Consider the following 57,671-nt stretch of genomic DNA (forward strand, 5'->3'; position numbering starts at 1 on the left):
ATCCCCTTCCCTCCCTTTCATCTCACCTTCGACATCTTTCGTTGATTTGAATTCGTCAAAAGCTAAGTGCTCAGGTAAAACATGATGTGCCTGTGTTTTCACCGAAATGGCGATGGACAGTTGAAGGTGATACACACAGACTTTCAGCGACATCCTTTTCTGAGATGACTTTAGATAGTTTCCGCGTCATCATGCGTTTGACCTCATTTGAGATCGTACATCGGGGCTGAATATAGGGTGTTTGAGCTGTAAAGGTTTGTTGGCAAGCTTTACAGTAAAAGCGCTGCTTCTTCAATTTTAAATAGGCAGGTCTTTCAAAAATTAATCCCATATAAACTTTCGTTTTACGAAAGCCATGTTTAATAATTAAATGGGCATCATTTTTAATTCCACAACACGAACAAGCACTGGGATGATATGTCAATTGGCCTTCGTATAATAATGCCTTTACGTTTTTATGTACATGTAATCCTAGATTTTGAGTGATTTTTAAATTTTTGACTTTAATTCCAAGCATTTCTGATATATCATTACACATAGGCACAATATCTCCTTAATCGTTGGTTTGGTCACTTACAATTATAGAGATATTTGTGCTTTTTTAATATCAAAAATTAAAATAACGGTCAGTGACTATTTCACCAACCGTTAAAAATATATAACCATTAATTTTAGATAAAATTGTTTTATTATAAAATGGGATAATATGGCGTAGTAATTTTGGTAAAAGAACATTGCCCAAATAAAACTTTCAGCTCAATACTTTTGTTAAAACTCTATTTTTTAGTTTCATCCTTTACTGTGCCTTTAATTGTACTTTTTGTATTATCAGTGACACGACCTGTAATCGAACCTGTTTGTTTTTCAGACATATTTTGCACCTCTTTTCTATAAAGTCAAATTAAAACGAATTATTTTAATTACAACATTATCCTTTAAAACAATCAAATCATATGGTTATTTAATCATATGCATTCAACATAATGCTCTACAATCTTAATAAAAATTGTTAAAATAGTTTTAATACATATATAAGGAAGAACCTCTCATGATGAAAAAATGGCTATGTTGCTTTGCGTTGCTTTTACTTTTTGGTTGTCAACAGGACACTTCACGATCTCAAGATGCACTCACTGTTTATTCACCCTACCCACAAGAATTAATTCGGCCACTTTTGAAAGATTTTGAACAGCAGTACGATGTGAAAGTAAATCTTATTGAAGGTTCAACACAAGTATTACTTTCAGATATTCATCGAACTCCGTTAGAAGCGCGAGGTGATGTGTTTGTGGGTGGCGTATTAAGCGAAACCATTGATCATTCAGATGATTTTGTCCCCTACCGAGTATCTGATGTAGACAAATTTCATGATTTTGAATCCAAAAATCATTTAGTTACGCCTTTTATGTTGATGCCTACAGTGATTGTTGTCAATAAAGATTTAATAGGGTCCATTCCGGTCAGAGGTTATGAAGATTTATTGCAACCTCCACTAAATGCACGTGTTGCTTATTCTAACCCTTACACCACTACGACAGGTTACCAACATATGCGCGCTTTATATCACTTACATCATAATACGCAAACAATTAAGCAGTTTCAGCACCATGCCGTGCAATTGGAAAAGTCTTCTCAAGTCGTAGAACAGGTCGCAAAGGGCCGTTATTATGCAGGCTTAAGCTATGAACTCGATGCTCGAAGATGGATGAAAAAAGGTTATCCATTAAAATTAGTCTACCCTACTGAGGGGACTGTGATTAATATAGATGGCATCGCACTCGTTCATAATGCACATCCAAATTCAAAAAGAGAAGCACTCGTCAAATATTTAACTGGTCGTGCAGTTCAAACCCGTTTAGCGCAAGAATTTGGTGTCAAACCGATTCGTAAAGACGTGGCAGAAGTTTCAGAAACAGGCACATTAAAACTTAAAGACATCCCTGCTATTTCTGAATACGAATTGCCTCATGACACACATCAAGCTTTTTTGGAGCGTTTAAAATGAAAACTTACAAACCTTACCGTCAACAATTACGTCGCTCTTTCTTTCTCTCAACGGTCATGCCTGTCTTTTTAGTAATGCTCATTGGCATCATCAGTTTCTATACGCTCTATATTTGGGTGGAGCATCGTACGGTACAACAGCACGTTAATCAAACACAACACGCCATTGTTCAAGCATCACAACAGACAGAATCAGATATTTCAAAATTGAAGACCACATTTAAAGAACTCAACACGAGCGACCCACAAGATTTGACGAAATTGAACCGTATATTATTTAAAATGATTCATGAACAATCCGGAACATTGTATTTTGTTGTGACACAACATCATAAACAAGTAACGACAAACAATTATGAAGACCAACGACTCAATACACTTTATCTGCTTAACACACATAACGTTACATTTAAAAATGGTCCTGCATCTATCCAAATATATTTAGCACAAACGCCACGTATCGATGAAATTTTAAAAGACTCTGGCCAATCTACAGTCATCGTTGATCGTTTTGATAACATTTTATTTACAAACTCTGAACACTTTCGTCTCGATGATAAATGGCAACCTCCTCAATTTGGTTTTATATCGGATGTAGTCAAAATCAATCAAAATGGCGATCGATTGATTCAATTTAAAAACATACATGACACCTTAGAGGATGGAATCATACTGCTCATTATTATGGGACTTGTGTTGATTTTATTCATTTTATTTGGTCTGTTTAATGCACATAACATGGCGAAAAGACAAACTCAAGATATTGAAGCAATTATTCAACGGATTTACTATGCGAAAAATCGTCATCTCGGTCGCTATCAACCATTAGCACAGCCGAGTGAACTCGAAGAAATCAATACCTATATTTATGATTTGTTTGAATCGAATGAAAAATTGATACGCTCTATCGAAAATACGGAACAACGTTTACGTGAAATACAATTAAAAGAAATAGAGCGCCAGTTCCAACCGCATTTTCTGTTCAATACGATGCAAACAATTCAATATTTGATTACTCTATCCCCTCAACTCGCTCAACAAGTGGTGCAACAATTATCGCAAATGCTTCGTTATACGTTACGCGTAAAATCTGATTACGTCCAAATCAAAGATGAACTTGATTATATTCAACAATACGTCGCAATTCAGAATGTGCGATTTGATCATTTGATTAACTTAGAATTTGAAATTCAAAGTGATTTATATACAGCACAAATCGGTAAAATGATGATTCAGCCTTTAGTTGAAAATGCCATCAAACATGGCCGTACGGATGACAAACTTTTGATACGTATTCGCATCACTGAAAACAAACACGCACTTCGTGTCTTTGTTTCAGATAATGGACAAGGGATGTCTAAAGAAAAATGCAAAGAGGTAAGACATTCACTGAATGAAAGCGTGTTTGATACTGAACATTTGGGCTTAAATCATCTAAATCACAAAGCACGTATTCGTTACGGAGAACAAGCGCGATTACGTATTTTTTCAACACCTTATCAAGGCACCCTCATCGCTTATCAACTACCAAGGGAGGCGATATCTCATGTATAAAGTCGTGATTTGTGACGACGAAAGAATCATAAGAGAAGGGCTGAAACAAGCCATTCCGTGGAATGAATATCATTTTTCACATGTATTACTAGCAAAAGATGGCATCGAAGGGTTATCACTGATTCGTGAATATCAACCAGAATTAGTGATTACCGACATTCGGATGCCGCGCATGGACGGTGTAAAATTGTTAGATGCGATTAAAGATTATGATTGTAAGAAGATTATTTTATCTAGTTATGATGATTTTGAATATATGAAAGCTGGCATTCAGCACCATGTCTTAGATTATCTATTGAAGCCTATTGACACTTCACAATTAACCCAATTATTAGCGCAATGGGCAACAGCATTCCAACCTGTACACCCTGCTGCACAATTAGAAGTTTTTCAACCGTTGATGAAAGTTGAATATGGTGATTATTATGTTAATGTGATGATTCAACAAATACAGCAGCGTTTTCATCAAAAATGTCACGTTTCTGATCTAATCGCTCCCTTACCTGTAAGCGAATCTTATTTGATGCGTACATTTAAAGAGCATGTGGGTATTACAATTCTGGATTATTTAAATCGATACCGAATTTATCAATCACTTTCATTATTACAAAGCCAAAATAAACATTATGAAATTGCAGACAAAGTTGGTTTTTCAGAGTATAAAACATTCAGTTATCACTTTAAAAAGTATTTAAATATGACACCCAGCGAATACGCGAAACAACAGTAAAAGTATTCGTTTATCAAAAAATAAAAGGCAACTCGATGTGTAGAAAGCCAAATTTAGCTTCTTTTGTGATCGAGTTGCCTCTATTAATTTCATTTATAAATGTAAGCTTCTAATTTTCTTTTCTTCAAAATATGCGACAATACCAAGGAGTATAATACCAATAAATAACGCAGCGTAGAAAACGATAAATACGTCTGTCCATCCACTTAACGTATAACCAAAGACATTTAAACCGTTTCTTTCCGGGTCAGCAATGGCAGCTAAACCTACTTTAGCCATAGAATCGCCAAATAAATATGCAAAGGATCCCGTCATTCCATTTGCTACACTAATCGCATTTTTAGGGACAAATCCTGTTAACGATACACCAATTAACAATTGTGGACCGAAAATCAATGCGCCTAATGCAAAGAGTGACACGTTAACCATCGTTACACTTGTTGCATTCGTATAGAATAAGACCACGAACGTAATTAAGAACATACAGCCAATCGCGACGATAGCACGACGACCTTTTAACAAGTCAGAGATGTATCCCCATAATAAACTTGCGACAAGCGCACCCATTTCAAAATAGAATATTGTGTTAACTGCGTCTTCTTTTCCAAAATGCAATTGTTCAGAAACATAAAGTGGTGCCCAGTTATCAATACCAATCCGCACAATGTACACAAACACATTAGATACACATAAAATCCAGATAACCGGATTTTTCAAGATATACTTTTTGAAAATTTCCCATTTTGTCATACTTTGTGCATCAATATTTTCTTGATCTACAGGTTCTTCCCAAATTTCTTCTGCACGATTCCATCCTAATTCTTCTGGATCATCTTTACCGATAAATAATGTGACAACACCGATAATTAACGCTATAACAGCTGGGAAAATAAACATACCTACAACGCTACCATGGAAAAACATATTTGCGCCCCATAGTGCAAGCGCCCCTGCTATTGCACCACCGATATTATGTGACGTATTCCAAAAGCCGAGATAACGCCCTCGTTTAGTTCGCGGTGCCCATCTAGAAATCGTTGAGTAACTTGCAGGTCCACCGACGGATTGAAAAATACCGTTGAGTCCCCAAAGTACAATAAATAAACCTAAAACAGAACCAAAATAACTTAACACGAAGCCCATAATTAATACAGTTATCGCGGAAAGAATTAATAAAAATGAAATAATTTTTTTCGTGTTACGTCCATCAACAAAGTAACCTAATAGTGTTTTCCCTAGGCCATAAGTAATACTAAATGCTAACCCAATATAACCTAATTCTAATGTAGACAACCCGATTTCTTCTTTTAATAAAGGTTGAGCTGCTTTAAAATTGTTTCGAATTAAGTACATGGCCATATATGCGAGAAATACGACGAAAAAGGCTTGTAAAAAGTTACGTAACCATAATTTTCGTTGCATCGATAACGGTATGCCTTTGTTTGGAATCTTTTTAATATCAAAAAAGTTCATGCCCTTCACCTCTTGTGTTCACTTTAAGTTCACTATAGCACCAACTGAAAGCGCTTAATATCCTAGAAATTATCGTTTTATCCCAAAAACTGAACTAAAGACTTTAATATTTGGAAAAGGATTTTATTTAAGACAATTAAAATTAAGTATCATCTAGTTTATTCAATTTTGTATTATTAGCACGTTAATTTATCCTTGCACGAAATAAGAAGTTTACTATTAAATTTTTAAGTAATTTTTATAGAAAGATAATTGACATCGTTTCACTTGAATTTTACACTTATTTATAAATTAAACGCTTACAAGGGGGAGTCATTATGAATAAAATTGCTATCGCAGGTGCAGGTGCAATGGGCGGTCGGATTGGGAGTCAAATTAAGAAGGCTGGATACGATGTGACACTGATTGATACATGGGAAGAACATGTGAATCAAATAAATGAACACGGCCTTGAAATCGAAACAGAAACAGATACCTATACGATTCAAATTCCTGCACTATTACCTCAAAATGTAAATGAGGCATATGACTTAATCATTATCTTAACGAAATCTATGAAATCAGAAGAAATGCTTCAAACGTTATACGATCGAAATGCCCTTCACCCTGATACTGCTTTACTTACTATGATGAACGGTCTTGGACATGATGAACGATTTTCTAAAATTGTGCCACAAACTCAAATTTTCCTTGCCGTTACCATGTGGACTGCTGGCATGCGCGGTCCTGGAAAATTATTATTAGAAGGCACAGGGAGTATTGAGTTTCAACGTGCAGATGGCCAAGCTGATCACCGTACAGAAGTGATTCATCGAATTTTCAATGATGCAAAACTTAACGCTACAATCAGTGATAATGTGTTCAAATCTATTTGGAGTAAAGCGACTGTCAACAGTGTTGTAAATCCATTGTGCACTATCCTAAACAAAACCATTTATGAATTTGGCAGTTATGTTCATTCACGTGACATGATTCAACCCATTATTGATGAGATTGTTGCTGTGGCTCATGGCCGTGGCGTTGAATTAGACGCACAAGTACTCTTACAAAAAATTGAAGACTCTTATCCAAAAGAAACACAAGGTCTCCATTATCCTTCAATGCATCAAGACTTATATAATCGTCGCTATACTGAAGTCGATTATCTTAACGGACAAATCAGTCAATATGGTCGTGAATTAGGTATTCCAACACCGAATAATGATATATTGACTCACTTAATCCATCAATTAGAAACGAAATGGGTTCAATAAATACTGATGTCTTAATGATTTAACAGTTGCATCATATTACACGCATTAACTTAAGAGGCCAGGATGTATATCCCAAAATAAATAGCGCTAAGATGATTTTTAATAGAAAATCGTCCTAGCGCTTTCTTTTTATGATATGACTTCGTTTATACATGTCATCACTCACTATTATACTTTAAAAAATGTAACACTTTCATTTTTTCACACTGTCTTCATCCTTATTAAAAAAGACATATTCATATCATATTTTTACATATATACTTAAATTGTATGCATAATTCATATGAACACAATACATTAAGATAAAGGTTTTTACATAATTATATTACTTTTTTAACGAAGCCACTCTATAATTTTATATAGCAAGCAATAATGTTTATTTATAACTCTATTTTATTTTCATTTTGCTTTGCTGTTTTTGAAGATAAATGAATACCACTAAGCACATTCGATCAAAATGATTACATCTTTAGCGTTTTGGACGCCAACTTCAAAGGGGTTGATTTAAATGAAAGAATATCGTCACTACATACATCAAGTGGGCACGATTAAAACCTTACTAGAGGGACATCATGAAAGCGAAGTGACAATCGCTGAGTTATTACGTTACGGTGATTATGGATTTGGTACATTGAACCATACTGATGGTGATTTTGTAATTATTGATGGGCAACCCGTTCATATGAATCAATATGGAGAACATCACGGATTAAATGGTCAAGAGAAAGTGCCGTATGGCGCTGTTGTTCAATTTAGACCCCAGCACGACTTCGTAGTTAAACAAGTGGAACATGTTGATATTTTTCAACATATCAAGGAAAGGCTCATAAACACACAGCTTTTCTCAATGACTAAACTCACAGGCGATTTTAATTATATTCACTTAAGTGTTTATTCTAAAAATCATTCACCTCACACGCTCAAGCGCCCCTTTCATATACCTCAAACTGAACGTGCAGTGCGACAAATTAAAGGTACAATTTTGATTCTTTATACACCTCATGATTTTACTGGTATTCATCCACCGGGTTTCAGTGCCTATTTCGTTTCGGAATATCATGAACTTGTAGGCAAGGTCCTTAGCTTTAAAGTTTCAAATGCTGTAGCCCAACTTCAAAATTTGGATGGATATACAATGATCTGTCCTGCTGCTGAGCCATTGTTTATTAGGCATTTGTCATTATAGCGTATATTTTCTATTGATGATTTGTGGAACGTAAGTGAAGCAAGGACATATTGGAAAATAGCGAGTACATAATCAGATTATAAAATTGAAAATACTCACCCATTAAATATCGTTTGATGAGGTACTTGCTCAAGAATTTTAATGTCAATGACCGCCTTTTAAAAGAAAAGTCATACTGTTACTAACAATTATTAGCAGTATGACTTTTGGCCTATGCGCTCCCTTTATATAGAAATTAAAATAAAAAGCACTCCCACTAAATACATCAATCTGTATTCAGCGAAAGTGCCTCCCATGATTACTACTGGGAAAACTCAAAAACGAATCGGTATTGAACGCATTAATTGTTTGAATAGTTTGCGTATTGTGATGCTAAGCGTTGATATTCTTTTTGAGTAAGTGCGTGTGCATCAGATGTGCTACCAACAGCTGATAAAAGAACAGCTACTGCAGCAGTTGACATTAAACCTTTTACCAATTTACTCATTCATATCACCTCTTTCACTTTTAAGTATAATTATTATACCACATATTAATAATATATCAAGCAGATGCTTTTGATTTGTTCCATTTTGCCTTTTAACTTAAAATCTGCTAAATAATTTCATAATTAAATATTTAATATAAAAACATATTTTTTAATACACTTTCGTTTACACGCTTTATTAATATAAGACTTAACCTTATATTTTAGAGAACATCATTTTATACTTTTTTATACATTTGTTACATAGGTGGTATTTAGAAATTTTTAGCCTCACCTAAAAATAAAGATCTACAAATCCTTAATATTACTGAATTGCCTCGATTTTTGAGATATTTTTAAATGATTACCACTATCTTTTTATTTGAAACTATTTAATAAATTCGTCATACTAAGGGTGTAATTATATCGTTACGAGGAGTGAAAGGAAGTATGAATCAACAACAACTAGAAAAAATGAAGAATGGTAAAGGTTTTATTGCAGCACTAGACCAAAGCGGTGGTAGTACCCCTAAAGCATTACGCGGTTATGGTGTTGGAGAAGACCAATATAACAATGATGACGAAATGTTTAAATTGGTTCACGAGATGCGTACACGTATCGTAACATCACCATCATTTACTTCAGATAAAGTAATTGGTGCAATCTTATTCGAACAAACAATGGACCGTGAAGTTGAAGGTAAACATACGGGTGACTACCTTGCTGACAAAGGCATTGTACCATTCCTTAAAATTGACAAAGGTTTAGCAGAAGTTGAAAATGGTGTTCAATTAATGAAACCTATGCCTGAACTTGATCAATTATTAGATCGTGCAAACGATCATAAAATCTTTGGTACAAAAATGCGTTCAAACATCTTAGAATTCAACAAAGAAGGCATCGACGCAGTGATTAAGCAACAATTTGAAGTTGCACAACAAATTATCAATAAAGGTCTTGTACCTATTATCGAACCTGAAGTGAACATCGATGCAGAAAACAAAGCTGAAATCGAAGCTTACTTAACAGAATTAATTCAAAAACATTTAGATGATTTAGCTTCAGATGATTACGTGATGTTAAAATTAACAATTCCAACACGTGCAAACCAATATGAATCATTAATTAACCACCCTAACGTTGTACGTGTGGTTGCTTTATCAGGAGGCTACAGCCTTGAAAAAGCAAATGAATTCTTAAAAACAAATAACGGTTTAATTGCGAGCTTCTCTCGTGCATTAATTAACGATTTACGTGTAAGCCAATCTGACGAAGAGTTTGATCGCTTATTAGGCCAAACAATCGATTCAATTTACGACGCTTCAGTTAACAAAGTTCAAGCGTAATAATAAAACGTTAAGAAAAGCAAACCGAATCGCATTCAATCTATGAATGCAAATCGTGTGGAAACACAATTTTTCAAATCAATTGTGTTTCCACTTTTTTTATATCAAGAAAAAACGCCTATCAGAAGGGCACGATTTAAATGTGCGCTCTGATAGGCGTTGTATGTTCGAACGACTCTTTTAGTGTTCTAACATTTCATCTTTTACTTCTTCTTTTGACAAGTTAGCTGGATAATATGTTGGCCAGTTATCTAGCTCTTTTAAGACTTTATCACGATCATTGCCCATGAAAATATGGAAGTGTTCAGATTTTTTAGGTGCAATATTATGGTCGCTAAATTGTACATATTTTGGTAAGTCTTTAGACGCTTCACCTTCAAGTTTGAAAGTATAACGAACACCACGGTTGCCGCCTTTGTAATCTAAAATGTCTTTACCATCATAACGGTATGTGCCAGTCATTGACTTACCATTTTTAGTGAAGGTGATTTGGTCACCTGAGATTTTGATTTTTTCTATATCTGTTTTATAACCTTTTTCATAATACGATTTGTATTCTTTCGCGGATTTATCGCCTTTATCTTCAGCTTTATGTTTGAAGACTTCATCTAAAGTACCATCTTTTAATAAAGGATAAACAGATTGCCAGTTACCTGCATAATCAGAAAGTTCGCGGTCTTTCACTTGGCTATCTTTGAAGTAACCATCTTGGATTGCTTTTGTATGTTTATTTGCTGCTTTATCATCTTTAACTTTAATTTTTTCATTCAATGCTTTTTCAAGGTTTTTCACGTTTTCTTTCATTAATGATTGATATGTCGCATCTTTCGATTGATCATCTGTAACAGCTTCCATGTTGTTGAATTTCAACGTTTTCGCATTTGTTTCTTTGCGAATTGTATCTGTCACTTTATGTGAAATATTTTCTTCATAAAGAATGTATTTCGCACCTGTATCATTAATTTCATCAACGATTTCAGTTAATTCTTTTTGTGATGGGTCTTCCGCATTTAAACCTTCAACCCCTTTTTGTACAAAACCGTAACGGTCAGCTAAATAGCCTAAAGATTCATGTGAAATGAATACCGCATTACCTTGACGGTCTTTTGTAATATCTTTCATATCTTGATCAATGCCATCTAAATCTTTTAATAATTTATCTGCATTTTTCTTATATTCATCTTTATGATCTGGATCGCGTTTTACTAAATCATCACGAATTGCAGATACGAATTTTTTATCTAATTGTGGATCTAACCATACGTGTGGGTCATAGCCACCATGATGATGATGATGTTCTTCACCATGTTCATGATCATGTCCTTCATGTTCATGTGCTTCTTCGCCATGCTCATGGTCGTGTCCTTCTTCACCATGTTCATCGTGATCACCATGCTCATGCTCATCATGTTCCCCGTGTTCATGTTGATCCGTTAATAAAGTTGCTCTGTCTAAATGACCCTCTAATGAAAGTTTGTGATCATCTTTTTTAATTGCCCCAGCTATTTTTTTAGAAACTGGATCTAAATTATCGCCCGTATAAATAAATAGATCCGATTTACTTGCATCTATAATATCTTTTTGTGATGGTTCAAAGCTATGTAAATCCGTCCCTTTCGGATAAATAGAATCTACTTGTACATGTTTACCACCAATTTGCTTAACAAACGATTGCAATGGGAAAACCGTTGTTGTTACTTTTAATTGGTCGTTTGATGATGCTTTATCGTCACCTTGACCACAAGCCGCTAACACGGAACCCGACAATACCACTGTCGCTAATAACTTGAAACTTTTTTTCATGATGTGGTCTCCTCCTAAAAATAGTAATGATTTCGATTTAAAATTATACGCTAAACATTTCATAAGCGCAATATGCATTTTTAAAATCATTATTTTCTAAAAATGACAAATTGCAAAATCTGTTACTTTTAATGCACCTAAATTCTTCACTTTTATCATTACTGTAAAGGATAACCTTGCTATTTTGACAAAATCATAAAAAAAGAGACGGAACAGAAATCAATTTGATGGTCTGTACCGCCTCTACTCTATTCACCTTACACTTTGTGTCTGATTCTCTCTATCTTGCTTTCATTTTGCATCGAGTCTGAGTTTGACCGCTTCCCCTACAGCTCGTGCTGAAGCTGGATTTTGTCCTGTAATTAATTGTTCCGCTTCAACGACAAAACTTTTTAATGGTATTAAGCTTTTTTGATAAACTGCGCCTTTTTCTTTTAATGCGGTTTCTAACTGATACGGCACTTGTTTTTTGCGGCGTGCTAAACCTTCTTCTCGATTTGAAAAACCTGTCAACCGTTGCCCTTCTATAAGAAAATGATTGTTCGGACGTTTAACTTCAAGTAACGCACTCGCACCGTGACAAACTGAAGAAATAACACCTCCACGATCATAAATGTCGTTTACTGCATGGGCAATCGTATCATGTCCTCGGAAATCATACATCACACCATGACCACCGGTAAAATAAATCGCATCATACTGTGTAACATCAGCTTCATCGAGGGAAGGCGAATGATGCAGTTTTTGCATAAAACTTTCATCTTCATAATATTGTTTAGTCAAACGATCTAACGTCACTTTATTCATACTCACGGGATCTAGTGGCGTTTCGCCTCCATTGATATTGTATATATCCAATTGATAATTCGGATTATTTTGGAATACATCATAAAAATGCACCAGTTCGCTCAACCATAATCCTGTTGGTAAATCAAAGCCATCAAATTGATCATAACTCGTATTTACAATCATTATCTTTTTCATTTTGAACACATCTTTCGTCTTTTTTCACCATTATAACGAACATTTCTCGATACACTTAATGAGTTGCTTAACAATTGCGCTATTTGGTATTAGAACGCCTTCCGACAGTGATAAGCGCAATAAATCATTGTTTAGCACAAAAAAAGAACGGCAAAATCTTTTTCTAATTATCAGATTTTACCGTTCATCGCTATGTGTTGTCTGGATGTGCTTTTTGGCATTTAGCGATTGCTTGGTTGTAAGCTGCTAGTTTTTCTTGCTTAATCATATAAGCTGCAGTATTGACCGGTTCATATGCTTCCCACTCCGCTCTTTTTTCAATCAATACAGCTAAAGAGAGCAGAGAGATTTTAGGTGATGTTTTTGTTGTCATATTATAAATCTCCATTCAAGAATTGCGCCTCCCCATTGAAAAAGCTCCAATTCGCATCTGTATTTTCTACAAGGCTAATCAGTACATCTTCTTTTCGAATACCTAATTTTTGATGTAATGTTTCTACCAACTTGCGATAAAAAATCGTTTTTTGTTCTTCCGTTCTTGGACGCGTGATAAGCGTAAAAACTAACACATCCTTCGTCCGTTCTACGCCTAAACCTGTATCTAAAATTTGCATCTCATACGCTTCGTGTTGCGTCACGATTTGATAGCGGTCCCCCACCGGTGCATGAAAGGCTTCTAGCATCACTTCATATGAGATATCTAAAACTTCCTTAATGTAAGCTTCATCTTTCCCTTTAATTAGATCTATTTTAATGATTGGCACTATCATTCCCCTTTTCATCAAGATTTGAGTAACCCCATTTTAATGCGAGAAGTAGACCAACAAATGTTCCTATAAAACCATAAAGCCAGATGGATAACATTTCATTTACAAACATTATGCTTCCCCCTTATCCACAGAGAGTTGGCGCGCTCGATAATGCATGACAGAGGAAGTTACAGTGATCGTCAGTATGCCCAAAATAGTGGCAACAGCACCGGCAGACATTGTACTTGGAATCACACCGCCAAAATAAATGACAAGATAGGATATTAAACCAACGACCATCGAAAGTTCTGCTGCACGGGCAGGTGCTTTTCGTTTCGCATATACCGCATGTAAAATAGGACCCATTGTACCGGCTGCAATACCGGAAATCCCAATCCACATGAGGTCACTCATATAGAGCGGTGGTTTCAAAACTAATAAAAACGATAAAAGCCCTACAATCGGTACAGAAGCACGACTAATACGAAAAGCAATTCGATTGGCTTTCTCTGTTTCAAGATTCACCCACTTCTGTTTGACAATCAGTTTTAAAAATAAATCATTCGCGAACACTGTAGAAATAGACACAAACAAGCCATCTGTCGTTGACATAGCCGCTGCTAATATAACGACACCGAATAAAGCAACAATCGCAGCAGGAAACGCCCACTCTATATATTGTAGTAAGGCTAAATCTGAACTTGCGACTTGCCCACCCAATGCTACGCGACTATAAATACCGCCAAAAAGTACAAGTAAACATAAAGCCATTACAATGATATAAGTACGAATCATGCGCCCTAAATCTTTTTCACTTTTTAGACCTAAAATTTTATTAAACAAGTGCGGCGCTGACGCAAAAGCCCATTGAATAATAATCGCACCGATAATCATTGTAAAAGAATGAAAGTGAACGGATTCAGGATTAAAAATTTGGACTAAGTGATGATTTTGATGATCTAAGTTTTGTGCAATCCCTGAAAACGTATCATGGATGCTACCTTTCCAAAATAGCACAATGCCAGAGATAAAAATGGCAAGGCCAGCTACTGCCATAATGATGACTTGTATGGCATCGGTATAAATATCTGCTAGTGCACCACCTACGTAAACATAAAGCACAACAATAACTGTGATTACAATCAAACTTGAAAAGTAACTCATACCGAGTAAATGTTTGAAAATCAAAGCGCCTGCTACAAGCTGACTTGCGATATAGAAAATATTAAATAATAAGATCATAGCCGTCCCAACACGTAAAATAGGACTGTCATAAAAATCGCCTAACCAATCTGGTAGCGAGAGGGATTGCTGCGTTGTATTTAATGATCTGACTCTTTTAGCGAACATTAAAACACCTGTAGGGCCACCGATAAACATCGCTAAAAACAACCATAAATTATTGAGTCCCCACGCATACGACCATCCCGGATAACCTAGAAAGGTTGCAGCACTTAAATACGTCGCTGCAAAAGACAATCCTAGCGTACGGGGGCCAATCCTTCCAAAGCCAGTCGCAAAATCTGAAATACTGTTCATCTTTCTAGAACTGACAAAGCCTACCGTAATCATGAAAGCCATGAAAACAATAAAACCTATCCATGTATACACTTTAACGTCATTCATAATCATCCCCCTATATCTGTACTAAATTGGCTTTTTTATTTCGTGCAGGATGTGTCGGTTTCACTTTCGTATGGCCTTTGCCAAACATATTTTCACGTAAAGTTTCACCTTCATATTCTGTACGATATATGCCTCTTTTTTGTAATTCAGGAATGATTAAGTCCACAAATTCTTCAAATGTACCTGGTGAATAAGCCTGCGCAATATTAAAACCGTCCGCACCACCTTCATTTACCCATAACTCCAATTGATCAGCAATTTGTGTGGGTGTTCCGATGAATTTAGCCGTCCCATTACCTAGTCCGTGATTTTTCACCGCTTCTCGCAATGTCCATTTTCGATGTGGGTCTTTTGTATATAAATTGAGATTGCCTTGCATCGCTTCTGTCTCGATATTTTCGATATATTCATCTGGATCATATTGAGAAAAATCAATACCCGTATGTCCACTTAACAATGCGACTGAACCTTCATAGCTGACTTCATTTTGAAGCGCTTCATATTTTTCATAAGCCTCTGCTTCAGTTTCACCGATAATAGGTAAAACCATTGGAAAAACAAGTATATCTTCTCCATCACGGCCAAATTGTTGTGCTCTTGTCCGAATGTCTGTGACATATGCCCGTAACGATTCAATAGAGGTGTGTTTTGTAAACACAGCCTCTGCATGCTTTGCAGCAAATATTTTGCCTTTTTCGGAAGCACCTGCTTGAAATAAAACAGGCGTTCTTTGAGGGGAAGGCTCTACAAGATGCGGGCCGGGTATATCGAAAAATGTACCTTTATGATGAATCGCATGAACTTTAGAAGGATCAGCATACGTATCTGTCTCACGCGCTTTAACAACTGCATCGTCCTCCCAACTGTCTTCCCACAGCTGATAGCTCACTTGCAAAAATTCGTCAGCACGGTTGTAACGTAATGCTTTAGGCAAGCGTTCTTTTAAGCCTAAGTTCACTGCTTCGCTTTCTAAATAAGACGTCACAACATTCCAACCTAATCGGCCATTTGTCAGATGATCAAGTGTAGATAATTGACGTGCCAACTTATATGGCTGGGCATAGGTAGTAGAGACAGTAGGTGCAATACCAATATGCTCAGTTACCGCTGCAATGGCAGAAACGAGCGGAATAGGATCATGTGCGGGGAGTTGAACTGCGTGTTTCACTGCGGCGTCATGAGATTGGTTGTAAACACTATAAGTGCCCAACACATCAGCAATAAAAATACCATCAAATAAACCACGTTCTAAAGTTTGAGCAATATCCGTCCAATATTTTAAATTGTGGTGTGTCGCTCCTTTATCTTTTGGATGTTTCCATAAACCTGAAGCATGGGGAGAGGGAGAGTTTTGGACGAATCCGTTAAAATGAATTTGTTTTCGTGTCATGAACATTACCTCCTAAGAAATAGGAAGATAAGGCATAGCTGTAGTTGACTTATCTTCTAGCAATTGTGCTACTGGAATTGGCACAGTGAATTAATCCTGTTGCCGAGATTTCATCGGGCCAGTCCCTCCATCTCTCTTGATAAGACGATGATGTACACTCATGGGGTACTTTTTAATAAGTGAAAGGTAAAACACTGACCGGTAGAATAATCACTTCCTTCACATGGCGGCTTACGCTTTAAAAGCGCTCATGTCAATCTACCAGATCATGAATTTTCATTTTGTGCGACGCTTAAAAGTTAAATTTTGGCAAATCCTTTTTCCAAATCTGCGATAATATCATCGATATGCTCAAGTCCTATCGAAAGACGAATCGTCTCCGGGGCAATACCTGCTGCTGTTTGTTCTGCTTCCGTCAATTGTTGATGTGTCGTGGATGCGGGATGAATGACAAGTGACTTTGCATCTCCTACATTCGCTAATAAAGAAAATAATTCTAAGCCTTCAATAAACTTTTTACCTGCTTCGTATCCACCTTTAACACCAAAGGTAAAGATGGAACTTGCACCTTTTGGTAAATACTTCTCTTTTAACGCGTAATATTCACTCGTAGGTAAACCAGCATATTTAACCCATGCGACTTTATCATGCTTTTCAAGATATTGTGCAACTTTTTCAGCATTTTCCACATGACGTTCTAATCGTAATGAAAGTGTCTCTAAGCCTTGCGTTAGTAAAAATGCATTGAATGGTGAAATCGCTGCCCCTGTATCTCTTAAAATTGTTGTACGAATTTTAAAAGCAAGTGCGGCTTCTCCAAATTTTTCACTGAACACTAAGCCGTGATAAGACGGATCGGGTTCACTTAATCCTGGAAACTTGCCATTATCCCAATTAAAGTTACCTGCATCAACAATAACACCACCCATTGATGTTCCGTGCCCACCAATAAATTTGGTCGCAGAATGAACAACAATGTTCGCGCCATATTCAATTGGACGTAAAAGATAAGGCGTTGCAAATGTATTATCAACAATAAGCGGTATACCTTGAGCTTTTGTAATCGCTGCAAGTGCATCGAAATCCTCAACATTGCCTTCTGGGTTCCCAATGGTTTCTACAAATAATGCCTTCGTATTGTCTTGAATCGCATTTTCTATACTACTGACATCTTTCGTATCTACTAATGTGACATCAATCCCATATTTAGGTAACGTATGTGTGAAAAGCGTATGTGTTCCGCCATATAATGTGGAACTTGCTACAATATGATCACCCTTCTGTGCTACAGCTTGAATCGCATACGTGATGGCTGCCATACCTGAAGCAACTGCTACACCAGCCACACCCCCTTCAAGTTCAGCCACACGTGTTTCAAGCACATGTGTGGTAGGGTTCATCAGTCGTGTGTAAATATTCCCAAGTTCATCTAAGCCGAATAAATTCGCCGCATGTGCCGTATCATCAAAAGTAAAAGATGTCGTTTGATAAATCGGTAAAGCACGTGAATGGCTACTTTCGTCGACTTCTTGTCCTGAGTGCAATTGCAAAGTTTCAAATTTAAAATCACTTGTCATTTGACATTCCCCCTAATAATAAAAAATAAAAGCCTACCTGATAAAGATAGACTTTTACTAGAAGACTTATCTCTCAGGTTAAATCACCTGCAGGAATTAGCACCTAACTGAATAGGTTGCCTGGTTTCAAAGGGCCTGTCCCTCCACCAATCTTGATAAGTATGATTCAATTGTTAAAATGCAAGATGTATCGTGCAAATAGAACGGCCAATACAATAACCGTGCGGGTGTTTTATTGGCTTTTAATGATACCACAAGTCTATCTAACATCTTTAACGATGTCAATACACAAATCCGAATTTTCTTACAAATTGAAAAAATTTGAAAAATGTCTGTTCGTATCAACACGTAGCCTGTTTATTCAATGTAAATCGACTGGCTGATCATTTCGGTTTTAATAAACTGTTGGACATCAATGACACGTTGATTTAATGACCCTTTATAGGGCAAATTAGGTTGATATAATTTTTGAATGAACATGCCGTCTACAATGACATCAACTTGTTTTAATAACGCAGTCCGTTCATCATTTGCAAACCATAAATACTCAAATAAAAAGCCTGTCCAAACCCAAATTGATTTCCGGCTACCGTAGCGTTCTCGAAAAGCATGTACTAATGGGATAACAATATCTAAATTACAAAAAGGTTCGCCCCCTAAAATGCTTAATCCTGAAATATATTCCGGTGCACACGCATCTAACACTTCCGATATCAATGTTTCCGTTGCCCGTTCACCATATCGAAAATTTTGGGCTGCCACATTGTAACAACCTTCGCATAAAAATGGGCAGCCCGAAACATAGACACTGCAACGTACACCTTCTCCATCGACGAAGCTTTGGTATTCGATTTTAGCGATATAACCTGCACCCTTTTTTATTTTTTGTGCAATCATGAGGGATTCGCTTTCATATGTTTCACACGTGCGCACATTTCTTTATGACGCCCTTCAATCATTGGCCGTTGCACAGGATTACCTAAATAACCGCATGTCCGTTTAACAACATCGACCGTTTCAGGATTATGGTTTCCGCAATGTGGGCAACTATAACCTTTTTCAGTTGTTTCAAAGTCTCCTTCGAAACCACAGTCATAACAACGATCGATTGGGATATTTGTACCTAAATAGCTCACACGATCGTATGAATAATCCCACACCGCTTCAAGCGCTTTCACATTATGGTCTAATTTAGGGTACTCACAATAATGAATATAACCACCGCTTGCAAAATGAGGATAATCTTTTTCAAAATCTAATTTTTCGAACGGTGTCACGTCTTTTCGTACATCGTAATGAAACGAGTTTTGATAATAACCTTTATCTGTAATATCAGGAATCGAGCCAAACGCCTCATAGTCTAAACGGCAAAATCGATCTGTCAAAGACTCACTTGGTGTGCTATAAATACTAAACCAAATGTCATGCGCTTCAGTCCAACTATATTGATAAGCTTGCATCTTTTTTAAAATTTCAAGTGTAAAAGCTTTCGCATCTGCGTTAGTTTCCCAATTAGGCCCAAAGAACACTGTCGCTGCTTCATAAAGTCCAATGTACCCCATAGAGACAGTCGCACGTTGCTTATTAAATAAAGCGTCCACCGAATCGTTTTCATCAAGACGGTATTTAAAAGCCCCGCGTTTGTATAAAATTGGCGCATTGTTTGGCACCGCTTCTTTCACACGTTCAATACGATAAGCCAATGCATCGTGTAGCACTTGCATCCGTTCATCAAATAAAATCCAAAAACGTTCAATGTCGCCTTCTGATTCAATCGCAATGCGTGGCACATTTAAAGTGACAACACCTAAATTACAACGACCACTATTTTCATATTCACCATTCTCATTTTGCCAAGCCGGTAAAAATGAGCGGCAACCCATAGGTGCTTTAAAATCACCAAGCAACTCTACAGTTTTGTCGTAATTTAAAATATCTGGATACATGCGTTTCATAGAACATTTTAAAGCCAATTGTTTAATGTCATAGTTTGGATCTGACGGTGCCAAATTCGTTCCTTTTTTAATTGAAAAGACAAGTTTTGGGAAAATGGCTGTAATTCGATCTTTACCTAACCCTTTAATTCGTGTTTTTAAAATTGCTGTTTGGACTTTGCGACTAAGTTCATCCGTACCAAGACCAAAGCCTAAAGTCACAAAAGGTGTCTGTCCATTAGATGTATATAATGTATTAATTTCATATTCTAGACTTTCAATCGCATCACTAATATCTTGTGTCACACGTTGATCGACATAAGTTTCAATATGCGCTTCGTCTACAAATTGCTGCGCAATATCACGATGTTTTTGTTCGTTATATTTCGCATATGTACTTAATAATTCGTCAACTCGATCAATCGTGCAACCCCCGTATTGACTGCTCGATACATTCGCAATAATTTGAACGAGTTGTGCGGCTGCTGTTTGTATCGATTTAGGAGATGTGACTTGCGCATTGCCAATTTGAAAGCCTTGCGCCAACATCCCTTTAGCATCGATTAAACAACAATTTGTTAATGGCTGAAATGGATGATAATCTAAATCATGAAAGTGTATTTCCCCTTTTCGATGTGCCTCTGCCACGTGTTTTGGCAATAAATAATCTAAAGCGTACGATTTTGAGACTACCCCTGCAGTCAAATCACGCATTGTTGAAAACGTTTCACTATCCTTATTTGCATTTTCATTTACTATTGTAGGATCTTTTGTCATTAAACCAGTAAGTTCTTTTTCCAGTTGTGTCAAAATATCACTCTTTTCTATATATAGTATCTACAAACAATCATAAACACTATATATAGTACTTTTCAAATGATAACTGACGGATTTACGAATTTGTCATTTCTTTTCAAACATTATGTGAACAAAATATTGCGTTAGATTGGATTGGAAATTATATTTCAAAGGGCTTAACTGATCCCAAGTTACTAGTCCAACTGCTATTTCAAAAGCTCGGTATGAAAAGACGAAATTTAACCTCCGTACTGATTTTAGTACGGAGGTTAAAACAATTTATGCGACTTTTGATGAATCACTATTTTTCTATCTTATTGTTTTCTTAACGTTGAATTTATCATTCATGAACCGATTTACGTTTTTGGAAAAACATCGCAATAGCACCAATAGCAATTATTGCAATAGTTAATCCAATAACTCCCAAGTATTTAACAATATTACCAAAAACAATACCAACAACTAAAAAGTCTGTATCTGAGAAAGTTGTCGACGCTAAACCAAGATCTCCTAAGAACGGTAAAAAAAGTAGCGGTAGAAAAGTAATGAGTATTCCATTCACCATTGAGCCCGCAACTGCACCTTTAACACCGCCCCGCGCGTTACCAAACACCCCAGAAGTTGCCCCCAAAAAGAAATGCGGAACAACGCCAGGTAATATGACCACTCCACCGATGAGAAACATGACAAACATCCCTAAAACCCCGGTTAAAAAGCTAACAAAAAAGCCAATTAATACCGCATTTTGCGCATACGGAAAGACGATTGGGCAATCTAACGCTGGCTTAGAATGTGGAACTAATTTTTCAGAGATACCTTTAAAGGCTGGCACAATCTCCGCGAGAATGAGTCGTACACCCGTTAAAATGATAAATACACCAGCTGCAAAAGTAACCCCTTGGATTAATGAAAAGACTAAGAAATTTTGTCCATCACTTACTTTATCATGAACATATCCCACACCTGCACACAAACTTGCAATTAAATATAACGCAATCATTGTAAGTGAAATACTAATTGTACTTTCTCTCAAAAAACTTAGTCCTTTTGGAAACTTAATCTCTTCAGTTGATTTTGATTTACCACGGAAGCATTTACCAATTTCACCTGCCGCCCAATAACTCACTGTTCCAAAGTGACCTAATGCCACTTGATCATTTCCTGTGATTTTCCGCATCGTTGGTTGAGCCAACGCTGGAAATACTGCCATAATCAATCCTAAAATAATTGAACCAAAAATAATCGTCCATGTCCCTTTAATTTGGCCAACAGTTAAGAGTATAGCTAAAAATGCTGCCATATAAAATGTATGATGGCCTGTTAAGAAGATGTATTTCAAATTTGTAAAACGTGCAATTAAGATATTGACTAACATCCCAAAAACCATAATTAGTGCTGCTGTCGTTCCATATTTTTTAAGCGCAATTGATATAATCGCTTCATTATTAGGAACAACACCTTGAACACCAAAAGCATGCTGGAATATCTTACCGAATGGCTCTAGTGATTGAACAACAACACCTGCGCCTGCACTTAAAATCAAAAATCCTAAAATTGTCTTTATCGTTCCACTCGTAATAACGGAAGCGGGTTTCTTTTGCACTACTAAACCGATAAAAGCAATGAGCGCTACTAAGATAGCTGGCTGACTCAAAACATCTACAATAAAATCAAGTATCGCTTTCATTTCAAACACTCCTTGTATGATATTTAGGGTCCTAATCAATTAAATTAAAAGTTTTTAAGCGTTCAAGTAGCTTTTCTTCTAGCTCTTGCTTATCAAGAATATTATCTAGTACCAATACTTCTCCTAAACGCGAAGCATTTTCTTCAAGATCTCTACCACAAATAAATAAGTCTGCCATTTCTGGACTGGCTGTCATAATGTCACTATGTTCAACTTCAATGCTTTCATTAACACTTATGTTTTTTAATACATCCTGCACATTCATCTCAACCATAAAACTGCTTCCTAAACCATGACCACAAACAACTAAAATTTTCATTATTTATTTCCTCCTCTTAATGTTCCTAATATTTTATCTGCGTTTTGACAAGCCAATAATTCTTTAACTATTTCTGTATCGCCTAATATATGAGCTAAATCTTGTAAAATACCAAGGTGCGCTTGATGGTCGATAGCACTGATTACAAATATTAAGCGCGCATAATGACTATTTTCACCAAAGTTAATAGGCTGATTCAATTTCAACAAGCTTATGCCAACGTCATATACATCCTTACTTGGACGTGCATGTGCAATCGCTATTTCAGGGGCTATAACAATATAAGGCCCGAGACTTTTGACACTTTCAATCATTGCATCCACATAAGAAACATTGAAAAAGCCTTGCTCTAATAAAGGTTGTGAAGCCTCCCGTATGGCTTCATCCCAAGTGCTCACTCTTTCTTTTACGACAACCTTGTCCTGTGTTAGCTTTTCTAAAGACATTATTTGCCTCCTTTAATTTCTTTGTAAATATGCATATAACCCTTCTAAATTACCATTCAGCAGTTCATTTCTTATTGAAGAATGTAATAAAATATCGTTCAACTCCTTTAGTGCGTTTAAATGTATGTGTGGATGACTCGTTGCAAGTCCAATCACTATTTTCACAGGATCATAACGTTCATGTTGAAAATCGACACCTTGCTGAAAACAATATAATGTCATTCCCATTCCACTTTTGACGTGCTTAGAACTTGCATGCACTAAAGCAATATGAGGACTTATAACCATATAGGCACCAAATGCATCTAATTGATTCATAATCTCTTTTTTGTATGAATCATTCACTATTCCGCTTTTTTCTAATGGAGCTATAACATGCGAAATTGCTTCATTTCGATTAAATTTCTCTTTCACGACGCCCAATCTTTCAGGTTTAAGAACCTCTCTTAGAGAAAAACCATGCTCTGAAATATCATCGACTAATCGTTCTCTTTTTTGGTTAATCAATAAGTTCAATTGATCTCTATCCTTTTTATCTAGAAAAGGACTCACTTTTATACACTGAATCGAACTTAATTCAATAGGTACTGTTGTGATGACATATTCTACACCGCGTCTTAGCAATTCCGACTCATCAATTTGATACAAAGAATAAGCGTCTAAAATATCAAATTCTGGATAGACTTTACTCAATTTTGCCTTTAACAACTGTGAAGTCCCTATTCCTGACCCACAAAGCAAAACTACTCTGATTTTATGTTCATTTTCACTCGTTAATCTTTCAAAACATGAAGCAAAGTGAATGACTAAGTATGCAATTTCATCCTCAGAAAATGAAACATGATAAAGCTCTTCAAAAATCCATATATGCTGCGTAATAACTTCAATCAATTCAGGATATTGAGTATAGATGTCATTTTTAAGTGGATTTTGTTGTTTCAAATTGTAAGTCATTCGATTCAAAGCAGGTGTAAGATGAATATATAAGCCATTAAGTAATTTACTGTCTTTAATTAAATCTACGCCCAGTGCAGCTCCGACTCTTTCGACGAATTGATAAATCAATATTTTAAGTTCGTCATTTTGTTCATCCTGATTACCAATTTTATTTTTTTTGGCTCCTAATAAATGTAGTACAATAAAAAGCGCTTCTGACTCAGGAAAATGAATTTCAAATGTTTTTTCAACTTCATTTTTAATCGCTTGTGAAATCTCGTAAGCGTCTGTGCCTTTATGAGCCTTCAAAAGGTCTGGAGGTCCTGATATTGTACAAGATGCTTTGACGCGTTGTATGGCAATTAATAGATGTATAACTAAACCGTCAATTGCAATTTGAAAAAGTGGATAATGGACTTCTTCTAACACACGTAATACAATTTCTCTAATTACTTGTAGCTCTTCTTCATCGAATAAATTTTTACGTATCAATTCACTCGTTGTTTTAAAATAAGCGTGTATAACTTCTCCATATGCTTTTCGATAACTGGCTTCTGAACCTTCAATGATAAAGCCTTTATTTTTTAAATAAGCCAAGTTTAAATGGTGTGCATATAACCACTTGGTCACATTTTTCAGATCGTCTACAATCGTGCGTCTAGATACATTCACAAGTGTGGAAAGCATTCTAGAATTCACAGGACTATTAGCTTCAAAAAGGAATAATAAGATTTGTAACTGCCGCTCATCTTTTGTATAGTGCACTTCTGGAAATATTGCTTCACTCATATGCGCTATCATATTTTCATCTAAGCACTTGATTTTGATTCCTTTTGATTTGCTTCGCTGAACTTGCAATTTCAACTTATCTTCCATAAATTCGATATATTCCAAGTCATACTGGATGGTACGCTCAGATCGATCAAAGGCTTTTGCTAAATCTGCAATTGAAATATACTCCTCGGCTTTCATTAATTGATTTAAAATCTCATATTGTCTATTAGTAAGCAAAATCGAACCTCCTATATATCTATTGTAAACGTTTGCATTTTACAGTAGATGTGCAATCTATTTCTTTAAATAAAACGAAAAATTTCATATGCAAAGCAATTTATATTATAAAGTACAAGTTGTATATGATTACTGTCATGCTTACTTATGTATAAAGTGAAAACCCTGTAGCTACTTGTATTAGTTATGCGCGTTCATATCACATTTCATCTTTTCTTTTTAATATGGGAAAGTGCTAAAAGTGTTGAACATAATAAAAAACGCTAGGACTTGTGGAGGATCCTAGCGTTTTATCTATTTATAAATTTATGGAAGGTTAGAGAAATATTGTTATTGAGAAATTATAATCTATCTTGTGGAGGGAAGCGTAAAGTGATTGTCGTTCCTTGACCATACGTACTCTCAACTTCGATATGACCACCGATTTGATGTGCCAATGTTTGAGCAATGTACAAGCCAAGTCCGGAACCACCTGTATCTTTGTGTCTTGAACTTTCGACTCTGAAAGTTCTTTCAAATATATTTTTAATATCTGATTCTGGAATACCCATACCTGAGTCAGAAATCGAAATTGCGATTTCATCATCTACTTCAAAGACCTCTACGGCTAAGGGCGAACCGTGTTCTGAAAATTTAAGCGCGTTGTCAATGAAATTCATGATGATGCGTTCTATTGCGCGCTGGTCTTGTGTGAAAGGTTTGATATTTTCTGCTATTTTTACGTCTAGTTCTCTTTGTTCATGTTGTAATCGTTGTGAGTAGACTTCAAAAATAGGGATTAATAGTTGATCAATGTGAATTTGTGTCAGTTCATTTTCTTGGTAGTTAACTGTGATGACGTCTGTGATATCATCAAACATTCTTGATAGTCGATCTGACTGATTAATTAAGATACTGTAGGCCTTTTGTGTATCTGATTCACTATGAATAATGCCATCTCGTAATCCCTCTGAATAGGATTTAATACTCGCTAAGGGCGTTTTTAAGTCGTGTGCGAGGTTTTGCACCATATTCATTTTTTCTTCTTGCTCTTCTTTAATTAAATTCATTTGCTCTTGAATTTTATCGACCATTTGATCAAAGGATTCACTCAATTCTTTTATTTCTTTAGGGGCATTAATTTTGAGTTTCTCCGTTTCAAATTGGCCTTTTGCGATTTTTTGCGTTTTTTCATTCAACTTTTCAATCTTTTTTATCATGGGGACTGTAAAAAAGATACCGATAATTAGTGTCATCATACCGGAAAGGAATGAACACAATGTCAAAAGAATGGTAAGTGGTCCGTCAAACCACATCAGTTTGTATAATGTATAAAATAAAAATGTCGTTGTAATAATCGTAACGATAAACGAATAGATTAATTGTTTACGTATCGTCATTTAAATCTGCCTCTGAAACTTATAGCCTAGACCCCATACCGTTGCGATAATATAGTCGTCATAGCCATATTTTTCTAGTTTTTCGCGAATACGATGGACATGAACATTAAGTGTGTTCATATCTTCATAGTACTCGTAACCCCAAACTTGTTCTAATAAATCTGTCTTGGACAATGCGACTGATTCATTATTTGCAAAATGCCATAACAATTCGAACTCTTTGATACGGAATGGGATAAGTTCTCCCTCTAATTCTACGGTTTTAGTTAAATTATTTAATACGAGTTTTCCACAACGAATCGTGTCTTGTGTGGAAGGACTTGTGACGTTGACACGGTGTAGAAGATTTTTAACACGTATCACTAATTCACGTGGGCTGAATGGTTTTTTGACATAGTCATCAGCCCCCAACATTAAGCCGAAGATGGTGTCATGTTCGCTTGTTTTAGCAGTTAGATAAATATATGGGATGTCGAGTCCTTTATTCTTCATTTCACGTACAACTTCGTAACCATTCATCTCGGGCATCATGATATCAATCACCATGACATCCACATGGGTATCCAACAATTCCATTGCTTCTACGCCATTAGATGCGGTTGAAACGTGATAACCTTCATATTCGAAATAAGTTTTACAGATTTCTCTGATGTCTTGCTCGTCATCAACTATGAGTATGTGCGCCATTTTCATCATTCCTTATATTTTTACGTTTGATGAAATGATTTAAACTAATTGCTGCTAACGTTTCTTTATTCATTAATAAAATGACAAAGAATAAAAGTTGCACTGGGTAAGTAAAAATCATATCAGCTAAAATATAATTTAACATAATGAACACGCCAAAGAAACTCGCAGTGTAAGATAACACACCTAAAATGAGACCTAAACCAATTGCAATCTCACCTAGTTGTACCATCCACTTGAAAAGTTCTAAATGATTTGCAACACCGAACTCGAAAAATGACTTAAACCATTGGGGGGAATCCTGGTTGTCACGTATAACTGAAACCAATCCGTCAATTGCAAATCCACCTGTTAACTTTTCAAAACCTTGCATCAGTATATAAAAACCTGATCCTAAACGAATAAGGAGAATTAAGACTTTATAAGCTATCGACATATCTTCACTCCTTTCTTATTGATGTTGCTTCTTGTTGATTACTTGATGTTATATCTTGATGATTATTTAAGTTTTGCAGAACCGAAAATAACGTGTGCTTTGTCACAGTAGATAGTTACTGTATCGTAGTCTTCTGCTTTAACACCTTTAAGATCAAAAGTTTGTGTAGATTCGTCATATTTAACTTCGTCTAATTTTTCACCTTTTTTGATGTCATTACCTTTTGTTAAGTAAACGTGTAAGTCTGGACCTTTTGATGATTCGTAGTCTGTTAACATTAACTTACCGTCTTTGATTTCAGCTTTACCTTTAACTGTTTCGTTGTTTTCGCCTTTAAAAGTACCTGATTTCATTACTTTTGAGTTATCTACATTTTTATCTTGCATAGATGTCTCAGCTTTGTTGTCTTCTTTTTTGTCCATGTTGTCATTGCCACAAGCACCTAATAAAAATGTTGTCGCTAATGCACCTGATACTAAAGCCATTTTTATATTCATAAATAATTCCTTCTTTCTAAATTGAGATTACATATATCATTGTAAATAACGCGATGGTTGATTGACATAAACTAGGTATTAATAATTCTTAAATAACTATTAACAGTCATTTCTTTTATATTTTACAATTATTTATATATATAAGAATGAAACAAAATATAAGATGATGCAGGTTATAAGTGGTGTAAATACCGCGTTTCCCCCTTTACTTGCCATGCAAATACATACACTCAATAATGTTCAGCTATTTTATTTTTGATTTATCTTATTAATTAGAGTTATCTTATGACAAAATATTTTATACTATAGAAAAAACAAACCTCACCGTTGAATGTAATGATGAAAAACTTCTGAAAAGAACACCCTATCAGTCATTACACGTCACGATCAGGCTATTTAACATTTTACTTCTTATATTAATAGATTACTTTCTCACAATAATACACTTCGAATTTTATATAAATATATTGCTAAAAATGACACTATTTTATTTCTTCAAAATACGAATAAACCCTATAAAATAGCATCATTCATAAATATTTTTAGGTTAACCTAACTTTTTTATTTACAAAGCTAAAATTATATGCTATCTTAAAAGTGTTCAAATTGATATGCGTGAATAACAAGTGAATGTCCACTTATCATTTTTTTACAATGATTCATCTGGTCTCAAAGGCATGGTCTCATGCGTACTCTGTGATGACCGTATGAACGTTTTGAATAAATTAATGAAATCACGTTAATCTTTTGAACATGACAATTGAGATATTCATACTTTCATATTTTATGTTGGTAGTTATCTCGATTGCTATAGAAATCTAAATTTGTCGTCGTAATGACAATGAATGTGTGCACACAATTCAATTTGAAGCCATTTTAAACATGACTTACAAATTCGACATGATTTATTTTTCTATCGTATAGGTCACTTCAGCAAAGGGTCAAAATCATACACATATCAGTCATTCCTTAAAGGACAACAGTAGGCAAGAATTAATATTCCCTTAACAAGTAAAAGCCAAGTTGAACAATTTTAGACCATTAACAGATGGCGGATTGTTACAACAGAAATGTTTATCCTCCATAGCTAAAGTAAGATTAAACAACAGGTATGAACTCCTAGCGAATTGTCATAACAAAATCGCATGTCATCCCTCTAGTACATGTGATTCTACCGACAATATGATAATGTCACTAAGAGCACATGTATCATTATGTCAAATAGCCCTTAGCATAGTGATACACGATGGTCGTTACGTCATACCCCTATAAGCGTAACACCTCCAAATAATTACAACTTGATTCTATAGTAGCGCGGATTGTTGGTATATCGATACACTCCCTTTCGTATATATCAATAGTCTCGAAACATCTAGTATCATTTTTACAACTCTAGATAATTAAAAATCATCTTAAAATCTTAAAACCTTTATACCCCAGATGTGCTTCATCTCACATCTGGGGTCCCTTATTTTATCCGCCATTTGATTGAGTCGCCTTCTTGATATTCCGACTTTTCACTTTACACCTGTTAATGACAGAGACTTCACGGTGAGAAGCGACTCGATTCTACCGACAACCTTTGAATACATCTCAATCGCTGCTATATATTGTTATTTCATGCATAAAAAAGAAGTGACACATGATCATAACTTCATTTTCAGAAGTCATTAAAAAACGACATGCCCCACTTCTTTAATATAACGTAAATTTATATTTCAAATTCTTCTTTTAAATCATCAAGATAAGGCATACCACCTTGTGCACCCATGCCAGTCACTGAATGACTTGCCGCTAAATTAGCAAATTCAATGGCTTTTGTCAGTGTGTATCCTTTTTGTAAACCGACTGCTAGCGCACCATTAAAAGTATCGCCTGCACCTGTCGTATCTTTGACTGTTCTTTTAAAACTTGGCACTTTCACAAGTGAATCTCCATTATGATAAATTGCACCCGCTGAACCTAATGTCACAATCAATTGATTAGGATATTTTTCAAGCGCTGTTTCGATAGGCGCGCCATCGAACATTTTGGCACTTTCAGTTTCATTAGGTGTTAAGTATGTCGCTTGTTCAACCATCTGTTGTGGAATCTCACGATAAGGTGCTGGATTTAGAATAGAAATCACTTCATGTTGATAACAATACGCAATAACATGTTTCACTGTTTCTTCAGGTATTTCTTGTTGAATTAACACGATATCTTTCGGTTTTAAACGCTCTAAAAAAGGTTGAATTCGCTGTGGTGTCACTTCATAGTTCGCAGAAGGCACAACAATAATACGGTTATCATTTTGAGAAAGTGTGATATGTGCGGTTCCCGTTGGCACGGAATCAATCATTTGAATGCCGTCCATCTGTACGCCATTTTGTTCAAAATTCTCTTTAAGTTGTGTTCCGAATGTGTCATTACCTACGCATCCAATCATGTGAACATGATCTCCTAACCTTGCTGCTGCGACGGCTTGATTTGCGCCTTTACCACCTGGAGTTGTGAAAAAATGCTCACCCAAAACCGTCTCTCCTTGTTCAGGTACAATTTCTGAAGACACAACCAAATCCATTGAAGCGCTTCCAATTACAAATATGTGTTGCATAACGATTCCTCCTTGATGTTTCTCTTCTATTCCATCTTATCCATTTGCCCATCATTTTGCTAATATAACGATACCTATAAATTTAATTTTCAAATCAATTCTCGTGGTTTGTTTTTCCTACAACGGATATCTATATTATCTTTAGAAAGCACTATCATATCGTCGCCTACGTTTCCGCTATTCTAGTGCGTTTTTTCCTTCATCATACTTCCAAAAACAAATTCATAACTTCATTTAGTTTTACAGCACTCAAGCTTTCCGTTTTTATATTATATTCAATAATGATATATTGAATTTATATTACGACTACTTGAAAGGAGTTATCATGTATGACTGAATTTAAACTTGGCGCACAAATGCCTAACTTTGAACTTAAAGCAACAGACGATTCAACTTTTAATTTCCATCAATTTCAACAAGACCATCCAAATCAATGGTATTTTGTGATTAATTTCCGTGGTTCTTGGTGTCCAGTATGTATGGAAGAATTGGATCAATTAATTAAAAATAAAGGTTATTTTGAAGGAAAAGATATTAAAATTATCTTAACTTCAGATGATAGTGCTGAAAACTTACAAAAAATGGTAGAAGAAAAAAGCGTTCCTTATCCAGTTTTAGTAGATAACGACTCAAAATTTGCAGATACTTACGGCGTTTTCAAACATCCAGATGACTCTATTTATGATGATCACGGTTCACATAACGAGCCTGCTTATTTCTTAATATCTGAAGACAATCGTTTGTTATATCAACAAAAACAAACGAATCCATTCGGCCGTCCAACAATGACTGAACTTCGTAAAACAATTCAATATATTAAAAAAACATACCAAAGCCAATCATAAAGTATAGCTGAAGTATGCAAATACGTTTATTTTAAATTTGCACTACAACAATTGAACCGAGGCTGGAAATGACATCCCAACCTCGGTTTTTCTATTGTTTTCAATCTTTATGTATGTTAATTACAATCTCATTAACATACATAAAAAATTCACCTTATCCATAGTTGACAGCTTGAGTAGTAAGGTGCATAGCATTCGTTTATTAATGCTTCAAACTTTTTATTGTAGTTCCATATATAGATTAGAAAATCTAAACTGATAATGTCTGGGTTATGACCAATTTGAGGCCTAAACTTATTTTTGACGTAACGATAGATTACGCGCAATATACATTTCCATCTTGAATCAGTAAGCCAAATCAATAAATCCGCATTTTTAATCCGAAGTTCAAGCGTCTTCGAATAAGTACCGTCACAAATCCATTTTTCATTTTTAACTAAATTAACGATGCGTTGTTCTAAAACATGCGATGCCACCAATTCCCCATCTTCCCAAGCAAATTGGTCTAAATGCGTTACAGGAATATGTAATCGCTCCCCTATTCTTTCAGCAAGTGTTGACTTCCCAGATCCCGGCATTCCAACAATGACAATCCTTTGATACATCTCTCCCACTCCCGTCTTCATATGAATAAACGTCTTTGTATTCCACATCCCGTCCTACATGTGCATATCATTATAACTCGTGGTGAAATTTCGAGTCAAAGCCACATTGAAAACGTACAGGTGGAAAATGACTTTATAAGATGGTATGCCTATTTTAAATACAAAAATTTTAAGTTTTAATTAACAACCGTACAATTATTTTCTTATCTTTTTTATTATCAAAAAATTCAGATTTATCTATCATAAATCCCTTGTTTTCTGATAGGAATTATTATAGTATAACTGTATCTTAATTGATGGAGGTTCTATTTATGGCACTATTTTTATTAGAAACACAAAATTTATCTTTTGCAAAATCATCAGTCGAATTAGATGAAAAGGTCAAATTTCTTTCTGAACAACCAGGACCAGAACTGATTGAAGTACAAGTGACTGAAGATCTGTCACATGGTTATTTTATTGTGGAAAGTGACAGTGAGGCAGAAGCAAAGCAATTTCTAGAAGATGCATCCATTCAAGTGAGTCTTGTTAAAGAAGTCCGCCTTGTAGGCAAAGACTTAGATGAAATTAAAAAAGGAGACGTTTCTATAGATTACCTCGTGACTTGGAATATTCCTGAAGGGATTACAATGGACCAATATTTAGAGCGTAAAAAGAAAAACTCTGTTCACTATGAAGAAGTTCCTGAAGTACAATTTCAAAGAACGTACGTCTGTGAAGATATGACAAAATGCGTCTGCTTATATAACGCACCAAATGAAGATGCTGTTCGTCGTGCACGCGAAGCAGTCGATACACCTATTGATGATATTGAAAAAATTTAAAAATGCACTTCCTTACATCCGAAGACGGCTACTCTGCGCATGACTTATTTTTTCTCGTTTTGTGCGCTTAAAAATCTCTTTACACAATTCAACTTCATAGACATTTCATTCTCAGGGAGTGGGACAATGGTTTTCATATTCAAGCCCACTCCCTCTACTCTAACTACAAAACATAGTATTCTTGTATGATTTAAGGAGGGTGTTCATGATTCAAATTCAAGGACTCAATCATTATTTTGGCGCACATCATGTGATTCGAGATTTTAATTTAACGATTCCAAAAGGTAAAATTATCAGTTTTATCGGTAAAAGTGGGTGTGGAAAGTCAACACTGTTAAACCTTATTGGTGGTTTTTTACCCCCTCACACCGGCCAAGTTACGATTGATGGTATACATAAAACATCCCCTTCTTCAGACTGTTTAATGTTATTTCAACATCATAATTTATTACCTTGGAAAACCATTCATGACAACATTCAATTAGGTTTAGCACATAAAATTCCAACCGATGAAATGAATATGTATCTTGCGACGGTAGGTTTAGAAGGCACAGGGGCTCAGTTCCCAGATGCATTATCTGGTGGTATGCAACAACGTGTTGCCATCTGTCGTGCCCTTGTGCATCAACCTCGAGTGATTTTATTAGATGAGCCTCTTGGTGCTCTAGATGCATTTACACGATATAAATTGCAAGACGAATTGATTACCTTACGGACACATACTCATGCCACGTTACTTTTAGTCACACATGACATTGATGAGGCCCTTTATCTTTCGGACGAAGTTATCTTGTTAGGCGAGGGCTGTCAAATCATCAAACAATACCCTATTCAACAGTCACACCCAAGAAACCGCAATGATGATCAACTGCTTGCAATACGTAATCAGATCATGGAAGACTTTGCGATCAACCATCAGATGGCTGAACCTGAATATTACTTATAGCGAGGGATTTCCATGAAAAAGATGATATTATTTTTACTCATATGTACCCTCTTAGTCAGTGCTTGTGCGCCTCAACAGCAGAGTCAGACATCGACACATACACAAAAGACAATAAAAATTGGCTATTTACCGATTACCCATGCAGCTAATCTAATGATGACCAAAGAGATTAACGAAAAAAATAAACAGCGCAATTATAAAATAAAGCTCGTCCGCTTTAATAACTGGCCAGACTTAATGGATGCTTTGAACAGCGGACGTATTGATGGCGCTTCTACATTAATCGAATTAGCAATGAAATCAAAGTCGAAAGGTGCGCCGATTAAATCTGTCGCGCTCGGTCATCATGAAGGGAATGTCGTTCTCGGTCAAAAAGGACATCATTTACATGATTTTAAATCTAATCGCGATTATTCCTTTGCGATTCCGCATCGATATTCGACACACTATTTATTATTAGAACGGATGAGAGAAAAACTTAATATACAACCGGGTCACTTTCATTATCATGAAATGGCACCTGCTGAAATGCCTGCCGCCTTGAGTGAAAAACGTATATCTGGCTATTCCGTTGCTGAACCTTTTGGCGCAATAGGTGAAAAGTTAGGAAAAGGGCAACTCTTGCAACATGGCGGTGATATTATTCCAGATGCTTACTGTTGCGTACTCGTACTTCAAGAAGATTTGATTCAGCATAATCAAAAAGCTGTGCGCCAATTTATGCGTGATTACAAACAAGCAGGGTACGACATGACGGACACTAAAAAAAGTGTCGATGTGATGGAAAAAAATTATAAGCAAAATCGTAAAATACTTGAACAATCGGCACAATGGACATCTTATGGCGACTTAACAATTAAGGAAAAGGGGTATCGTGACATCGCTAAAAGCGTCTCTGAACATCATCTATTCGAACCCCCTTCTTTTGACAGTTTTGTAGATCCATCATTATACAAGGAGGGTTAGTTCCTATGAGCAATAGTCGGTTATCTCAACGCTTTATACTCCCTTTAATTACTTTTGTACTTTTTCTTTTTATTTGGCAACTTGTCATTTGGATAGGTCACTATCCCCCTATCCTATTACCAAGTCCCTTACAAGTTGGGGCAAGCATTTGGAAATTCATTATAACCGGGGAAATTGGCATCCATCTCAGTATTAGTCTCTACCGCTTCGTCATTGGGTTTATCTTTGCGATTGTGTTGGCAATTCCTATTGGCATTTTATTAGGCCGCAATGATGCATCTTTTCACGCGATTGAACCTTTACTCCAATTAGTAAGGCCCATATCGCCTATTGCGTGGTCCCCTTTTATCGTCCTATGGTTTGGCATTGGAAACTTGCCAGCGATTGTAATTATTTTTATTGCTGCGTTCTTTCCAATTGTCTTTAATACGATTAAAGGCGTACGTACGATTGACCCGCATTATTTAAAAATAGCTAGCAATTTGAACTTAACCGGATGGAAGCTCTATCAAAATATTATTTTTCCAGGCGCATTTAAGTACATGATGACAGGGATACATATCGCTGTTGGAACGAGTTGGATTTTCTTAGTCTCTGGAGAAATGATTGGAGCGCAGTCTGGCTTAGGCTTCTTGATTGTAGATTCACGAAATATGTTGAATTTAGAAGATGTCTTATCGGCTATCTTTTTTATCGGGCTTTTTGGATTTTTAATCGATCGGCTCATTAGTTATTTAGAAAAATTAATGCTCAAGCACTTTGGGGAATCTTAATTTATAGGAGGCGTCACGCATGTCTATCGACACACTGATTGAAAATGAACTAGAACCTTATTTAATTGATATTGATTACGGTGATTACTATGCTAAATCATTCATCCAACAACTTTTCACAGAAGGCCATTTTTCAGAAGACAATCTCATAAAAAATGCACAGTCTATCGAAAAAGTCTCAGAAGCTTGTCTGACTACGGGCTTTTGTTTATGGTGCCAACTGGCCTTTTCTACTTATTTAAAACAAGCAAAACAACCCGCACTCTATCGCGATTTGCAACAGAAAATTTTATCAGGCGAAGTATTGGGGGCTACGGGTTTATCTAATCCGATGAAATCTTTCAATGATCTTGAAAGTTTTAACTTAACACATGTTGATCATGGCGATACAATCGTAGTCAATGGACAACTACCTGCCGTAAGTAATATTGGATCTGACCACTATTTTGGTGCAATTTCTCAACATCAAAATAACGGAGAACTGGTTATGTTTATTATACGTGCCAATACAGCAGGGCTCACGTTAGAAGAAAAATCAAATTTCTTTGGCGTCAATGGTTCTGCTACATATCGCATTACTTTTGATGAAGTCAACGTGACTAAAGACCAAATCATTACTAAAAAGGCCGAACAATTTGCTTCAGCGATACGTCCGCAATTTATTGCACTTCAAATTCCAATTGCACTTGGTGCGATTAAAAGTTCATTGGACTTAATCCGCCAATTTTCAAATGCACAAAACGGCATCAATGCTTATCTAGAATATGACGTTAGAGCTTATGAACAAAGGTATCGTCAGTTACATCAACAATTTTATACCTTACTTGAAAGCCATCAAGACACGTTACAAACACACCTTTTAGAACTCGTTCAACTCAAAAAAGCGCTAGGCTATCTTTTATTAGAAGTCAATCAAGCTTCCATGGTCAATGGTGGCTCTCGTGCTTATTCACCCAAAGCACCACAAGCACGTAAACTCAAAGAAGGCTTTTTCTTTGCCGCACTAACGCCTACATTAAGACATTTAGGCAAACTCGAAACCACGCTACAATCACAATAATACCGCTTCATCAACAATTTGAAGTCAACGGCTTCTTCCTCTATGGATGAATGACCATCACTGACCGGTTTGCGTATGGGATAATGTTCTACTTTACGTAAACCGAGTCATTCTTTTTAAATCACTCTTACCTCTTTATCCTCATAAATGTATGTAGATTAAGAAACATTTTTATCACGAACCCACTTACTGAATTCCAACGGAGACAAAGGCTCAACGACTCTATTTATGTCTATACTGTGACTAATATCTGAAAATAAAGTCTTTTTCTTTTTACAATTTTGTGAACTATGTTATATTTCATGTAAGGGTTTACATTATGTGTAAGGAGCTGTCGTAAATGAAACAATGTACTTTGGAAACGTTCAAAACATTGATACATGATGGCGATGTGATTGGTTTAGCTGCACTCACTGTTTCTAACCTTCCTACAGCTTTACTTTACGGATTAGCAGAGCAGTATGATGAAACAGCTTCACCTGCGCATCTCACTTTTATGTTAGCAAATGACATTAGTACAGGAGGCCATACGATTGATTTAGACCATTTCATTCAACGCAATATGGTCGATCGCATCATCATGAGTATAATGACGGCTTCCCCTTTGACAGCGCAGGCGATTCAATCGAATCAAGTTGAAGCGTATTTTTTACCACAAGGTGTGATTGCCACACATTACCGTCAAACCAATCATCTCACACCAGGTATCATTACTAAAATCGGTCTTCATACACATATTGACCCGCGATATAAAGGCGGTAAAGCTAATGAAAAAACACAAGAATCTTTAGTCTCTTTAATTAATATTGAAGGAGAGGAATTTCTTCATTATCATTTACCAGCCGTTAATATTGCACTCTTAAGAGGCACTTATGCTGATGAAAAAGGCAATATTTATATGGATGAAGAAGCGCATCTTGGTGAAAGTTACAGTGTTGCATTAAATGCCAAAGCCCATCACGGGACAGTCGTTGTTCAAGTGAAAGCTATTGTTGATAGTCGTCAACAAAATCCAAATCATGTTTTTATACCAGGTTCTCTCGTTGATTATATTTATGTTGTAGAAGATATCGCCTATCACCGTCAATTGATTCAAACACAATATAGCCCTGCACTATCTGGGCAAATGCGTGTTGAATCTTTGCCGGAGCCCCCCTTACCGTTCAGCATACGAAAATTAATTTTACGTCGGGCGGCTCAATTTTTAACAACAGGCGATACGATTAGCATTGGCTTTGGCATCAATAACGAACTCACGAACCTCCTGCATGAGGAACGTGTGGAACATCTAGTCCAGCCGATTATGGATATTGGCATATTTGGTGGTTTTATCGGAAGTCGTGACTACTACGGTATGAATTTTAACGTTGATGCCCGTATGCGCCACGATTTAACTTGGGATTTTATTTATAACAGTGGTATTTCAATCGCATTTATGAGTTTTGCAGAAGTGGATCAATACGGTCATGTCAATGTCTCATATTTCGGTCATCGAATGAATGGCTGTGGTGGTTTCATCGACATTAGTCAGTCTGTCCAAAAAATTGTTTTCTCTGGCACATTAGTTGCTAGGGGTCAACTGAGCGTGTCAAATCAAGCCTTACATGTTGAACAACAAGGACAGACGCAAAAATTTGTCTCAAACGTATCCAATATTGACTTTAATGCGGATTACGCCAAGTCACTTCAGCAAGAAATCTATTATGTGACGGAACGTGCCGTCTTTCAATTAACTCAAGATGGATTGATGCTAATAGAAGTCGCACCAGGACTAGATATAGAGCGAGATGTCATTGCTCAAATGGGCTTTAGACCGCTCGTTTCCAAAAATCTGAAAACCATCGACACATCCATTTATCATCACGTATGGGGGGCGCTTTTAGATCGCATACAGACAGAAGCATGACGATCAAAAATGAAACAAGGGGGTATATTTATGAATTTCGACTGGATCAAAACACGCGCAGATTTTGATGTTGAAAAACCAGCTGTCATCGATCCATTTAAAGAGACACAATGGACATATCAACAACTCAATATTCGTGCGGATAATATGGCACATTATCTCGAATCACAAGGGATTCAACAAGGAGATGTCATTGGTATATTTGCACCTAATGATGTCGCCATATTGGATTTATTATTTGCCTCATTTAAAATGGGCGCAGTCTTTCTTCCTATCAATTGGCGACTTAATCCTAAAGAAATTGCCGGTGTTGTGTCAGATTCAGGTTTAAAAATTCTTTTTTACGCAGAAAGGCATTTGAGTTCACTTAATGAGATTAATCCTGATTATTTGCATATGGACATAGATTCAGATGCATACAATCAAATAGTTGACCCCTCTCAACATCATGTTTACAAAGCCAAAGCTGTTGAGCCAACAGATCTCGCTACATTGATTTATACAAGTGGTACGACAGGTGTGCCAAAGGGCGTCATGTTTTCATATGAATCGTTCGTCAATAACGGCGCAAATATTGAACTAACTTATAAATTTAACTCCGAGTATTTAACCATTATTTCAACACCTATGTTTCATGTGCTCGGTTTTAACGATACAGTTCTTCCTACTTTAATGTCCGGTGGCACGCTTGTTTTACAACGTTATTTCAATGGCGAGGCGCTCAATGACCTCATCGCACAATATCATCCAGACTTTTTGATTATGATTCCAACCATGTATTACAGTACATTGAACCAAAAAAACTTTAATCCTGACGATTTTAGAGCCATCAAGTTTGTTATTCAAGGCGGCTCGCAACCTTTACCTAGTATTCAACAAGCATTCAAAAAATATGGCATTAACATTATTAATGGCTACGGTTTAACCGAAGCTCCTCTTGTCATGGTCAATACACCTGAAAATGCACGTCATAAACCGATGAGCATTGGTAAATCGGTCATGTTTGTCGACGCAAAAGTGTTGGATGAAGATAAAAACGAAGTGGGCGATGGCGAAATTGGGGAGTTGGCCATTCGCTCTAAAAATGTGACACCTGGGTATTGGGGACAGCCTGAAGAAACGAAAAAATCTTTCCATAATCAGTACTTCTTAACGGGGGATCTCGCTAAAAAAGATGAAGATGGCGATATTTACATTATTGATCGTAAGAAAGAACTCATTATCACTGGTGGCGAAAATGTCTTACCATCAGAAGTTGAAAACGCCTTAGCTGAGCATCCATTAATTGATCGTTGCGTCGTCGTAGGATATGAACATCCAAAATATGGAGAATCTATCGCTGCAGCTATTATTTTACGAGAAAAAGTGCCCGACTATGTTGAACAATTGGACAAGCATATGCGCGAACGTCTTGCAGGCTACAAAGTACCACGGATGTATTTACCCGTCACACATATGCCACTGAATTCAACACAAAAGCCAGACAAACTCGTGATTCGTGAAATGATGAATTCAAAAGTGAATAAAGAAGCATCTTCCGAAGCCAATCACAATGCATAAGGGAAACATCGTATACGCAATTTTGAGGAGGAATGTCAAATGACTACTGAAAAAGAAGCAAGATTGAAAAAACTTTACCCTGAAGATATTTTAAGCATTTCCAAAATGTTAACCAATGGCGAATTGACATTACTTGAAGAGCTCAATCATCTGTTAGAAAGCAAATACCGTAAAGACATTAATCAACATTGGGTCAATGCAACTGTTCCAGAAGATTATTTTAAAGACATCGGTGACTTGAATTATTTTAGTCATCCCCTACTCTTTAAAAATCGTGAAAATGCAAAAACACCAAGCCAACTGTTCCAATTTTTCATGTCTTACACAATTGCACGCTTCGATGTTTCACTTGCTACTTTATTAGGGGTACATCAAGGATTAGGTCATAATACGTTTTTATTTGGTGGTAGCAAAGAACAAGTGGCCAAATATGTTCCTAAATTACAGTCTCATGAACTGAGAACTTGTTTTGCGTTAACTGAACCTGATCACGGTTCTGACGTTGCGGGTGGTTTAGAAACTGTCGCTGAGCAACGTGGTGATGAGTGGGTATTAAATGGTGCTAAAAAGTGGATTGGTGGCGCACATGTTTCAGATGTCATCCCTGTATTTGCGATTAATAAAGCTACAGGAAAGCCGCATTGCTTTATTGTGACACCTGATCAAGAAGGCGTCGACATTGAAATCTTAGAAAATAAAATTGCCTTACGTATTGTCCCTAATGCACTTATCCACCTTAATCAAGTGACGGTGAAAGAGTCTGACCGTTTACAAAACATTACAAGCTTTAAAGATATCGCTAAAATTCTTTACTCTACACGCGCAGGCGTCTCATATATGGCTACCGGCGCGCTTGCTGGGACATTGCGCGCCACACTCGACTATGTAAAAGAACGTCAACAATTCGGAAAATCAATTAGTCAATTTCAACTTGTTCAAGAGAAACTGGCGATGATTCAAGGTAATCTCACACACGCGATGGCGATGTGCGCACAGCTGGCACGTATGCAAGAAAATGGTGAATATGATGAGGTCGCAACATCCACAGCCAAAATGATGAATACGTTACGACTTCGAGAGTCCGTAGCGATGGGGCGCGGGATAACTGGAGGCAATGGTATTTTAGCAGACTCTTATGACATTGCACGCTTTTTCTCAGACGCTGAAGCCATGTACACGTACGAAGGGACACATGAGATTAATGCCCTGGTCATTGGCCGCGCATTAACGGGAACTTCTGCATTTATTTAAATCGCTTATGCTTCAAAATCTATCTATCACACAATGTCATATCAATTAAGTTTGAAATTGCTTAGAAATGGAGGAATGATGATGACGATCAGAAAAGTTACAATTCTTGGTGCTGGTACAATGGGCGCACAATTAGCCGCAGTATTAGTCAATGCAGGATTAAAAGTTAAATTATTAGATATCGTATTAGACAAATCCGATCCCAATCAAATTTCTAGAGCTGCATACGAACGAATCACACACCCTAAGAAACCGTTGTTATTCGATTTAGATTTTGCTTCAAATCTTTCTTATGGCAACTTTAACGATGACTTAGAAAATGATGATGCTGACTTGTATTTAGAAGCTGTTAAAGAAGACTTAAGCGTCAAACACGAAATATGGAAAAGTGTCGCACAGTCTGCACCAGCTCATGCTTACTTTGCAACGAACACATCAGGAATACCGATTGAGGCTATTGCTAAAGTTTTTAATGACGCGGACAAAGCGCGTTTTATGGGGTTACATTTTTTCAACCCACCTCGTATTATGAAATTGGTCGAATTAATACCAAATCAACAAACACGTAGAGAGATTATTGATGAGATGCATACTTTCACTGAAGACGTCTTAGGCAAAGGCGTCATTGTCGTGAATGATGTACCCGGATTTGTCGCAAACCGTGTCGGCACACAAACGATGAATGATATTATGTATCGCGCAGAACAACAAAATTTATCTATTCCTGAAGTGGATGCACTCACTGGACAGATTATCGGTCGTCCAAAAACAGGGACTTATGCATTGTCTGACTTAGTTGGTCTAGACATTGCCGTTTCCGTAACGCAGGGAATGCAACAATCAGAAAAAGAAAAACCCTACTTCAAAGATGTCACTTTAGTCAATCAACTCTATGAAGCGGGTGCACTCGGTCGAAAAACGAAGCAAGGCTTTTATAAGAAAGATAAAAAGCAGCATCAAAGACTTGTCTATGATCCAAAACAACAAGATTATATTCAAGTTGAAGCGCCTCAACTCCCAATATTGGCAGAATTCAACAAAGATTTAGCACACAATTTAGATGTCATCTTCAATGCGAAAGACCCTGCTGGACTATTTTTATGGGAAACGTTGCGTAACAATTTCTATTATGCTGCGATTAATGTCCCTTACGCCACTAGTGATTTCCGTGATATCGATCGCGCTATTGTATGGGGATTCAACTGGAAACTCGGCCCATTTCAGCTTTGGGATTTAATGGGCTTTGAGCGTGTGAAAGCACGGCTACAATCTGAACTGGGTGACTTGCCAGAGTGGATTGAAGCACATGAAGAAGGCTTCTACCAAGAGGGCGAAACGATTGCACATGTGACACCTGTTTCAGAAATAATTGATGAAGTCATTTGGAATCGTGAGGATTCACAATTAGCAATTGTTAACAGACGTCAACTTTTATTTAAACTGCAAAGTAAAAATAACGTTATCACTGATGACTTTAATGATGATTTGGTCGAAGCAATTGACGTATTAGAAAACGAAGCCTACTCAAGTATGGTGATCTACGCAGAAGGACCCCACTTTAGTGTAGGCGCTAATCTCTATGCGATGAAAGAAGCACATGAAGCTCAAAAAGTAGAAGAATGGGTCGCACCTGCAATCGAAAAGCTTCATTCAAGTTTCAATCGCTTAAAATATAGTACGAAACCTATTGTGACTGCGGTTCAAGGCCGAGCATTAGGCGGTGGCTGTGAACTGGTGCTTCATTCTCCATTTGTCGTCGCGAGCAGTGAAACATATATCGGCTTAGTGGAGGCAGGCGTAGGTTTATTACCAAGTGGCGGAGGCCTTGCTGAATTGGCTGGACGTATTTTCCAAACTGACCACCTGTTTAATGATAAACAAGCATCTATGTTACAACTGTTACAAACAATTGGTCTTGCTAAAGTTTCTACCAATGCCTTTGAAGCACGCCGTTATGGCTTTTTAAAACCGACAGACAGCATTATTTTCAATCAAGATCGACGTGTAGAAGTCGCTTTAAAACGGGCACAATTCGAGGCTGATGCACATTACAGACCTGAACCTAAGCGTCAATACATTGCGTTAGGTCAAGATTTTCTCGCCTTAGCTAAAGGTCAACTTGACGCACAACGTGAGGGCCATTTCATTAGCGATCATGACTATGATATCGCGGTACGCATTGCAACAGTACTGTCGGGCGGAAACTTACCGCGCAACACTTATATCAATCAACGCTATATGCAAAAACTGGAAAAACAACATTTTATTGCACTTTTAAAATCAGAACCCACATATGACCGTATCAGTTATATGTTAAAAAATGGGAAGCCTTTAAGAAACTAAGTTTGTTGAGAAAGGATGATGAATATGCGTGAAGCCTATATTGTCGCATACGGACGGTCGGCAGCAGCAAAATCAAAAAACGGTGCTATGTTTCACGAAAGACCTGATGAAGTAGCAGCTCAAGTTTTATCAGGCGTCTTAAAACGGGTTAGCGGCCAATTTCGCTTTGATATGGTAGATGATGTCATTGTCGGAAATGCTTTTCCAGAAGGTTTACAAGGTCAAAACATCGCCAGAACAATTGCATTAAGAGCAGGTCTACCGGAGTCCGTGCCTGGTCAAACCGTCAATCGGTATTGCTCATCTGGATTACAAACAATTGCGCTCGCAGCCAATCAGATTATAGCCGGACAAGGGGATATTATTGTCGCTGGTGGCGTAGAACTGATGAGTGCTGTACCTATGGGGGGCAATGAACCGACAAACAACCCCATCTTAGAGGATCAAAATGTAGGTGTTTCAACTCCTATGGGACTTACAGCCGAGAATGTTGCACAAACATATAAAGTTTCTCGAGAAGACCAAGATGCCTATGCCGTACAAAGTCATCAACGTGCTGCACGTGCGCAACGAGAGGGTAAATTTGAAGATGAAATTATACCTATCGATATTCACAAGGTTGAATATCATGCTGATGGTCCACAGGTACATGTAGAAACGTTTGATCAAGATGAATTTATACGCCCTGATACGAACGTTGAAACGTTGCACCAACTACCAACCGTATTTAAATCAGACGGAACAGTCACAGCCGCAACTTCTGCACCGCTTTCTGATGGAACAGGCTTTGTCGTCGTCATGTCTGGGGAAAAAGTAAAAGCGCTCAATGTCAAACCTATCGCCCGATTTGTTAGTTTTAAAGCAGTCGGCGTAGATCCAAAACTTATGGGTATCGGCCCTGTTTACGCCATTCCTGAAGTGTTAAAATCTGCCAACTTAACGATTGATGATATTGATTTAGTTGAATTGAATGAAGCCTTTGCAGCCCAAACTTTAGCTTCTATGCGAGAAACAGGACTCAGTGCTGATAAAACGAATGTTAATGGTGGTGCCATTGCATTAGGCCATCCACTCGGTGCAACGGGTGCGATGCTTACCGCACGTTTACTCTCTGAAATGAAAAAACGACCAGACACACGTTACGGCATGGTGACGATGTGTATTGGTGTCGGCATGGGTGCTGCTGGTATCTTTGAAATGGTACGTGAATAAAGCACATTAATCACATTGGAGAAAGCCGAAAACACAAAAACAAAACGGAGTCAGGACAAGCTATGCGAATCAATCGCATAAAGTCTGACTCCGTTTGTTTATTGCATACGCCTAAGCAATTACTTTTGCCCGTATGCCAATTGATGGATTGTTTTAAATTGTTTAACTGTGATTTCGTTAGCATGTGTTTTTTGATAATTTTGGCGTACTTTAAAGTAACGCTTTTTCAAATGCACATCGCGCAATGCTTGTTTTAATTCTGCTACTTCATCCTCTTTTGAGAATAAGTTTTGAGGTGCCGTATACTTGCGATTATGTGCAATAGCTGCATAGCCTAAAATCAGCATATCGTAATTGAAGGCTTTACGAACTGCATCGATAATTTCGCCACCTTCATTAATATCCAAATAAATGTCGCACTTTTGATATAACTTCTCGACTGTACTTAATTCAATCGCTTGATATAATCGAACATTTTTATAACGCTCAAGTTGAGTGAGTACCGACGACATCTCAGTGACCGCACCAATATGGAATGTCGCAAATGGGCAGGCCTCTATGATTGAAGCGATATGATGAATTTGATCGGTGTTTGTCATTGTGAGAATTTGGGGTTGATATGTGTTCGTCTTTTCATATTGATACAAATAACCACCCTCATGAATAACTGAACATGCATCTTCATTAACCGCTTCAGTAATTGCTTCATATTCCTCTTTATGTGTCACTACAATTTGGAAATCTCTTTGGCCTGTATCGTTATTAAAAATTAACTCCATATTACCTGGGACATTTCCTTTACAATGTTCTTGCCAATAGAGGACATCTTGCCCTCTATGATTAAGATAATACAGCACTGAGAAAGGCGTTCCTAATGAGTTCACCACAAAGTGATTTAAGTCAATCTCCAATGCTTCTAAGAAAAAGGTTAAAAATGCGATATGACTTTCAAAGTGGTACTGCTCACCTTTCCAATTTAATACGACAGATTGCGCTAAGAAATTGTAATAAATTACATCTTTACCGTCTTGATCAAAATAGCGTCTAAAAATTATGTTTCTATTTAAATCATAAACCGTTTGTGCAAAAAGCACACCGTGTTGCGTATAATGATCCACGTACTGTAACTTTCCTTGCTGATTCAACCATTCAACATGACTCACATGACGGCGTTTTTCACCCGGTCTATATTGAATCATCGCACGTTTTTGACTCATATCTTTAACCCATGCTTCTTCATTATTCCCTTCTATTTCCCAAAATCTAGGGACAGGAATTTCATTGAAATAAAGCGGACGTCCATTTTTAGGTGCACGATAGTTCGCGAAAAATTGGTACGGTGTTATCATTCCTTCAGGCAAAAAACCATCATCTTCCAGCACAATTGTTGGCGCTTGTTCATCAGCTAAACTTAAAGAATCATATAATGCTTTTGTTTCACTATCAAAATGTTCGAACAAATTAACCATGTTGCACCTCTTCTACTAAATCTTTCCAATTTTGTTGAATATTTTCTAATAAGTAAGGACGTGCAATTCGATAAGAGGTATCGTGTGGCTTTTTAGGTCCATGATTAAAGTATTGCACCATCGCATCCGCAAGACGCTGAATAATCGCCTCATTGCCTTCTTCTTTGACATCAATCGGAATAAGATATCCATTTTTTCCATCTCGAATAAACGTAGGATTGCCGTAATTCACATCAAAACCGATCATTCCTAAACCAGAGCCAACCGCTTCCATCAACGTTAAACCAAATCCTTCACTCGTAGAAGCTGCCGCAAAGAGCTTATAATCTGCATAAACATCGTCTAATTTAACGTGACCTAACAAGCGAATATAATCTTCTGCTTGATGACTTTGAATTAAATCTTGAATCTGCACTCTTTCGCCACCTTCACCATAGATATCAAATGTGAGTTTCGGTACTTCTTTTTTAGCAATGACCGCTGCACGCACGAGCCAATCAATATGTTTCTCACTAGCTAATCTTGACGCTGTGATCATTGAATAAGGTTTACGCTTTTTGTTTGGCTTCCGCAGTTGATCTAAGCAGCCTACTGGGATTGTGAAAATTTTAGGCGTTGCATTTAAATATTTCTTAAATTGCTGAGCCAAAATATCTTTTTGACGTTCTGTTGCAGTAATATAAAAATCAACCTCTTTATGGTTTGTAAATTGATATTCATAATAGTTGTTCCACAAAATATGATGCTCGTCCGTCGCATTTTCACTGAAATGTTCCGCGTGTACAACAACCCCTAACTTACTGTCGCCACTATTTTGCATCATAGCTTGACCTACTTCAGTCGCGCGATCAAAAATCACAATATCGTCAGCTGTTAAATTTAATTTTTGGAAGAAATAGGCTACAAACGCTTCTTTAGTATAAAGTTTTGCATCTTTCATCGCATAAATATGCGTGCCACCATCAATATATTCTGTATAAGCTACTGAACCATCTTCATTGTAAAATTGGCGCATAAAAAGTTTCGCTTTATTGTTATAAGGCGCATAATATTCTGAGAAAGTTCGCACATAACTATAATAATCTTTGCGTACGAGCTTGCCATTAATAACAAATTCAGCAAAATCAACAATATCCTCATGTTCATTTTTTAAATAACAAGTGACATAGCTATCCCCTTGTCCCAACGTCAGCCATCTGACCTTACCTTCTTGCTCTTCTTTCACCACATCGGCATGCATGCTTGCTTTAATATCTTCTAAAGTATAAGAAGTCGGTGCGATTTTAATATCTGTAAAATACTGATAAAGCCAGATTACTTCCTCATCTTTAAAACCTATATTTTCTGTAAGGGTTTGTATATTTTCAGAACTCATAAATTCTAAAAACACAAATTTTAAAGGCATTTTTAGTTCTCGTAGCAATTTGGCACGATACATTTGTGCATACTCGACACCGCTACTCGCCCACCCAATACCAAAATTAATGTTATAAATTGTCAATTTGAAATCACCTCTTCTAATTCGGAAAATGCACGATTAATCGGCCCTTCTCATCAAAACTTGTAATACTTTGACAAAGGTATTTCACGATGTCTTTTTTGATTGCTTCTCTCATCAACTCAAATGATTCGAGCGCGACACGATGATACTCAAAAATAGGATTACGTTTCCCGTTTTGACGTGCATTCACACTTGATTTTAATTTTTGTAAATGATCCACCTGTTTAATCCAATTACTATCCACTGCTTTTAAAATCGCCTTTTGTACAAATTGTGTGTACAAATACGTATTTAATTTCGCTTGTTGATATTGCAATTGCTCTTGAAATAATTGCATTAAATATTGAATGACCTCATTCGGGTTATTTAAATTCAGTGCTGATATTTCACTTGTAAACTGAAAGCTTAAATTTTTATAAATATAATCAATGAGCATCCTTTCAGACACGGTCGCTTTTTTAACAAGTGTGGTAAACACTTCATGCGCAATGCTTTCAAGTTGCTGATGCTCTATTTTGGTCATATTCAAAATGTGATTCCGCTCTTCATAAATCAATTCACGTTGCGCGCTAATACTTTTTTCAAATTCATTGGACGTCTCTCGTGTTTGTGTCCCTTGTTCTTCTGACACCCTTTGGGCACGTTGCACAATTTTTTTAATGCGTCGTTGAAAAACAAGACTATTTTGAAGCGTATCGGTATCCATTTCCATCAGTTTGTCCATATTTAAAGACTTTGTATCTCCCCATCGCTTAACCAAATAATCATCAATGGAAATGTAAATTTGAGACGTCCCAGGATCCCCTTGTCTACCTGAGCGGCCTCTTAACTGACGATCTACACGACTATTTTCCATATGCTCACTTATTATGACCGCTAAGCCCCCTAATGCTTTCACACCTTCAGCCAATTTAATGTCTGTCCCACGACCAGCCATACTGGTTGCTACGGTGACTGCTTTTAACTGCCCCGCTTCTGCAATCATTTGTGCTTCTTTCGCAACATTTTGTGCAATCAACAAATTGTTCGGTATATCTAGGTCAAAAAATGCACTTGAAAAATATTCTGCCATTTCTGCAGTACGTGTAATCACAAGGACAGGACGTTGTTCTTGATAAAGCGCTTGAACCCGTTCGATAATGGCGATATTTTTATCTTCGGCATTTCTAAAAACGCGGTCTGGAAAGTCTTGTCTCTGAATCGGCTTGTCAGTTGGAATTTGGACGACCACTTTCGTATATAAATCCAAAAACTCTTTTTCACCGAGTTTGCTTGTTGCGGACATCCCTGAAAAAACATTAAATTGCTTAAATAAATTTTGAAAAGTAATGGTCGCCATCACACTTCTATCCATCGTGATTTCAACATTTTCTTTCGCCTCTAACGATTGATGTAAGCCTGATTGAAGTTTTGTACCTGGCATCATGCGTCCAGTAATGCGATCTATTAATACGATGTCACCTTGAAAAACAAAGTAGTCAAAGTTATTTTCAAACAAATGTCGCGCTCTTAAAGCCAAGTTAATATTGCGCACTAAATCGAAATAAGGGGCATCAAAAATATTTTCAATACCAAAGTATGCATTCGCCGCATCAATACCTTGATCTGTCAACCAAATTTCCTTTTTTGTTTTCTTCATTTCGAAATGTTGCTTTTCCACAAGCGTTTCTACAAACGTTTTGACCACCTTAAACAAGTTCGATTGAAGACGAGGCGCACCAGAAATGACGAGTGGTGTTTGTGCAGAATCTAAAATAATAGAATCCACTTCATCGATAATGCCGTAATTCAGTTTGGGTAGGAATTTACCTTCTTTACTATCTGCTAAATTATCAATTAAATAATCAAAGCCAAGCCGTCCACCTGTCGTATAGATAATGTCATGATTATAAATCGCTTGCTTTTCGCCCTTTTCATATTGATGGTCTGGATCTTCAACAAAGCCTAAAGCGATAGTGATCCCTAACCATTCAAATAATGGTTGCATCTCTAGAAAATCGCGCTTAGCCAAATAATCATTGGTCGTAATAAGGTAAGCCCCTTTTCCAGACAATGCATTCAAGTACAAAGGTAACGTTGCTGTAAGCGTCTTACCTTCTCCCGTTTGCATTTCTGCGATATTACCTTCATGTAAAACAATCGCACCCAAAACTTGGACATCTTTAGGAAACATTCCTAATACGCGCCAGCTTGCTTCTCTCACAACTGCATAGGCTTCTGGCAAGAGGTCATCCAATGTTAGCCCTTGCTCTAATTTCTTTTTAAATTCCATTGTTTTTTGTTGAAGTGCCTCATCAGGTAAAGCACGATATGCTTCTTGATAACGATTAATCCGGTTCAATATTTTTTTAAGCTTTTTTAAACGGACTTGGTTAATTGTTTCATGAATTCGATTTGGCATCATTGCTCACCTCCACACACCTTGGCAGTTTGTAACATGGCAAGATGTCGACTTGGATTCAATAGCGGTTCGACTAACTGAAATGCTCCAGTATCTAAATGGTCCTCCGTTTGATAAACGACAACATGCGCGACATCAGTATTCATTTCGACTTCATCATGATTTGGTCGTTGTGTCACAAATGCTGTGCCTTTCATATGCGATGCCATGACACACGCGATTACATTGGAACGTGAATGATAACCTATGAAATGAAGTGAACATTGCTTTCCTAACGCATTGATCCGTGCCGTCAAATTTGATACCGCTTGCGCCATAGATGCTACGTCCCAATTGTGCACTGTGATACAGTTTGGGAACTGGCGAAGCGCACTGTTGCTGACTCCATTTTTTTCGACAAATACGATATTCACTATAGGGAGATGTGACACTTTATTTTGGATATCACTGATGTATAGTTGATTATCCAGTTGCGCATCTTCTCCTTCTTTAATACAAATTTGACGAAATTTCACAACTTTTGAAGCAGCATTAATCATTTGAAGTTCATAATTAAATGCCTGTTGTGGCATTCGTACTTCCGCTTCATGTCCACGAATAATTTGAACATCACAGACCGTGTTATCTCGATGTTTAAAAATGATTTTAAAATAAATGCAATGTGAAGGCTCCACATCATAATCAAATTTGAAATGATAAGTCTGATCTTTCTTTAAAATTGGCAACGTGGGTATCGTTTTATCTTTCTGAAAATTTGTCATCATTTCCCATTGGTGAATGACGATTCCAGACGGCATTAATTCATTTTGAAAGACTGTCTCTGACGCATGAAATCGAAATTGTGTCCCATACATAAATGTATTGGACGTGATTTGTGTCCATCGAATATTAAAACTATCCTTTTCTTTCATGTGTCACTCTCCCAAATCGACTCTCAAGAATCATATTGTAAAAATTAACAAACCAGTTTGTAATCGTTGCAGAATCATCATTATGTCGCCCCGGTATACTGCGGCTCATCACACGGATATGCTGACGGGATAAAAGCGGCAACAGCATATTGAATGCTTCGATGTCATAGTCATCATCTTCCATATACGAGACAGCAACGGTGGTCTCTTTAATATTCGACTGCTCTAAAACATTCCAAAATCTCCGGTCGAGCCTTTGAATTGCATCCGCATCCATTGCTTTTTCATTCTTCATCAACACGTCAATCGCGGTTCCAAATTCTTCAGGTCGTTTTAAACGCATACATTCAGCGATAGTCCCAATATTCACCAGTGGCTTTCCAACAACGATTGCTGCTGGTTTTAACTGTGCACCATAATATAAAGCGCCAAATGACCCCATAGAAAGCCCAGATAAGATTAAATCATCATCTTTAAAACCAAGAAATTTCAACTTATCTTGAATCACTTTAATAATATTGGATTCAAAAGACTTTGAACCTAAATAAAATGCGCCTCCTTCTACTCTCGGATCAGCGATCAGTAGGAATGGCGTTTTAAATTTACGCATCATATAAAATCCTTCAAACCCTTCGGCAGTCCGATAACCACTGAAATAGACATTGAGGGGTGGCTTCAAATCACCGGGATCAAAATAATGAAGAAACTCTTCTCGATTTTCATCGACATAACGTTCTCCACCTAAAATACATTGCCCCATTTCCATTCGAGACCATCTTTTGTGTATCGCACCTACCCGTAAAGTTCCGCTTCCTTTCGCCTTTGCAGTAATAAGAATATACGCATTCTCATCTGCCACTGGTATCTCTAAAGGACATTTTAGTTCTTCACCTTTTAAGACAAATTCTCGACTAAATTTTCCAGCTGTCCCAAAATCCAATAATCGAAGCGTAAATAAAACTTCAACACGGCCTGTGACAGTATACTCAGGCCATATTTGAATCACTTTCTCACGATCATAAACTAAATAATTTTGCCACGATAAAATAGGCTTAAAGTCTTCCCCAAAATCTCCAGTGAGCACAATCGCATGACTTCCATCATAGTATGCGTCACCTTTAAATCTTGAATTGACGATACAAGTGTGAGGCGCAATTTTATCCCCATACTGTCCTGAGAACGATAAGGCTAACAATTTATGAATACATTCTTCCGAAGTCTTATATTGAAATGGACGAATCATCCGTTCACGAACCAGTGGCTCTGATTTAAATTTTGAGCCCCAAAATTGTTGATCAATATAAGTGTTGTACGGTGCAGTGATATTTTGTAAAGCCTTCATTAAAGGTTGCGAATAAGCAGTTTGTACAAAAATAAGGTCATATGCTTTATCATTCAAATATTCATCGTATGTCACTTTATCTTCTAACGCACGGGTTGTTAAAAATTGAAAAACAACCTCCTCTTTCGTTAAAAAGTGTGATGACAAATCATTACCGCCTATTTGTAAGACTTTATATTTACGCGCCATTTTCATCACCCACTATCCAATGCGCTAATTGTTTGACGATTTGATGAGATGCATAATGTTTGGCTAACTTCATCGAATAAGCAAAAGCACGGTTCCAATTTTTTAAATGATTTAAGAAGTAATCTGTCGCAATCGCCAAATCATCAATATGATGAAGTAGATAGCCATTCACACCATGTTGTACATAGTCTGTGGGGTTAAGATTAATCTGTGGTAAACCTGCCCCAATTGAACAAATTTGTAGAAACAAATCTGGCTCGTCACTTAGATCAATAATGAGTCTCATCGTCGCAATTGCTTCAACAAGTTGATTTTCAAAAGGCACTTTTTTCAACACAACATATTCGATTGCTTCATCGCCTACAATATCGCGAATCATTTCAGGTGTTGAATTATTTCCACTCAATTCACGATTGATATGCTGCATCGTTTCATTAATCCATGAGGGTATCACATCATGTGTTTTACTCAACAATTCCACACGGACTTGAGGATGCTGTTGCATTTCCACTTTCAATTGCGCCATTGTGCATTCGAATAGTAACGGATCAATCCCGTCTATCCATACACCTATCTTCATTTCATGAAGCTGACTACTGATATTCGCATGAACTTGAACATCAAAAGGCGTAATACGCATCATTTGATTGTCACTTTGAAATTGCTTTTGATAATGCGAAAGACGTCCCTCATTATCAATAGTATCTACAAGCCAATAACGTCCTTTTTTAATTGAAGCAAACTCATTTTCAGGCTCTGCACTTTTTCTGCCTTGAAATATGGAAAAACAGAGCTGTTCACATGGAATGTGTGCCGCAACCAAATGATTGTGGCGTATATCCGATGCAACAATCGCCGCTTCAATAGGTGTGTCCGCACGGTCTATATACCATTGGAACCATTCATGAATAATGTCTGTCATATGTGCATAAGTGATTTGATTAAAAAGAGGTTGATATTTGTGATGAATTTCAACTTTTCCAGTAGCACCATCTTCTTTCATCACCCAGTCACCATCAAATGTCATATAAAGTTGATGATCAACTTGTCCTTTATCGTCATAAATCATCACACTAGATAGAAAACCGCGATCATCAAAAATATAACGTCGGCGTTTCACATCGTTTTCATATGACTCAATCCAAATGAGATAGCCCTCTTGACTAAAATAGATATTTGAATACTGAAACTCCGAAGTGATTGCACGAATATAAAATGGCATATATATAAATTCTGTCTCTTCAGGCCAATTGAGCTGTCGATAGTCCACAGATTGCGGCGTTTGATGTTTAAAACCTTGAATCTCATCAAATAATGACCAATAATGTGCATCAAACAAGTCATGTCGATGTAAAAACGTACGTAAATCAGGACTATAATTTAATAGCACAAGTACAAATGGTTGCTCATTTTTAAGATGCATGCCCATCAGACTGATTAAATCATCAAATTCTGTTTTAGATTTTTTAAAAAAGATGGGTTTGGCATGGCTTTGCCACCAATTCTCATCGCTATACCAAGCCGGGATAAAACATTTCATAATTCTCTCCTCACCAATATTGTTTTAAAACATGTTGATACTTATCGAAATAGAGATAGGTTCTAAATGTATCTGCAATATTAATCGCAATATAAACTAAAATAATCAATTGTACGGCTAAATATATTTGTTGAGACAAATGTGGGATAAATAATGAGCAATACAACGGTATGCCAATGATAATCCCAACAATAAACGTTCCAAACCAACATATTCTTGTAGCCATACGATTGAGATAAGCGGATGTCTCTTTTCCAGGCCGAACACCTATAAAATAGTTTCCATTTTTTAAGAAGTTTTTCGAGTTTTGCTTCGTATTGATCATTAATCGTGACAGAAAATACCCTAATACGATCTGTATCAATAAATACGTACTGATGCCGATATAATTATCGAAAGAAAAAATTTTAATATGGGCAGTCTGTCCTATCGTCAAACTCAGTGCTAGATTTAACGTACTATTTAATAGTAGAAAGACAGATAAACTAATCATGATGGATAGACTTCCACCTGGATTGAGTTTCCATGCTAAATAATTCACCGTATTTTCTTTTGAAACATCCAAAATATCTTGATATTTTGTTCGGTATTCTATTAATTCAATCAGCAATAAAGTAAATAATGCTGCCACAATCAATACAGTGACAATGAAGATTTCGTATGTTTCTATATTTAATTTAGGTCCATGCTGAGACAATGAAGATTTCGTATGTTTCTATATTTAATTTAGGTCCATGCTGATTAAATATAGATCTCACAATGCTTAACATAACGATTGGCATTGGCCCGGCAACGCCATTTCTTACATTTTGATCGGCAAGCCAAACGAGCATCATTGAGCCCGCAATTAAAATTAATAATAAAAGCAATGCATTGGATTGTTTTAAATGACTATGATAAACGAATTGATTTAAAACAAAGCAGCCTTGCACAATACTCAAAATTAAAGTCAGAAACTTTTCTTTAAAATGCTTTTCCGCTCGTGTTTGTCTCATCGATTTCTCAATATTTTTGTAAGACCATAAGCTAATAATAAGCAATGCTGTTAACCATGGACCGAGTCCAAGTGAAAAAACATTCAATCTTGAAATATCTCCCCCCATATTAGAAACAGCTAGCCTATAAAACCCATTGCCCTGATGTTTCATTGCATGTGCACTGATGATTGGAACATGGCTTCCTAATATGTATATCAATAAAATAAGAATTGTGAACAGTATTCTTTTGTGTAGAATTTTGTATTCATATTGTTTAAAAATACGTTTAATGATATTACCTCTCACATTAACCCTCTTTTATATAAAACATGGGGTCAAAGGGGCTATCCCTTTGACTTTATTGTTCTAGCCCCTTCTACCATGTTTGAACTTAATTTTATTGTTCAGATGATTGGTGATCATCCTCTTTATCTTTTTTAGATTTTTTTAACAATCCAAGACCTGCAAACATTGCTGCAACCGCTGCAAACAAGCCACTTTGTGATGTTGTTTGACCCGTATCTGGTAATGTTTGTTCAGATGCTTTTGCTTGTTGCGTTTGCGTGTCTGATGATTGCATTGTTTGCGCATCCATCGAAGGTGTCGCATTTGTCATTGCATTCATAGCAGACGATTCGCTATCAGATGAAGTTTGAGACATTGATGTGCTCATTGACGTACTCGCTGATCCACTTGCTGTCACTGACGTGCTCATTGACGTACTCGCTGATTCACTTTCGGACAATGATGCATTCATTGACATACTTGTTGATTCGCTTTCTGACACTGATGTGCTCATTGACATACTTGTTGATCCACTTTCTGACGTTGATGCACTCATTGACGTACTTGCTGATTCACTTTCGGACGTTGATGTACTCATAGATTGTGATTCTTTAACAGAAAGGCTCATTGATACACTTTCGTATGTTGACAAGCTATCTGATGCGCTTGTAGACATACTTACTGAATCACTCATATGACGAGATGCTGATAATGACGCACTTTCATCTGCATTTACAGACATTGCTTCTGATACAGATGTACTTGTTGAAGTACTCAACGAAGCACTTGTTGACGCGCTCGCTACTTCAGATACAGCTTGATTTACACTTGCTGACAATGATGCATATGTTGATGTTGAAGCTTCCGCACTTGCTATTTCACTCAATGATGCACTCATAGATTTACTATTCAAACGTGCTTCTTCTACTGAATGACTTAACGATGCTTTGTCAGAGTTCGATACTGAAATCGATACACTTGAAGCTGTACTCATCGATGCACTTGCTGATGCTTGTTCTACGATTGAAGTAGAAGTTGATGCACTTTCTGCAGCTTTTTGTGAAGCTTTTTCATATTCTGAAAGGCTTGCTGATTTGGAAAGTGATGCTGACTCACTTGTCGAATGTTGTACCGACTGATGCGCTGACTTAGATAATGATGCTTGTTCTGATTTCGACGCAATTTGTGATTGAGATGACGCATTTTTCATAGAAGTACTTTCAGATACTCGTTGGCTCATGGATGCTTGTTCAGAAGCACTCAATATACCCGATTGACTTGCTGATGTAGAAGCAACTGTTGAATCACTTGTCGAAGTACTTACTGATAATGATGCTGACTCAGCTGAAGCCATCTCACTTGGTGTGTGATTTTTGTAGCTTTCAATTGCGCTTGTTGATAACGATGTGCTCATCGATGCACTAGCTGAAAGACTTCTGATGTCATTAAACATCAATGACACGCTTGTTGACGCACTCACTGATAATGATTGGATTTGTAAACCAAATTCAGAAACGCTTGTGGATACACTTGCTTTATCAGCATCTACTTTTGAATTCGATTCTGATGTGCTTGCTGACGCACTTTCTGATTGAGATTCTGCCAATGATTGTTTTTCTGACATTTGTGCAGACAATGAATCACTTAGAGAAGCATTCATCGATGCACTTGTTAATGTTGAAACAGAGTTTGCTTCATACTCAGAAGCAGCCATTGATGCCAAATTGCTAGTTGAAGTGCTGATTGACGTGCTCTTATCTGCACTTGCAGACTGACTCATTGTTGCAACAGTTTCATTAGATTGATCTGCTGACATGCTCATTGATTCAGACTCACTCATAGCACGACTAAACGAACTACGCTCTGATACACTTGTCGATTCACTCAACTGTTCAGT

At 36.8% G+C, this 57,671-nt stretch carries 46 protein-coding genes, 2 pseudogenes and 2 riboswitches (1 of these 50 running past the window's edge); of the genes and pseudogenes, 17 read left to right on the top strand and 31 right to left on the bottom strand.

The features are described 5' to 3' along the window. Positions 1-538: pseudogene (locus C1H58_RS09340) on the bottom strand (transposase family protein); the annotation flags it as partial. A 513-nt stretch (positions 539-1,051) separates the two neighbouring features. Between C1H58_RS09340 and C1H58_RS09345 the strand changes: the two are divergent. From C1H58_RS09345 to C1H58_RS09355, 3 genes are read left to right on the top strand one after another with little or no spacing between them, the layout of a single operon-like run. Continuing rightward, entirely contained in the window at positions 1,052-2,005 is a 954-nt protein-coding gene (locus C1H58_RS09345; protein WP_165546061.1) for an extracellular solute-binding protein, read from the top strand. Beyond that, complete coding sequence (locus tag C1H58_RS09350) at positions 2,002-3,558, top strand: sensor histidine kinase (protein WP_165546031.1); 1,557 nt, start codon at positions 2,002-2,004, stop codon at positions 3,556-3,558. Before C1H58_RS09345 ends, C1H58_RS09350 begins: the two co-directional genes overlap by 4 nt. Further along, positions 3,551-4,288, top strand: coding sequence for a response regulator transcription factor (locus C1H58_RS09355; RefSeq protein ID WP_016426019.1), 738 nt, complete (start codon positions 3,551-3,553; stop codon positions 4,286-4,288). The genes C1H58_RS09350 and C1H58_RS09355 overlap by 8 nt, the downstream gene beginning before the upstream one ends. A gap of 93 nt (positions 4,289-4,381) precedes the next feature. Here C1H58_RS09355 and uhpT read toward each other — a convergent pair whose 3' ends face one another. Beyond that, positions 4,382-5,761: a hexose-6-phosphate:phosphate antiporter gene (gene uhpT / locus C1H58_RS09360; protein WP_016426018.1), complete on the bottom strand. Its 1,380-nt coding sequence runs from the start codon at positions 5,759-5,761 to the stop codon at positions 4,382-4,384. 317 nt (positions 5,762-6,078) lie between these two features. Here uhpT and C1H58_RS09365 point away from each other — a divergent pair, with 317 nt between their 5' ends. After that, positions 6,079-7,014 (top strand): ketopantoate reductase family protein, encoded by a 936-nt coding sequence (locus C1H58_RS09365; RefSeq protein WP_165546032.1) that lies wholly within the window; start codon positions 6,079-6,081, stop codon positions 7,012-7,014. A 508-nt stretch (positions 7,015-7,522) separates the two neighbouring features. Then, positions 7,523-8,200, top strand: a complete 678-nt coding sequence (locus tag C1H58_RS09370) for an acetolactate decarboxylase (protein ID WP_165546033.1) — start codon at positions 7,523-7,525, stop codon at positions 8,198-8,200. 340 nt (positions 8,201-8,540) lie between these two features. Here the strand turns inward: C1H58_RS09370 and C1H58_RS09375 are convergent, their stop codons facing one another. Continuing rightward, positions 8,541-8,687, bottom strand: coding sequence for a hypothetical protein (locus C1H58_RS09375; RefSeq protein WP_158491199.1), 147 nt, complete (start codon positions 8,685-8,687; stop codon positions 8,541-8,543). 429 nt (positions 8,688-9,116) lie between these two features. Between C1H58_RS09375 and C1H58_RS09380 the strand changes: the two genes are divergently transcribed. Further along, complete coding sequence (locus C1H58_RS09380; protein ID WP_165546034.1) at positions 9,117-10,013, top strand: fructose bisphosphate aldolase; 897 nt, start codon at positions 9,117-9,119, stop codon at positions 10,011-10,013. Between the two features lie 180 nt (positions 10,014-10,193). Here C1H58_RS09380 and adcA read toward each other — a convergent pair whose 3' ends face one another. From adcA to rbsK, 19 genes are all read right to left on the bottom strand, one after another. After that, on the bottom strand, positions 10,194-11,816 hold the full coding sequence (gene adcA, locus C1H58_RS09385; protein ID WP_165546035.1) for a zinc ABC transporter substrate-binding lipoprotein AdcA: 1,623 nt from the start codon (positions 11,814-11,816) through the stop codon (positions 10,194-10,196). 291 nt (positions 11,817-12,107) lie between these two features. Beyond that, a complete protein-coding gene (locus tag C1H58_RS09390) occupies positions 12,108-12,800 on the bottom strand; it encodes a type 1 glutamine amidotransferase domain-containing protein (protein WP_165546036.1) in 693 nt (230 codons plus the stop codon). A gap of 190 nt (positions 12,801-12,990) precedes the next feature. Continuing rightward, positions 12,991-13,173 (bottom strand): hypothetical protein, encoded by a 183-nt coding sequence (locus tag C1H58_RS09395; protein WP_142380859.1) that lies wholly within the window; start codon positions 13,171-13,173, stop codon positions 12,991-12,993. Between the two features lies 1 nt (position 13,174). After that, positions 13,175-13,564 (bottom strand): tautomerase family protein, encoded by a 390-nt coding sequence (locus C1H58_RS09400; protein ID WP_050329851.1) that lies wholly within the window; start codon positions 13,562-13,564, stop codon positions 13,175-13,177. Continuing rightward, the gene (locus C1H58_RS12490; protein WP_278248197.1) at positions 13,551-13,679 is read right to left on the bottom strand and encodes a hypothetical protein; all 129 of its coding nucleotides are present in this window, start codon (positions 13,677-13,679) and stop codon (positions 13,551-13,553) included. Before C1H58_RS12490 ends, C1H58_RS09400 begins: the two co-directional genes overlap by 14 nt. Next, a complete protein-coding gene (locus tag C1H58_RS09405) occupies positions 13,679-15,175 on the bottom strand; it encodes a sodium:solute symporter family protein (RefSeq protein ID WP_165546037.1) in 1,497 nt (498 codons plus the stop codon). Before C1H58_RS09405 ends, C1H58_RS12490 begins: the two co-directional genes overlap by 1 nt. Positions 15,176-15,185: 10 nt before the next feature. Next, on the bottom strand, positions 15,186-16,565 hold the full coding sequence (locus C1H58_RS09410; RefSeq protein WP_060829339.1) for an LLM class flavin-dependent oxidoreductase: 1,380 nt from the start codon (positions 16,563-16,565) through the stop codon (positions 15,186-15,188). Between the two features lie 46 nt (positions 16,566-16,611). Further along, positions 16,612-16,711: riboswitch (SAM riboswitch) on the bottom strand. Positions 16,712-16,864: 153 nt separating this feature from the next. Beyond that, positions 16,865-18,142 carry an O-acetylhomoserine aminocarboxypropyltransferase/cysteine synthase family protein gene (locus C1H58_RS09415; protein ID WP_165546038.1) on the bottom strand — a complete coding sequence of 426 codons (1,278 nt, stop codon included), beginning with the start codon at positions 18,140-18,142 and terminating at the stop codon, positions 16,865-16,867. A gap of 63 nt (positions 18,143-18,205) precedes the next feature. Beyond that, a riboswitch (SAM riboswitch) is annotated at positions 18,206-18,304 on the bottom strand. Between the two features lie 195 nt (positions 18,305-18,499). After that, on the bottom strand, positions 18,500-19,039 hold the full coding sequence (gene nrdG, locus C1H58_RS09420; protein WP_165546039.1) for an anaerobic ribonucleoside-triphosphate reductase activating protein: 540 nt from the start codon (positions 19,037-19,039) through the stop codon (positions 18,500-18,502). Beyond that, positions 19,036-20,886: an anaerobic ribonucleoside-triphosphate reductase gene (gene nrdD, locus C1H58_RS09425; RefSeq protein ID WP_165546040.1), complete on the bottom strand. Its 1,851-nt coding sequence runs from the start codon at positions 20,884-20,886 to the stop codon at positions 19,036-19,038. Before nrdD ends, nrdG begins: the two co-directional genes overlap by 4 nt. A 328-nt stretch (positions 20,887-21,214) precedes the next feature. Further along, positions 21,215-22,561: a PTS ascorbate transporter subunit IIC gene (locus tag C1H58_RS09430; RefSeq protein ID WP_050329845.1), complete on the bottom strand. Its 1,347-nt coding sequence runs from the start codon at positions 22,559-22,561 to the stop codon at positions 21,215-21,217. Positions 22,562-22,592: 31 nt separating this feature from the next. Further along, positions 22,593-22,880: a PTS sugar transporter subunit IIB gene (locus C1H58_RS09435; RefSeq protein WP_165546041.1), complete on the bottom strand. Its 288-nt coding sequence runs from the start codon at positions 22,878-22,880 to the stop codon at positions 22,593-22,595. Beyond that, the gene (locus C1H58_RS09440) at positions 22,880-23,326 is read right to left on the bottom strand and encodes a PTS sugar transporter subunit IIA (protein WP_165546042.1); all 447 of its coding nucleotides are present in this window, start codon (positions 23,324-23,326) and stop codon (positions 22,880-22,882) included. Before C1H58_RS09440 ends, C1H58_RS09435 begins: the two co-directional genes overlap by 1 nt. Before the next feature lie 12 nt (positions 23,327-23,338). Further along, positions 23,339-25,273, bottom strand: a complete 1,935-nt coding sequence (locus tag C1H58_RS09445; protein WP_165546043.1) for a BglG family transcription antiterminator — start codon at positions 25,271-25,273, stop codon at positions 23,339-23,341. Positions 25,274-25,614: 341 nt separating this feature from the next. Next, positions 25,615-26,652 carry a sensor histidine kinase gene (locus C1H58_RS09450; RefSeq protein WP_060829334.1) on the bottom strand — a complete coding sequence of 346 codons (1,038 nt, stop codon included), beginning with the start codon at positions 26,650-26,652 and terminating at the stop codon, positions 25,615-25,617. After that, on the bottom strand, positions 26,653-27,339 hold the full coding sequence (locus C1H58_RS09455) for a response regulator transcription factor (protein WP_016426001.1): 687 nt from the start codon (positions 27,337-27,339) through the stop codon (positions 26,653-26,655). It abuts the gene before it with no gap. Beyond that, a complete protein-coding gene (locus tag C1H58_RS09460) occupies positions 27,317-27,775 on the bottom strand; it encodes a DoxX family membrane protein (protein ID WP_050329840.1) in 459 nt (152 codons plus the stop codon). Before C1H58_RS09460 ends, C1H58_RS09455 begins: the two co-directional genes overlap by 23 nt. A gap of 62 nt (positions 27,776-27,837) precedes the next feature. Then, complete coding sequence (locus C1H58_RS09465; RefSeq protein ID WP_016425999.1) at positions 27,838-28,272, bottom strand: DM13 domain-containing protein; 435 nt, start codon at positions 28,270-28,272, stop codon at positions 27,838-27,840. Between the two features lie 1,711 nt (positions 28,273-29,983). Continuing rightward, entirely contained in the window at positions 29,984-30,868 is an 885-nt protein-coding gene (gene rbsK / locus C1H58_RS09470) for a ribokinase (protein WP_165546044.1), read from the bottom strand. 329 nt (positions 30,869-31,197) lie between these two features. On the opposite strand from rbsK, the gene C1H58_RS09475 reads away from it, so the two are divergent. Then, on the top strand, positions 31,198-31,713 hold the full coding sequence (locus tag C1H58_RS09475; protein WP_165546045.1) for a peroxiredoxin family protein: 516 nt from the start codon (positions 31,198-31,200) through the stop codon (positions 31,711-31,713). Between the two features lie 149 nt (positions 31,714-31,862). On the opposite strand, the gene C1H58_RS09480 is transcribed toward C1H58_RS09475, so the two are convergent. Continuing rightward, a complete protein-coding gene (locus C1H58_RS09480) occupies positions 31,863-32,318 on the bottom strand; it encodes a P-loop NTPase family protein (protein WP_165546046.1) in 456 nt (151 codons plus the stop codon). 311 nt (positions 32,319-32,629) lie between these two features. On the opposite strand from C1H58_RS09480, the gene C1H58_RS09485 reads away from it, so the two are divergent. The 10 genes from C1H58_RS09485 (at position 32,630) to C1H58_RS09530 (ending at position 45,159) form a co-directional block, all read left to right on the top strand. Further along, entirely contained in the window at positions 32,630-33,142 is a 513-nt protein-coding gene (locus C1H58_RS09485; protein ID WP_050329836.1) for a DUF4242 domain-containing protein, read from the top strand. Between the two features lie 205 nt (positions 33,143-33,347). Next, positions 33,348-34,088, top strand: a complete 741-nt coding sequence (locus C1H58_RS09490) for an ABC transporter ATP-binding protein (protein ID WP_165546047.1) — start codon at positions 33,348-33,350, stop codon at positions 34,086-34,088. A 12-nt stretch (positions 34,089-34,100) separates the two neighbouring features. After that, positions 34,101-35,054, top strand: coding sequence for an ABC transporter substrate-binding protein (locus C1H58_RS09495; protein WP_165546048.1), 954 nt, complete (start codon positions 34,101-34,103; stop codon positions 35,052-35,054). 5 nt (positions 35,055-35,059) lie between these two features. Continuing rightward, the gene (locus C1H58_RS09500) at positions 35,060-35,827 is read left to right on the top strand and encodes an ABC transporter permease (protein WP_050329833.1); all 768 of its coding nucleotides are present in this window, start codon (positions 35,060-35,062) and stop codon (positions 35,825-35,827) included. Between the two features lie 19 nt (positions 35,828-35,846). After that, on the top strand, positions 35,847-36,887 hold the full coding sequence (locus C1H58_RS09505) for an acyl-CoA/acyl-ACP dehydrogenase (RefSeq protein WP_165546049.1): 1,041 nt from the start codon (positions 35,847-35,849) through the stop codon (positions 36,885-36,887). A gap of 340 nt (positions 36,888-37,227) precedes the next feature. Then, positions 37,228-38,793, top strand: a complete 1,566-nt coding sequence (gene fadX / locus C1H58_RS09510; protein ID WP_165546050.1) for a fatty acid degradation protein FadX — start codon at positions 37,228-37,230, stop codon at positions 38,791-38,793. A 30-nt stretch (positions 38,794-38,823) separates the two neighbouring features. Beyond that, on the top strand, positions 38,824-40,353 hold the full coding sequence (gene fadD, locus C1H58_RS09515; protein WP_165546051.1) for a long-chain-fatty-acid--CoA ligase FadD: 1,530 nt from the start codon (positions 38,824-38,826) through the stop codon (positions 40,351-40,353). Between the two features lie 39 nt (positions 40,354-40,392). After that, entirely contained in the window at positions 40,393-41,604 is a 1,212-nt protein-coding gene (fadE, locus tag C1H58_RS09520) for an acyl-CoA dehydrogenase FadE (RefSeq protein WP_165546052.1), read from the top strand. Positions 41,605-41,685: 81 nt separating this feature from the next. Continuing rightward, positions 41,686-43,947 carry a 3-hydroxyacyl-CoA dehydrogenase/crotonase FadB gene (fadB, locus tag C1H58_RS09525; protein WP_165546053.1) on the top strand — a complete coding sequence of 754 codons (2,262 nt, stop codon included), beginning with the start codon at positions 41,686-41,688 and terminating at the stop codon, positions 43,945-43,947. Positions 43,948-43,971: 24 nt separating this feature from the next. Continuing rightward, positions 43,972-45,159, top strand: coding sequence for a thiolase family protein (locus C1H58_RS09530; protein WP_165546054.1), 1,188 nt, complete (start codon positions 43,972-43,974; stop codon positions 45,157-45,159). Positions 45,160-45,278: 119 nt separating this feature from the next. Here the strand turns inward: C1H58_RS09530 and gtfB are convergent, their stop codons facing one another. From gtfB to C1H58_RS09570, 8 genes and pseudogenes are all read right to left on the bottom strand, one after another. Then, positions 45,279-46,628 (bottom strand): accessory Sec system glycosylation chaperone GtfB, encoded by a 1,350-nt coding sequence (gene gtfB / locus C1H58_RS09535; RefSeq protein WP_165546055.1) that lies wholly within the window; start codon positions 46,626-46,628, stop codon positions 45,279-45,281. After that, a complete protein-coding gene (gene gtfA, locus C1H58_RS09540; protein ID WP_165546056.1) occupies positions 46,621-48,129 on the bottom strand; it encodes an accessory Sec system glycosyltransferase GtfA in 1,509 nt (502 codons plus the stop codon). Before gtfA ends, gtfB begins: the two co-directional genes overlap by 8 nt. A gap of 16 nt (positions 48,130-48,145) precedes the next feature. Continuing rightward, positions 48,146-50,530 carry an accessory Sec system translocase SecA2 gene (gene secA2 / locus C1H58_RS09545; protein WP_103356277.1) on the bottom strand — a complete coding sequence of 795 codons (2,385 nt, stop codon included), beginning with the start codon at positions 50,528-50,530 and terminating at the stop codon, positions 48,146-48,148. Further along, entirely contained in the window at positions 50,530-51,441 is a 912-nt protein-coding gene (asp3, locus tag C1H58_RS09550; RefSeq protein WP_165546057.1) for an accessory Sec system protein Asp3, read from the bottom strand. The genes secA2 and asp3 overlap by 1 nt, the downstream gene beginning before the upstream one ends. Further along, entirely contained in the window at positions 51,425-52,972 is a 1,548-nt protein-coding gene (gene asp2, locus C1H58_RS09555) for an accessory Sec system protein Asp2 (protein WP_165546058.1), read from the bottom strand. Before asp2 ends, asp3 begins: the two co-directional genes overlap by 17 nt. Next, positions 52,962-54,512, bottom strand: coding sequence for an accessory Sec system protein Asp1 (gene asp1 / locus C1H58_RS09560; protein ID WP_165546059.1), 1,551 nt, complete (start codon positions 54,510-54,512; stop codon positions 52,962-52,964). Before asp1 ends, asp2 begins: the two co-directional genes overlap by 11 nt. A 10-nt stretch (positions 54,513-54,522) precedes the next feature. After that, positions 54,523-55,780: pseudogene (secY2, locus tag C1H58_RS09565) on the bottom strand (accessory Sec system protein translocase subunit SecY2). A gap of 106 nt (positions 55,781-55,886) precedes the next feature. Next, positions 55,887-57,671, bottom strand: partial view of an LPXTG cell wall anchor domain-containing protein gene (locus tag C1H58_RS09570; protein WP_165546060.1) — the 3' portion only. 318 nt of this gene lie beyond the right edge of the window; 1,785 of the gene's 2,103 nt are visible here — the last part of the coding sequence; its start codon lies beyond the right edge, outside the window — the gene reads right to left on this strand; it ends in the stop codon at positions 55,887-55,889.

Source organism: Staphylococcus sp. 191, from assembly GCF_011174885.1.
GTDB classification, from domain to species: Bacteria; Bacillota; Bacilli; order Staphylococcales; family Staphylococcaceae; genus Staphylococcus; species Staphylococcus coagulans.

Excerpts from the sequence above, each read along its gene's own strand:
- fadB (WP_165546053.1), top strand. The coding sequence starts at position 41,686 with ATGACGATCAGAAAAGTTACAATTCTTGGTGCTGGTACAATGGGCGCA.
- fadD (WP_165546051.1), top strand. The coding sequence starts at position 38,824 with ATGAATTTCGACTGGATCAAAACACGCGCAGATTTTGATGTTGAAAAA.
- C1H58_RS09405 (WP_165546037.1), bottom strand. The coding sequence starts at position 15,175 with ATGAATGACGTTAAAGTGTATACATGGATAGGTTTTATTGTTTTCATG.
- C1H58_RS09480 (WP_165546046.1), bottom strand. The coding sequence starts at position 32,318 with ATGTATCAAAGGATTGTCATTGTTGGAATGCCGGGATCTGGGAAGTCA.
- nrdG (WP_165546039.1), bottom strand. The coding sequence starts at position 19,039 with ATGATTGCACAAAAAATAAAAAAGGGTGCAGGTTATATCGCTAAAATC.
- C1H58_RS09355 (WP_016426019.1), top strand. The coding sequence starts at position 3,551 with ATGTATAAAGTCGTGATTTGTGACGACGAAAGAATCATAAGAGAAGGG.
- C1H58_RS09490 (WP_165546047.1), top strand. The coding sequence starts at position 33,348 with ATGATTCAAATTCAAGGACTCAATCATTATTTTGGCGCACATCATGTG.
- C1H58_RS09395 (WP_142380859.1), bottom strand. The coding sequence starts at position 13,173 with ATGACAACAAAAACATCACCTAAAATCTCTCTGCTCTCTTTAGCTGTA.
- uhpT (WP_016426018.1), bottom strand. The coding sequence starts at position 5,761 with ATGAACTTTTTTGATATTAAAAAGATTCCAAACAAAGGCATACCGTTA.
- C1H58_RS09450 (WP_060829334.1), bottom strand. The coding sequence starts at position 26,652 with ATGACGATACGTAAACAATTAATCTATTCGTTTATCGTTACGATTATT.
- C1H58_RS09370 (WP_165546033.1), top strand. The coding sequence starts at position 7,523 with ATGAAAGAATATCGTCACTACATACATCAAGTGGGCACGATTAAAACC.
- C1H58_RS09530 (WP_165546054.1), top strand. The coding sequence starts at position 43,972 with ATGCGTGAAGCCTATATTGTCGCATACGGACGGTCGGCAGCAGCAAAA.
- asp2 (WP_165546058.1), bottom strand. The coding sequence starts at position 52,972 with ATGGCGCGTAAATATAAAGTCTTACAAATAGGCGGTAATGATTTGTCA.
- C1H58_RS09430 (WP_050329845.1), bottom strand. The coding sequence starts at position 22,561 with ATGAAAGCGATACTTGATTTTATTGTAGATGTTTTGAGTCAGCCAGCT.
- C1H58_RS09465 (WP_016425999.1), bottom strand. The coding sequence starts at position 28,272 with ATGAATATAAAAATGGCTTTAGTATCAGGTGCATTAGCGACAACATTT.
- C1H58_RS09410 (WP_060829339.1), bottom strand. The coding sequence starts at position 16,565 with ATGACACGAAAACAAATTCATTTTAACGGATTCGTCCAAAACTCTCCC.
- C1H58_RS09455 (WP_016426001.1), bottom strand. The coding sequence starts at position 27,339 with ATGGCGCACATACTCATAGTTGATGACGAGCAAGACATCAGAGAAATC.
- adcA (WP_165546035.1), bottom strand. The coding sequence starts at position 11,816 with ATGAAAAAAAGTTTCAAGTTATTAGCGACAGTGGTATTGTCGGGTTCC.
- C1H58_RS09345 (WP_165546061.1), top strand. The coding sequence starts at position 1,052 with ATGAAAAAATGGCTATGTTGCTTTGCGTTGCTTTTACTTTTTGGTTGT.
- secA2 (WP_103356277.1), bottom strand. The coding sequence starts at position 50,530 with ATGCCAAATCGAATTCATGAAACAATTAACCAAGTCCGTTTAAAAAAG.
- C1H58_RS12490 (WP_278248197.1), bottom strand. The coding sequence starts at position 13,679 with ATGTTTGTAAATGAAATGTTATCCATCTGGCTTTATGGTTTTATAGGA.
- fadX (WP_165546050.1), top strand. The coding sequence starts at position 37,228 with ATGAAACAATGTACTTTGGAAACGTTCAAAACATTGATACATGATGGC.
- rbsK (WP_165546044.1), bottom strand. The coding sequence starts at position 30,868 with ATGCAACACATATTTGTAATTGGAAGCGCTTCAATGGATTTGGTTGTG.
- gtfB (WP_165546055.1), bottom strand. The coding sequence starts at position 46,628 with ATGGTTAATTTGTTCGAACATTTTGATAGTGAAACAAAAGCATTATAT.
- C1H58_RS09440 (WP_165546042.1), bottom strand. The coding sequence starts at position 23,326 with ATGTCTTTAGAAAAGCTAACACAGGACAAGGTTGTCGTAAAAGAAAGA.
- C1H58_RS09475 (WP_165546045.1), top strand. The coding sequence starts at position 31,198 with ATGACTGAATTTAAACTTGGCGCACAAATGCCTAACTTTGAACTTAAA.
- C1H58_RS09435 (WP_165546041.1), bottom strand. The coding sequence starts at position 22,880 with ATGAAAATTTTAGTTGTTTGTGGTCATGGTTTAGGAAGCAGTTTTATG.
- C1H58_RS09460 (WP_050329840.1), bottom strand. The coding sequence starts at position 27,775 with ATGTCGATAGCTTATAAAGTCTTAATTCTCCTTATTCGTTTAGGATCA.
- C1H58_RS09505 (WP_165546049.1), top strand. The coding sequence starts at position 35,847 with ATGTCTATCGACACACTGATTGAAAATGAACTAGAACCTTATTTAATT.
- C1H58_RS09375 (WP_158491199.1), bottom strand. The coding sequence starts at position 8,687 with ATGAGTAAATTGGTAAAAGGTTTAATGTCAACTGCTGCAGTAGCTGTT.
- C1H58_RS09350 (WP_165546031.1), top strand. The coding sequence starts at position 2,002 with ATGAAAACTTACAAACCTTACCGTCAACAATTACGTCGCTCTTTCTTT.
- C1H58_RS09495 (WP_165546048.1), top strand. The coding sequence starts at position 34,101 with ATGAAAAAGATGATATTATTTTTACTCATATGTACCCTCTTAGTCAGT.
- C1H58_RS09380 (WP_165546034.1), top strand. The coding sequence starts at position 9,117 with ATGAATCAACAACAACTAGAAAAAATGAAGAATGGTAAAGGTTTTATT.
- asp3 (WP_165546057.1), bottom strand. The coding sequence starts at position 51,441 with ATGAAAGAAAAGGATAGTTTTAATATTCGATGGACACAAATCACGTCC.
- fadE (WP_165546052.1), top strand. The coding sequence starts at position 40,393 with ATGACTACTGAAAAAGAAGCAAGATTGAAAAAACTTTACCCTGAAGAT.
- C1H58_RS09365 (WP_165546032.1), top strand. The coding sequence starts at position 6,079 with ATGAATAAAATTGCTATCGCAGGTGCAGGTGCAATGGGCGGTCGGATT.
- C1H58_RS09485 (WP_050329836.1), top strand. The coding sequence starts at position 32,630 with ATGGCACTATTTTTATTAGAAACACAAAATTTATCTTTTGCAAAATCA.
- C1H58_RS09500 (WP_050329833.1), top strand. The coding sequence starts at position 35,060 with ATGAGCAATAGTCGGTTATCTCAACGCTTTATACTCCCTTTAATTACT.
- asp1 (WP_165546059.1), bottom strand. The coding sequence starts at position 54,512 with ATGAAATGTTTTATCCCGGCTTGGTATAGCGATGAGAATTGGTGGCAA.
- C1H58_RS09390 (WP_165546036.1), bottom strand. The coding sequence starts at position 12,800 with ATGAAAAAGATAATGATTGTAAATACGAGTTATGATCAATTTGATGGC.
- C1H58_RS09415 (WP_165546038.1), bottom strand. The coding sequence starts at position 18,142 with ATGACAAGTGATTTTAAATTTGAAACTTTGCAATTGCACTCAGGACAA.